Origin of the sequence: Enterobacter sp. 237C8 (assembly GCF_034106865.1) — a bacterium.
Lineage (GTDB): Bacteria > Pseudomonadota > Gammaproteobacteria > Enterobacterales > Enterobacteriaceae > Enterobacter > Enterobacter asburiae_B.
In genome coordinates this window covers 969,343-1,024,816 of sequence record NZ_JAWNDF010000001.1, presented here as the reverse complement: position 1 = coordinate 1,024,816, position 55,474 = coordinate 969,343, and the positions used below count along the sequence as shown (strand labels likewise).

The following is a 55,474-nucleotide window of genomic DNA, read 5'->3' as shown; positions in this document are numbered from 1 at the left end:
CACTGCTGACGGGTCATCTGCAGCTCTTCAGCGGCCAGTGCAGAACGCACGCGTTCTATTTTGCCGGAGCCGATAATGGGCAGCGGTTTTGACGGCAGGCGCAGGATCCATGCGTAAACCACCTGTTCGATGCTCTCCGCGTTCAGTTCGCGGGCGATGGTTTCAAGCTCGTTGCGCAGCGGCTGGAATTCCTCATCATTAAACAGACGTCCGCCCCCCAGGCAGGACCACGCCATCGGGCGAATGCGCAGCTGCTGCAGCTGATCGAGCGTACCATCCAGCAGCAGCGGCTGGTGTACCGGGGAGATCTCAACCTGGTTGGTGGCGAGGGTGAACGGCAGACGAGACTGAAGCAGCGCAAACTGTGCCGGGGTAAAGTTAGAGACGCCGAAGTGACGCACTTTTCCACTCTGATGCAGGTTCAGGAAGGCTTCCGCCACCTCATCGGCATCCATCAGCGGGTCGGGGCGATGGATTAACAGCAGATCGATACGATCGGTCGCCAGATTGATCAGCGACTGCTCGGCGCTCTTGATGATATGCGCGCTGTCGGTAATGTAATGACCGAGGGCATGTTCAGGTTTTGCCGTGGTGGCAATCCCACACTTCGTGACGATCTCCATGCGGTCGCGCAGGGCCGGAACAAGCTTAAGCGCCTCGCCGAACGAGGCCTCGCACTGGTAGCCACCGTAAATATCCGCATGATCGACCGTGGTGATGCCTAAATCGAGGTGCTCTTCAATAAAGCTCGCCAGCTGGAGGGGGGACATATTCCAGTCCATCAGACGCCAGTAGCCCATCACAAAACGGGAGAATTCTGGCCCCTGGGGGGCAAGGGTAATTCGCTGAACCATAACATTTTCCTCAAGGACGTAATGTCATGAGTATACGCAATTACCGTGTTAAAAAAGTGAAGGTTGCTGGGGTTCTTCGGTCTCACCCGCTTTGTTTGCGCGTATTTTGCGCAGAAGACGCTGTCGGCAGAGGCGTAACACCTCCTGCTTTTGCGTGTCGCTAAAGTTTTGCCAGTTAAAACGCTCATCGCGGGTACGCATGCACCCGCGGCAATATCCGCGTTCATCGACCTGACAAATACCCCGGCACGGGCTCTGGATGGGGAAAAACTCCAGCTGCTCTGCCACACTCACCTCCCGATAGCTACTCTCACCTACAGTGAAGACGTTAATCGCGCCGCGTGCAAGGCCGTATCACAGATTTGTGGCATTAAGGTTTCACTAATCTTCCCTCTCTATACTCGGCCCATCATGACAATAACGGGTTTACCGATCGATGTGGTTAATCAGAAAGTTACAATGTAACGACATTAAATTTACTCTGGGCTGTGCACTCTTTTTTACTCTGCTGAACGGGCTGTTTATCCAGCGCAGCTGGGCCATTATCGGCCCAGTGCATCTGCACGACTTCCTCTTTGCCGCCTCCGTCCCGCTGGTGCTGTTTTGCGGCTGGGTGATTGTCTTTAGCCTGCTTAACATCCCGTATCTCCGCAAGCCGCTGCTGATTGTATTGACGATCGGATGCGCCGCGGCGACCTATTTCATGTATACCTACGGCGCGGTGATCGACCAGAACATGATTGTGAACGTGTTCGAAACCAACTCTCAGGAAGCGACCGCCCTGGTGACCCCGCAGATGATTCTGTGGATTGTCATAGCCGGCCTCGTGCCTTCCGTGGTGCTGGCGTTGACCCGGATTCGTACCGGAAAATGGTGGTACGCGCTGCTGACACGCGTTGCCGCGATGCTCGGCGCTCTGCTGGTGATTATCCTGATTGCCGCGCTGTTTTATAAAGATTACGCGTCGCTGTTCCGCAATAACAAAAGCATCGTCAAAATGGTCACCCCAGCGAACTATGTTAGCGCCGTGGTGAAGTACAGCAAAATGCGCTGGTTTGCCGGCGATCAAACGCTGGTGCGCATTGGTGAAGATGCCCACAAAGGGTCACTGATTACCGGCCAACAAAAGAAAACCGTTCTGGTGCTTGTCGTCGGCGAAGCCTCTCGCGCGGCAAACTACTCCCTGAACGGTTACGAACGCGAAACCAACCCGGAGCTGAAAAAGCAGGACGTGATTAACTTCCCGCAGGCCTCCTCATGTGGTACCGAAACCGCGGTTTCCGTTCCGTGCATGTTCTCCGGCATGACGCGCAGCAAATACGATGCCGACCTGGCTCACCATCGCGAGGGGCTACTCGACGTGCTTAAGCATGCGGGTATCAACCTGCTGTGGCGCGACAACGACGGCGGCTGTAAAGGTGCCTGCGATCGCGTGCCCCATACCGACATGACGCAGTGGCAGCTGGATCAGTTCTGCAAAGACAAATCCTGTATTGACGATGTGAACTTTTATCGTCTGGACAACGTGCTGGATGGCGTGAAGCAAGATACGGTGCTGGTTATCCACCTGATGGGGAGCCACGGTCCGGCATACTATCGCCGTTACCCGGACAACTTCCGTAAATTCACCCCAACCTGCGATACCAATGAAATTCAGGATTGCGACCATCAGGCGCTGATCAATACCTATGACAACACTATCCTCTATACCGACAGCATGGTCAGTAAAACCATTGATGCGCTGAAAGCGCGCCAGTCGAGCATGAACACCGCGCTGATTTATCTCTCAGATCACGGTGAATCGCTGGGCGAAAGCGGTATTTATCTGCACGGCACGCCGTACATGCTGGCACCGGAGCAGCAAACGCATATTCCGTTTATGTTCTGGCTGTCACCGGATTACGCGAAAAACTTTGGCGTCAACGAACAGTGTTTGCGCGACAATGCAGCAAAAAATGCGGTTTCCCAGGACAATTTATTCTCAACCGTATTGGGTATGATGGACGTGAAATCAACCGTTTATCAACCGCAGCTGGATATACTGAGCGCATGTCGCCAGTAAACTCGCTTGCATTAGACCGAACGGTCTATTAGAGTGCGGCCATGAGCAGAAATACTGAACACGATACCCGCGAACATTTACTGGCAACCGGCGAGCAGCTTTGCATGCATCGCGGGTTTACCGGTATGGGGTTGAGCGAGCTTTTAAAAACCGCTGAGGTACCGAAGGGGTCGTTTTATCACTACTTCCGGTCCAAAGAGGCTTTTGGCGTAGCGATGCTGGAGCGTCATTATGCTGGCTACCACCAGCGCCTGGCGACCCACTTTGCGTCGGGTGAAGGTAACTACCGGGATCGTGTTCTGAACTACTATCAGGAAACGCTGAACCAGTTCTGTCAGCAGGGCATTATCAGCGGTTGCCTGACCGTTAAGCTGTCTGCAGAAGTGTGCGATCTTTCTGAAGATATGCGCACGGCGATGGATAAAGGTGCCCGCGGCGTTATCGCCCTCCTGGCCCAGGCGCTGGAGAAAGGCCGCGATGAAAAAACGCTGGCCTTTTCCGGCGAGCCGTTAACCCAGGCGCAGGTGTTATATGCGCTCTGGCTAGGCGCTAACCTGCAGGCAAAAATCTCGCGCAGTGCCGTGCCGCTGGAAAGCGCGCTGGCACATGTGAAAAACAGCATTACTGCGCCTGGCATTTAACAGGCGTTTTTATTTACCCAACTACTAGTCGACTGGTCTACTCAGGAGTCTTTATGTCCGCTGAAAAATTATTTACCCCACTGAAAGTAGGTGCCGTCACTGCGCCAAACCGCGTGTTTATGGCTCCACTTACCCGCCTGCGCAGCATTGAACCGGGCGACATCCCAACCCCACTGATGGGTGAATACTATCGTCAGCGCGCAAGCTCTGGCCTGATCATCACCGAAGCCACGCAGATTTCCGCTCAGGCTAAAGGGTATGCGGGTGCGCCGGGTCTTCACAGCCCGGAACAGATCGCCGCATGGCAGAAAATCACCGCGGGCGTTCACGCTGAAGAGGGTCGCATTGCGGTCCAGCTGTGGCATACCGGTCGTATCTCCCACAGCAGCATTCAGCCTGGCGGCCAGGCTCCGGTCTCCGCTTCGGCCCTGAGCGCAAATACCCGTACTTCCCTGCGTGATGAAAACGGCAATGCGATCCGCGTGGATACCTCTATGCCGCGCGCGCTTGAGCTGGACGAGATCCCAGGTATCGTGAACGACTTCCGCCAGGCCGTGGCTAACGCCCGTGAAGCCGGTTTTGACCTGATTGAACTGCACTCCGCCCATGGCTACCTGCTGCACCAGTTCCTGTCACCGTCGTCCAACCACCGCACCGACCAGTACGGCGGCAGCGTCGAAAACCGCGCTCGCCTGGTGCTGGAAGTGGTTGACGCCGTATGCCAGGAGTGGAGCCCGGATCGTATCGGGATCCGCGTCTCCCCAATCGGTTCTTTCCAGAACGTCGACAACGGTCCGAACGAAGAAGCCGATGCCCTGTACCTGATCGAAGAACTGGCTAAGCGCGGCATCGCCTATCTGCACATGTCCGAACCGGACTGGGCAGGCGGTAAGCCTTACACGGACGCTTTCCGTCAGAAAGTGCGCGAGCGTTTCCACGGGGTGATCATCGGTGCGGGGGCTTATACCCCGGAGAAAGCCGAAGACCTGATCGGCAAAGGGCTGATCGATGCCGTCGCGTTTGGCCGCGACTACATCGCCAACCCGGATCTGGTTGCCCGTCTGCAGAAAAAAGCGGCCCTGAATCCGCAGCGCCCGGAAAGCTTCTACGGCGGCGGCGCGGAAGGCTACACCGACTACCCTTCTCTGTAATCTCGCCATTGTTCATTGATAGCGGCGATACTTCGCCGCTATACTAAAACATCGTTTCTGTTCAAAAAGACAGTCTATTCCATTGGTTAATGAGGAAATTATGCGCCTACTTCACACCATGCTGCGCGTTGGCGACCTGCAACGTTCCATTGATTTCTACACTAACGTCCTGGGCATGAAGCTGCTGCGCACCAGCGAAAACCCGGAATACAAATACTCGCTGGCGTTCGTGGGTTACGGCCCGGAAACGGATGAAGCGGTGATCGAGCTGACCTACAACTGGGGCGTAGACAGCTATGAGCTGGGCACCGCCTACGGCCACATCGCGCTGGAAGTGGACAACGCGGCCGAAGCGTGTGAACGCATTCGCAGCAGCGGCGGTAACGTTACGCGCGAAGCGGGTCCGGTAAAAGGTGGCACCACCGTGATTGCGTTCGTGGAAGATCCCGACGGTTACAAAATCGAACTGATTGAAGCCAAAGACGCGGGTCGCGGTCTGGGCAACTGATCCCTCAGGGCGCAACATGCGCCCGTAGTTTTACTGCATCACCCTGCAAAATTTGCCATAATGCGCTCTGCTTTTTCCCCTTGTAAGAGACCCTGATGTCCGATAACGCTCAATTTAGCGGTCTGTGCGACCGTTTTCGTGGTTTTTATCCCGTTGTCATTGATGTAGAAACAGCCGGATTTAACGCTAAAACCGATGCGCTGCTCGAAATTGCCGCCATCACGCTGAAGATGGATGAACAGGGCTGGCTTACACCGGACACCACGCTGCATTTCCACGTTGAACCTTTCGAAGGGGCAAACTTACAGCCGGAAGCGCTGGCGTTTAACGGTATCGACCCGCACAACCCGCTGCGTGGCGCAGTCAGTGAATATGATGCGGTGCACGCCATTTTTAAAATGGTGCGTAAAGGCATGAAAGAGAGTAACTGCAGCCGCGCCATCATGGTGGCCCATAACGCCACCTTCGATCACAGCTTTACCATGGCCGCCGCGGAGCGCGCCGCGCTCAAACGCAACCCCTTCCATCCTTTTGTGACCTTCGACACCGCCGCGCTGAGCGGCCTGGCTCTGGGACAAACGGTGTTATCTAAAGCCTGCATCACGGCGGGTATACCTTTTGACGGCACGCAGGCGCATTCCGCTTTATACGACACGGAGCGCACCGCAGAGCTGTTCTGTGAGATCGTCAACCGCTGGAAGCGTCTGGGCGGCTGGCCGCTGCCGATGGGCGACAGCGAAGAATAAAAAAAAGCGACCTTATCAGGTCGCTTTTTTATTTGCGCAGAAAATTACTCTGCGTCCGGCTCTTCGGTTTTGTACTTCGCCGCCGTCTCTTTGATCAGCTGCTGCAGTTCGCCGCGCTGATACATTTCAATCAGGATATCGCAGCCGCCAACCAGCTCACCGTCAACCCACAGCTGTGGGAAAGTCGGCCAGTTAGCGTACTTAGGCAGCTCAGCGCGGATGTCCGGGTTCTGTAGGATATCAACGTAAGCAAAACGCTCACCACAGGCTGACAGCGCCTGAACCGCTTGTGCGGAAAAGCCGCAGCTTGGCAGCTTCGGAGAGCCTTTCATATACAGCAGAATCGGGTTTTCAGCGATCTGGCGCTGGATTTTTTCAATAGTGGTGCTCATGTCTTGCTTCCTTTAACTTCTGTTACGGCATTCGTCTGACATTGTAGCGGTTCAGACTGGCATCGGAAAATAACATTTTTGTCACGTTTATACATTCTACCCCGAGTCACGAAAAGTTGCATTGCAAATGGTGTTTACCCCTGCGACGGTCAGGGTTTTGCTTAGGGAGTGGGCAAATGTGCGACAGAACGATGAATTTTTTTGCACTTGCTAACGAAACACGATTGTAGATTGAAAAATGCTATTAACTTTCTGGGTTTTTATAGATTAGAATCGACGGGCTTTGTAAATCACACGCGGGTATTATTGATGACCTGCATTTATCAGGGGACTGCCCAGTGGCGCGGATAAATAAAATCTCGATCACGCTCTGTGCTTTACTGTTTACTTCACTCACTTTCACGCCAGTGGCAAATGCCTCTCAGCAGGCGCGGCATTCTGCTGTACAAAAAAACCATCTGGTGAAAGCCACAGAACGTAAGAAAAAAACCACCGCTAAGAACGACAAGAAAAAAACACCGGCTCAGACGAAACAGACCGCTTCCAGCAAGACGAAAACAAAACCTTCCCGCACTGCCCACTCCGCTAAAAGTAAAGCTTCGCAAACCGCCGCTAACCTCGTTACTGAAAAATGCATCACGCGTAAAGGCCACAAGGCGAAATGCACGAAGGTCACGAAAATAGCGGAAGTGCATAAAGTGCGTGTACAGAAAGCGCAAAAAACCGCGATGAACAAACTGATGGGGCAGATTGGCAAACCTTATCACTGGGGTGGCAGTTCGCCGCGTACCGGGTTTGACTGCAGCGGCCTCGTCTATTACGCCTATAAAGATCTTGTCAAATTCCGCATTCCTCGCACCGCCAATGAGATGTACCACCTGCGCGATGCTTCACCGGTTGACCGCGGTGAGCTGGAAAACGGCGATCTGGTGTTCTTCCGCACTCAGGGTCGCGGCACGGCTGACCACGTTGGCGTGTACGTCGGCAACGGGAAGTTCATCCAGTCTCCACGTAGCGGCCAGGATATTCAGATCACCTCTCTCAGTGAAGACTACTGGGTACGCCACTACGTCGGCGCGCGTCGCGTGATGACGCCAAAAACCATTCGCTAACCCCTGCCCTGCCGCATCCGTGGCAGGGTAAGTTCCTCTTTTGCATACCCTTTCAATTTGCTATCCTGTCCATGTTGTCTGTGTGGTTATTGGCAACACAAAATACAATAAGGAGAGAAGCAATGTCGTTCGAATTACCTGCACTACCGTATGCAAAAGACGCCCTGGCGCCGCACATTTCTGCGGAAACCCTGGAATATCATTACGGCAAGCATCACCAGACGTACGTCACCAACCTGAACAATCTGATCAAGGGCACCGATTTTGAAGGCAAAACGCTGGAAGAGATCGTCCGCAGCTCAGAGGGTGGCGTCTTTAACAACGCGGCTCAGGTGTGGAACCACACCTTCTACTGGCACTGCCTGGCGCCGAATGCCGGCGGTGAACCTGCCGGTGAACTGGCTACCGCTATCAACGCCGCATTTGGCAGCTTCGCGGATTTCAAAGCGAAATTTACCGATGCAGCCATCAAGAACTTCGGTTCTGGCTGGACGTGGCTGGTTAAAGAGGCGGATGGCAAACTGGCTATCGTGTCCACCTCTAACGCGGGCACCCCGCTGACCACCAGCGCTAAGCCGCTGATGACCGTGGACGTGTGGGAACATGCTTACTACATTGACTACCGCAACGCGCGCCCGAACTACCTGGAGCACTTCTGGGCACTGGTTAACTGGGACTTTGTCGCGAAGAACTTCGCCGCGTAAGAGACACGCAGAAGGGTTCGCCCTTCTGCGTTTTTGGTTTATTCCGCAGCGCAGGCTGCTTCAGGCTGTTTACGACCCGACATCATCACCAGCAGCAGGCCGAGCGCGGCAATAATCGCCCCCATCACCGGCACAAAGCTGTACCCCAGACCACCTGAAATCACGGCCCCACCGGCCGCCGCGCCCAGGGCATTACCCAGGTTAAACGCACCGATATTCACGGAAGATGAAAGTCCCGGCGCCTCGTGCGCCACACGCATCACGCGCATCTGCAGCGGCGGCACCACGGCGAAAGTGGCGGCTCCCCAGACGACCATCGCAATCGCGGCCCCGAACTCATTACGCGCCAGCCACGGAATGGCAACCATGATGACGATCAGCAGGGTTAAGAAGCCCTTCAGCGTCCCGCTCACGGAACGGTCGGCAAATTTCCCGCCCAGATAGTTGCCGATCGAGAAGCCCACGCCAATCAGCACCAGCATCGCGGTAACGAAGAGAGGCGTTGCGTGGGTGATATCGTGCAGTACCGGTGAAATATAGGTGTAGAGGGTAAACATCGCCCCTGCCCCCAGCACGGTGGTGAGCAGCGCGGAGAGCACCTGCGGGCGCATCAGCACCGCCAGCTCTTTACGCACTTCCGGACGTTCTCCGGCGCTTCCTTTCGGCAGGGAGAAGAACAGCGCCACCATTGCAACCACGCCCAGCCCGGCCGTCGCCAGGAAAGACATACGCCAGCCGATCGCTTCTCCCAGCCAGGTTGCCGCAGGCACCCCGCCGATATTGGCAATCGTCAGCCCCATAAACATGGTTGCTACGGCGCTCGCCTGCTTGTGTTTTGGCACCACGCTGGCAGCCACAACCGATCCCAGCCCAAAGAACGCGCCATGGTTAAGGCTGGTCAGAATGCGCGACAGCATCAATGTGGTGTAGTCCGGCGAAATGGCCGAAAGCACGTTGCCCAGGGTGAAAATCGCCATCAGGAAAATCAGCGCATTGCGGCGCGCGCGGTGTGAAAGAAGAAGCGTCATCAGCGGCGCCCCGACCATCACGCCGATAGCGTAGGCGCTGATTAACATCCCTGCCGCAGGGATAGAGACATCTACGCCGCGGGCAATAACAGGCAGTAACCCCATCGGGGAGAATTCAGTGGTGCCAATCCCAAAAGCGCCAATCGCCAGGGCCAGCAGGGGATAATTGATTTTCATGCGTCAACTCCGGATGCCGTGTCATGTGGTGACACAGAACAAAGAAGCAGAAAGCATGACATCAATCACAAAAAATGAGAAGTTAACAAAATGGCAAAAGATTTTTGCCAGAGAAGTAACAATCCGGGGAGTCGGGAGGGAGAAGGCTCTCCCTCCGCGTAAATCAGTGCAGCGCAGCCGTCAGACCGGCCGCAACAATCAGAGCCAGCACAACAACGGTGGTGAACAGCGAAAACTTAAGATCGGAACTCATCAATTTTTCTCCTTTTAATCCCCACACGAAAAGTGAGCTTGCTCATTTTTGCACAGATTACGTCAAAAATCTTCCTGGATTTATACTGATAACCACTTTACCTCTTCCCCTTTTCATCAAGATAGGACAAAATTCCACGCTAAATTTATTAGCGTACCGGCCATTGACCCCCTCCTGACGTCCCGTGTCGTTTTCCCGGCGTGCCGCAATTCAAGATTGCGAGATAAGGGTGAGAGAAGGCAAACGTTTACCTTCAAGTTTTTCAGGAGCTTAGGATATGGTCTGGAGTGACATTTAATGGCAACAATTAAAGACGTAGCAAAACGCGCAAACGTTTCCACTACAACCGTATCACATGTAATTAACAAAACCCGCTTTGTGGCGGAAGAGACGCGCAACGCCGTCTGGGCAGCGATCAAAGAGCTGCACTATTCGCCAAGTGCGGTTGCGCGTAGCCTCAAGGTTAATCACACCAAATCCATTGGATTGCTGGCGACCAGCAGTGAAGCGGCCTATTTTGCCGAGATCATTGAAGCGGTCGAAAAGAACTGCTTCCAGAAAGGCTATACCCTGATTCTGGGCAACGCGTGGAACAGCATTGAAAAACAGCGTGCCTACCTGTCGATGATGGCGCAAAAGCGCGTTGATGGCCTGCTGGTGATGTGTTCCGAGTACCCGGAATCCGTGCTGTCGATGCTGGAAGAGTATCGCCATATTCCGATGGTGGTGATGGACTGGGGCGAAGCGCGCGCAGACTTTACCGATTCCGTTATCGATAACGCCTTTGAAGGCGGCTATATGGCCGGTCGTTATCTGATCGAACGCGGCCACCGCGAGATTGGCGTGATCCCCGGTCCGCTGGAGCGCAACACCGGCGCGGGCCGTCTGGCCGGTTTTATGAAAGCGATGGAAGAAGCGTTGATCAACGTGCCGGAAAACTGGATTGTGCAGGGTGACTTTGAGCCGGAATCGGGCTACCGCGCGATGCAGCAGATCGTCTCCCAGCCGCACCGTCCGACCGCCGTGTTCTGCGGGGGCGACATTATGGCCATGGGCGCGCTATGCGCTGCCGACGAGCTGGGCCTGCGCGTACCGCAGGATATTTCCGTGATCGGGTATGACAACGTGCGTAACGCGCGTTTCTTCACCCCGGCGCTGACCACCATTCACCAGCCGAAAGATTCGCTGGGCGAAACGGCCTTCAACATGCTGATGGACAGGATCGTCAACAAACGCGAAGAGTCGCAGTCTATTGAAGTTCACCCGCGTCTTATCGAACGCCGTTCCGTTGCGGACGGTCCGTTCCGCGACTACCGTCGTTAATCGCTTTACGGGGCCAGCTATGCTGGCTCCCGTAACCATTCCCGGTTCAGCGTTTCGCTGTCTCCCAGATAATCCAGCAGCCAGGCCATCGCAGGCGAGACGTCATTTTGCTGCCATGTGAGGCAGCAGGCCGCATCCGGGAACGGATTCTCCAGCGTCAGCTCAACCCACTCTCCGGTATCGATGCGCGGACGCGCGAAATGAACGGGCACCATCGCGACGCACAGCCCGGCGCTGAGGCACGTCGCCGACGATTCCCAGTCAGGGGCCACCACCCGCCGCTGGTTGTCCAGAAGCCAGGTGATACGCTTGGGCAATGAACGGGACGTATCCTCCAGCACCAGCGACGGCCAGTTGCGCAGCGTGTCATCGCTGAGCGGCCCTTCCATCGCCGCCAGCGGATGGTCGCTTGCCACCACGCATTTCCAGCTCAGCATCCCCATATCGCGAAAAGCGTAACGTCCCCCGACCGGGATCGCCTGCGTAGCCCCAATCGCCATCTCTGCCCTGCCGTCCGCCAGCGCATCCCAGACGCCGTTGAACACCTCCTGCGAGACCCGCAGCTCGACGTCAGAGAAATGACGGTAGAAATCGACGATCATCTGCCGGGTGCGTTCCGGCTTAACGATGTTATCCACCGCGATGGAAAGATGCCCCCGCCAGCCGTTAGCGATCTGCTGACACTGTTCGCGGGTGATCTGCATTTTTTTGATAACAGAACGCCCTTCCTTCAAAAACCACGCGCCTGCGGGCGTTAATTCCACATCACGATGCCGCCGTTCAAACAGCGGAACCGCCAGCCACTCCTCCAGTTGGCGCACCGTGTAGCTTATTGCCGAAGGGACGCGGTGCAGCTCCTGCGCCGCACCGCTGAAGCTGCCGTTACGTGCAACAGCATCGACCACTTCAAGAGAATAATCTGACCACATTTTCTGCCTGCAAATTTTTTGAATGCACCCGCCAAATATTAGCGTTTCACAAGCGGCTTTGCACTCCCTACACTCAGCGCCAATGTATACCTGCCTCCTCAGGAGAATAAAATAATGCAACCCAGGAACGGTTTTTTAGCCTGGCTCGGCGGCTTAAGCGTGCTGGGCTTTTTGGCCACCGATATGTACCTGCCGGCGTTTGCCGCCATGCAGGAAGATTTGCAAACCCCGGCTGCCGCCATCAGCGCCAGCCTGAGCTTATTCCTCGCCGGCTTTGCCTTCGCACAGCTGCTCTGGGGACCGCTCTCGGATCGCTTTGGTCGTAAACCGGTGCTGTTGCTGGGCCTGGCCATTTTTGCCGTGGGCTGCCTGGGGATGTTATGGGTACGCGATGCCACCTGGCTGCTGGTGCTGCGTTTTATTCAGGCCGTGGGCGTCTGTGCCGCGGCAGTGACCTGGCAGGCGCTGGTCACCGACTACTATCCGGCTAACCGCACAAACCGTATTTTCGCTACCATTATGCCGCTGGTGGGCCTCTCACCTGCCCTCGCTCCCCTGCTGGGCAGCTGGATCCTCGCGCATTTCGACTGGCAGGCCATTTTCGCCACGCTGTTTGCCATTACCCTGGTATTGATGCTGCCGGCGTTCGCCCTTAAGCCAGCGCATAAAAAAGAAGCACATGCAGACGCGAAGCCGATTACCTTCACTTCCCTGCTCAGCGCCAAAGCCTATCGCGGGAATGTCCTGATCTATGCAGCCTGCTCGGCAAGCTTCTTCGCGTGGCTCACCGGCTCGCCGTTCATTCTGCACGATATGGGTTACAGCCCGGCAGCCATCGGCCTGAGCTATGTTCCGCAGACCATCGCATTCCTGGTAGGCGGGTACGGCTGTCGCGCGGCGCTGCAAAAGTGGGAAGGTCAGCAGATGCTGCCGTGGCTGCTGGTGCTGTATGCGCTGAGCGTTATCGGGACCTGGGCCGTTGGCTTTATTCCGGGTGCCGGTCTGGCCGAAATTTTGATCCCCTTCTGCGTGATGGCCGTCGCGAACGGGGCGATTTACCCTATCGTTGTAGCCCAGGCGCTGCGTCCCTTCCCGCAGGCAACAGGCCGCGCCGCCGCGCTGCAGAATACCCTGCAGCTGGGGCTGTGCTTCCTGGCAAGCCTGGTTGTATCGGCGCTGATTGCCACGCCGCTCCTGACCACCACCAGCGTGATGCTGGTGACCGTTGCGCTGGCGGTGTTGGGCTATCGCATGCAGGCCTCCGCGCAGCGTGCGCAGGAAAAGAGTGCTCAGGTTGAAACGTCACATGCCTGATTGCGCCAGAAATCATGTTAATTTTCAGTGATTAGGTTGCTAAGAATTTTCTATTGAATCACCAAATTTTGAGGCCTATACTAAATTTGGTTCGATTAAATACGATAAATATTAAGTGTTAACGGGAGCCGGAGTGCTCCCGTTTTACCATGGAAGGCATTTCGGCAAGGGTTATCTCCCTTCCTCTGTTCTACGTCGGATATTAGCCTCGCGGTATTTACCGTGAGATTTCTCACAAACCAAAAAAAGCGTCTACGCTGTTTTAAGGTTCTGATCACAGTAGGGTGATGGAGAAGCTATGAGTTCATCGTGTATAGAAGAAGTCAGCGTTCCGGACGATAACTGGTCCCGGATCGTCAGTGAACTGTTAGGTCGAGCAGGCATCACTATCAATGGATCATCGCCATCCGATCCTCAGGTTAAACATCCCGACTTTTTTAAACGCGTGCTGCGAGAGGGATCGTTAGGCCTGGGAGAAAGCTACATGGACGGCTGGTGGGAGTGCGAACGTCTGGATACCTTTTTCGCCAGCGTGCTGCGTGCCGGTCTTGAAAATCAACTCCCTCGCAATCTGAAAGACACCCTGCGCGTCGCCTCTGCCCGACTGTTCAATCTGCAAAGTAAAAAACGCGCGTGGATCGTTGGTAAAGAACACTACGATCTTGGCAACGACCTGTTCAGCCGTATGCTGGACCCTTTCATGCAGTACTCCTGCGCCTACTGGAAAGAGGCGTCGACGCTTGAAGAGGCCCAGCAGGCCAAGCTGCGTCTGATTAGCGAGAAGCTGCAGCTCCAGCCCGGAATGCGCGTGCTGGATATCGGCTGCGGCTGGGGTGGGCTGGCGTATTTTATGGCGAAGCACTATGGCGTCAGCGTCGTCGGCGTCACGATTTCAGCGGAACAGCAAAAAATGGCGCGGGAACGCTGCCAGGGCCTCGATGTGGATATCCGGCTGCAGGATTACCGTGATCTTAACGAACAGTTTGACCGGATCGTTTCCGTCGGCATGTTCGAGCACGTCGGGCCGAAAAACTACGCTACCTATTTTGAGGTGGTGGATCGGAATCTGAAACCGGACGGTATCTTCCTGCTGCACACCATCGGCTCTAAGCGGACCGACAATAACGTCGACCCGTGGATCAACAAATACATCTTTCCGAATGGCTGTTTACCGTCCGTCCGCCAGATTGCCAACGCCAGTGAACCCCATTTCGTGATGGAAGACTGGCATAACTTTGGCGCGGATTACGACACCACGTTGATGGCCTGGCATGCGCGTTTTCAGGAAACCTGGCCTGAGATTGCGGACAACTATTCTGAACGATTCAGGCGGATGTTTAGCTATTATCTGAATGCCTGCGCGGGGGCGTTTCGCGCACGGGATATTCAGCTCTGGCAGGTGGTATTCAGCCGTGGGATTGAACACGGATTACGTGTCGCACGCTAAAAAAATAACCCCGGATGCCCGGGGTTATTTTTTATTCTTCTTCTGTGGCGGTCTTTATTATCGCCGCTTCTTTTGCTGCCAGCACGCGCTCAACCGTATCCACTACCGCCTGGGTTTGCGGATCGATTTCAATATTCACGCGATGCCCCAGTTTTTTGGCGCCCAGCGTGGTGCGCTGCAGCGTTTCAGGAATTAAATGCACGCAAAAACGCGTTGGCGTTACTTCACCCACCGTCAGGCTAATCCCGTCAATGCCAATAAATCCTTTATAGAGGATGTATTTCATTAATGAAGGATCCTGCATTTTAAACCAGATTTGACGGTTATTTTCCGAGGTCACGATTTTTGCCACTTCAGCGGTGGTCATGATGTGCCCGGACATCAGGTGGCCGCCAATCTCATCGCTGAACTTCGCCGCCCGCTCAACGTTGACGGTATCTCCCACCGCCAGCTCGCCAAGGTTGGTGATGCGCAGCGTCTCTTTCATTAAATCAAAGCTAATCTGGTTGCCGTTAATTTCGGTAACGGTCAGGCAGCAGCCGTTATGGGCAATCGACGCGCCTGTTTCAATGCCCTCAAGCATATATTCCGGCAGCTCAACAACATGAGTACGGAAATTAGGTTTTTCATCAATGGACACCACTTTGGCGGTGCCCTGCACAATACCAGTAAACATGCTTACAACTCCTGTTTTTTCCGGACGGTGGTGACACCGTTTAATCCCACCACAATAACAGTTGGAAAAAGAGGTTGCCAGCGGAGCGCATTTTCTGGCGATTTTTTCACTAGATAAATAGCTAAAGCCCGCTACAATAGCTGGCACCCCCCTGCATTTTCTTCTTGCTGCCCGTTTCGGCGGCTTTTTTAGTCTCTCAAATAACAACAAAATAAAGGTGTTCACGTGCAGAAGTACATGAATGAAGCGCGCCAGCTATTGGCACTGGCTATACCAGTGATCGTCGCGCAAGTGGCCCAGACCGCAATGGGATTTGTGGATACGGTAATGGCAGGTGGCTACAGCGCCACCGATATGGCGGCCGTGGCTATCGGCACGTCAATCTGGCTTCCGGCCATCCTGTTCGGCCACGGTCTGCTGCTCGCGCTCACGCCGGTTATCGCTCAGCTCAATGGCTCGGGTCGTCGCGAGCGCATTGCCCATCAGGTCCGTCAGGGTTTCTGGCTGGCAGGGTTTGTTTCCGTGCTGATCATGGTCGTGCTCTGGAACGCGGGCCACATCATTCGCGCTATGCATAACATTGACCCGGCACTGGCTGATAAAGCCGTGGGCTATCTGCGCGCCCTGCTCTGGGGTGCGCCCGGCTACCTCTTTTTCCAGGTGGCGCGTAACCAGTGTGAAGGCCTGGCGAAAACCAAGCCCGGAATGGTGATGGGCTTTATCGGTTTGCTGGTCAACATTCCGGTGAACTATGTCTTTATTTACGGTCATTTCGGGATGCCGGAGCTCGGCGGCGTCGGCTGCGGCGTGGCGACAGCAGCCGTTTACTGGGTGATGTTCTTCTCCATGATCGCCTTTGTAAAACGCGCCCGTTCCATGCGCGATATTCGCAACGAGAAAAAATTTAGCACGCCGGACTGGAACATCATGACGCGTCTGGTGCAGTTAGGGTTGCCGATCGCCCTCGCGCTGTTCTTTGAGGTGACCCTGTTTGCCGTGGTCGCCCTGCTGGTCTCCCCGCTGGGCATCGTGAACGTGGCCGGGCACCAGATTGCGCTGAACTTCAGCTCCCTGATGTTCGTCCTGCCGATGTCGCTGGCGGCGGCGGTCACGATTCGCGTCGGCTTCCGCCTGGGCCAGGGCTCAACGCTGGATGCGCAAACGGCCGCCCGGACCGGGCTGGGCGTCGGCGTCTGCATGGCTGTCTGTACGGCGCTCTTTACCGTTGCATTACGCGAGCAGATTGCCCTGCTCTATAACGACAACCCGGAAGTGGTCACGCTGGCATCGCACCTGATGCTGCTGGCCGCAATTTACCAGATCTCTGACTCCATCCAGGTGATTGGCAGCGGCGTGCTGCGCGGATATAAAGACACGCGCTCCATCTTCTTTATCACCTTCATCGCCTACTGGGTGCTGGGTCTGCCGTGTGGCTATATCCTGGCGCTTACCGATCTTGTGGTGGATCGCATGGGTCCGGCAGGGTTCTGGATGGGCTTTATCATCGGCCTGACGTCGGCGGCGATTATGATGATGATGCGAATGCGCTTCCTGCAGCGCCAGCCATCAACGGTCATTTTGCAACGCGCGGCACGTTAACGACGCGGTAGCCGCCGCCCGGCGGCTACTTTCTCTTCACTTTGCGCGGTAATGAAGCAATCGCGTGAAATCAGAGAGAAAAATGCATTTTCCCTCTTGCCACCTCGGTGCTGTGCCGCTAATATTCGTCCCCGTTGTCGCCGACAACACGTTGCGTTCATAGCTCAGTTGGTTAGAGCACCACCTTGACATGGTGGGGGTCGTTGGTTCGAGTCCAATTGAACGCACCATTCTGCGTCCGTAGCTCAGTTGGTTAGAGCACCACCTTGACATGGTGGGGGTCGGTGGTTCGAGTCCACTCGGACGCACCATTTCAGTCCTGAAATGGTGCAAATCCTCTTCTGATATCCTGAATTTTCCTAATCCCTTATTTTCATCATTGTTCTCCTGCTACGCTTTTCTTATGGAAAAAAAACAGGAAGAACGTCGATGAAGAAAATCGCGATTATTGGCTCCGGCCCCACAGGGATTTATACTTTTTATCATCTCCTTAAAAACAGCAAGCCGCTCTCAGTTTCCATCTTTGAACAATCCGAAGACGCTGGCGTGGGTATGCCCTATAACGACGACGATAATTCCCGGCTGATGCTGGCGAACATTGCGAGCATTGAAATCCCGCCCATTTTTATGACCTACCTCGACTGGCTGAAGGATCAGAGCGAAGCTCATATGGCGCGCTTTAAGGTCGATACAACCCGCCTGCATGACCGGCAGTTCCTGCCCCGGCTTCTGCTGGGCGAGTATTTTCGCGACAGCTTTCGTTCAATCGTGAAAGAGGCCAGAAAGCTGGGGTTTCAGGTTGATGTCCATGAATCTGCGAAGGTCACTGACATCATTCCCGCGACAACCGGCGTTACGCTTTCCGTCAACGACAGCGCCTTTCCTGAACGCTTCGACCTTGCGGTTATCGCCACCGGCCACGTCTGGCCAGACGAGGACGAATCCACGCGCGCGTTCTTCCCAAGCCCGTGGTCCGGTCTGATGGACGCCAGTATCCCTCCCTGCCGCGTCGGTATTATGGGGACATCGTTAAGCGGTCTCGACGCGGCCATGGCGGTAGTGATGCAGCACGGTGAATTTCGTGACGATGAGTTCGTGCTGGATAAAGGCAGCGACGCGTTGAAGATTGTCCTGATGTCCCGAACGGGTATTCTGCCGGAAGCCGATTTTTACTGCCCTATTCCTTATGAACCGCTGACGGTCTTAACCGAATTTGTGGTTGAAAACGAGATCGCCAAAGGATCGAATGGCCTGCTCGACCGCATATTTACCCTGATGGTGAAAGAGCTTCAGCTCGCTGACCCGACGTGGTGTGAGAAAATATCCCTGCATAAGCAGAATGCGGACAGCATTCGTGAGGCCTGGTTTGAGGATCGTAAACGGCACGGCCCCTTCACCTGGGCGGAAGAAAATCTCAACGAGGTGGAGCGGAACAAACGCGAGCGGCGCACCGTAGCCTGGCGCTATACCGTGCTTCGGCTGCATGAGGTGGTTCAGGAGATTGTTCCCCACCTCAACGAACGGGACAGAGAGCGCTTTAAGCAAGGCCTCGCCCGCGTATTCATCGACAACTATGCAGCCATTCCTCCGCAGTCTATCCGCAGGCTGCTCGCGCTTCGCGAAGCCGGCATCATTAGCGTGGCGACGCTCGGTGACGATTACGCGCTGGATATTGGCAGCGATCGAACGGTAATCACCACACAAGAGACCGTTTACCGTTTCGACGTGTTTATTGATGCGCGCGGGCAGAAACCGCTCAAAACGAAAGATCTGCCCTTTCCGACGCTGCGCAAACAGCTGGAAGCCACGGGCGAAGAGATACCGGACGTCGGTGAGGATTACACCTTAAAAGCGCCTGACGCCGTTCGCGGGCGCATTGCCTTCGGCGCGATACCGTGGCTGATGCACGATCGTCCCTTCGTTCAGGGGCTGGCGGAGTGTGCAGAGATTGCACAAGCAATGGCGAAGGCGGCGGAAAAACCCGCGTCGGGATCGCGGCGCAGATTACCGTATATCGAGAACTGACAGGGCTTCCATGCCCTGCTGTCGCGGATTACTCGAAGAAGACTTCCGGGTTTTCAGACAGCGAAACGAAGGTTTTCGTCTCTTTATCCAGGGCAAGAATTTTGCCGCTTTCAATGTCGTACACCCAGCCGTGCAGTCGGATGGAGTTATTACGCAGGCCCACCGCGACGGACGGGTGGGTCTTAATGTTGCTCAGCTGCGCAAACACGTTCTCCTGCACCATCGCATTGACTTTATCGATCGGCTTATCCCAGGTTTTCTTCTCAACCACGGCTTTCGCCGCGTCAGAATAGCGCAGCCAGTGTGACACAGCAGGCATCGGCTCCAGGTTCGCGTTATCGGCAATCGCCTTCATCGCGCCACAGTTGGAGTGACCGCAAATCACGATATCCGTGACGCCCAGCGCCACCACGGCGTATTCGATAGTGGCAGACACGCCGCCAGGCTCCGGCCCGAACGGCGGCACGATGTTGCCAGCATTACGAATGACAAAGAGTTGTCCTGGCTCTTGCTGGGTGACCAGTTCCGGAACCAGACGGCTGTCGGAGCATGAGATGAACAGCGCTTTGGGATTCTGGCTGGACGCTAAACTGCGGAAGAGTTCTTTACGTTGCGGGAAAATCTCTTTTTGAAAGCTGAGAAAACCTTCAATGATATGTTGCATAGCAATGTCTCTTTTATCTGTTTTAGTTTAGGCATGATCGAGATCACACTCGTAAAGTTTACCCATCGTGGTTTACTTCAGACAAGCAATATATTTCTGGCCCGACCGCTGAACAATCTCGTCCGCGAAGGCCGGGATGTTCTGCCCTTCAAACGCGCCGTAAAGACGTTCGAAGGTTTTGCCTTCGAGATGATTCACCACCGACGCCACGGCGCGGGCCGGCAGCGGAAGATAATTCGGGTAGCTCCACATAAACGAGACGGCGTCTTTACCCGGCGTGACCTGCAGAATATCGCCCACCAGCAATACCCCATCCCCCTCCTGCCAGTGCAGCACCGTTCCACCGGCAAAATGCCCGCCCAGACGCAGCAAGGTGACCGACGGGAAAATCTCCAGCGCATCCCCCTCCCAGAAATGAATGGCCGGGCTGTCGCGCATGACCCACTCTCTGTCGCTGGCGTGCAGGTAAACCGGCGCATCAAACGCCGCAGCCCACTCCTGCATCGTGGTGTAATAGTGCGGATGTGAAATAGCAATCGCGCTGATGCCGCCGAGGGCGGTAATGAGCGTTTTGGTTGCGGGGTCGAGGTTGGCGATGCAGTCCCAGAGGATATTGCCGTGGGGCGTGTGCAGGAGCAGCGCCCGCTGGTTGATCGCAAACGCGGGGACCGTTTTGATCCCAAACAGCCGCGGCTCCAGCTGCTGCCATTTGTTGGTATGCGTGGTGGTGACGGTGTCGAAATCGGTCCACGCCTGGCCCGTGGCGGGCACGTACTGACGCTCATCCTCGCAAATCGGGCATCTGTCCGGGCGGGCATCGTAGGCGGTTCCGCAGGTTTTACAGAGTGTAATCATGTGCTCTCCTCAGCGATAAAGCACTGAGTATGGCAGGGATTATCCTTATGTGCTGCGAGGTACATTGCTGGCTTTTTTTGCCCTATACTGTGCCAGTATCAAAAACTGAACAGAGCAGGTGCCACATGGAAATTGATCTCGATAACTTAGTCTTTAACGGTCTGGATGAAGCCGAAGAGCGTAATGCCGAACGTCTGGATGATGCAGACAAAAAAGCGCAGGCGATTGTCGCCGACGACGACTGCGGCGACGCCTGCAAAATCTAATAAAAAAGCACCGGGAAACCGGTGCTTTTTTATTTCACTCGTTAAACGTCACGCACACCTCGTTCCAGTACGTTTCGCGCGTGCGGCGCAGTTCAGCGTGACGTTTTATCATGGAACCACTCCGGGTCAATGTTGGCAACGTCGACGCCATACAGGCTGGCGACAGGCAGGATTGGCTCAAGAACACGTTGCGCGCTGTTCTCCGCATTCACTGGTCGGGTCGCAAAAAACCGCCGTAACGTGCTGATCCATTTTTTCATCATCTTACCCTCTCTCGCCGTGTCTGATCTCAGTTAAGCACTCAAATGCCGCGCGGGGGAAATACCAAAATCCACTGTTGATGTGCAGGATCTGCAAATAGCATCCCGCTCTTTTCACTCTTCATTAACACGTTGTTCACTAATGCTTTTTTGCTCATAGCAAAGAACGATTTCTTATTTGGCGATAGCTTTCGCTTATGGGAGCGTAGCGGGGTAAAACAAAAACAACGGGATGGCGAATGACTATGGCAGCAAATATGAAAGGGTTTACCAAACGGACACTGGTTCTGGGATTACTGGCGGCGGGGAGCCTGCTTTCAGCGCAGGCACAGGCCGATCAGCTGGCGGATATTAAGGCCGCAGGGGTGGTGAAAGTGGCCACGTTTGACGCCAACCCGCCGTTTGGCTCTATTGATGCCAAAACGCACGAGATCGTGGGTTATGACGTGGACTTCGCCAAAGCGCTGGCAAAATCGCTCGGCGTGAAGCTTGAACTGGTTGCCACCAATCCGGCTAACCGTATTCCGCTGCTGCAGTCCGGAAAAGCCGATCTGATCGTGGCGGATATAACCATCACCCCGGAACGCGCACAGGTGATTGATTTCTCGACGCCTTACTTTGTCACCGGCCAGCAGTTCCTGGTGCCGGCTAAATCACCGGACAAGCTTGATGACTACAGCCGGGCGCGTATTGGCGCGGTCAAAGGAACGACGGGCGAGCAGGCGCTGCACCAGCGTTTCCCGCAGTCACGCGTGCTCTCGTATGACGATATTCCGCTGGCGCTGACGGCGCTGCGCAACGGTAACGTACAGGCCATCACCCAGGACAGCACCATTCTGGCCGGTCTGCTGGCGCAGGCGCCGGATAAAGCGAACTTTAAAATCCTGCCCGATCTGCTCAGCAAAGAAGAGATTGGCGTTGGGGTGAAGAAAGGTGAAACGGCGCTGCTGAAGGCCGTTAACGACGAGCTGATTAATCTCGAGAAGAACGGTCAGGCAGCAAAAATCTACGATGTCTGGTTTGGCCCAAACACGCCTTCCCCACAGCCTCGCGCCTTTAAAATAGAAGCCAGATAATTATGCTCTCAGGTTTATTTTCACCCTCCGCGGCCGGTGCCGCGGATTTTTCACATCTGGAACAGGCCAGCGTCGAGTTTCGTCATGTGGACAAACGCTACGGTGACCATCAGGTTTTAAACGACATTAACCTCACCATCACGCCCGGTGAAGTGGTCGCCATCCTCGGCCCTTCGGGTTCCGGTAAATCCACCCTGATTCGTCTTATCAACCAGCTTGAAACCCTGAGCGGCGGAGAGATTCTGGTCGACAACAAGCCTACCGCAAAGCTCTCCGGTACCGGGCTGCGCCAGCTGCGCAGCCGCGTGGGGTTTGTGTTCCAGCAGTTCAATCTTTACGCCCACCTCACCGCCAGCCAGAACATTACCCTGGCGCTGGAGCACGTTCACGGCTGGAAGCCGCAGCCTGCCCAGGAGCGCGCGCTGGCCCTGCTGGAGAAGGTCGGGATGCTGGAAAAAGCCCACCATTTCCCGGCAGAGCTTTCCGGTGGACAGCAGCAGCGCGTCGCGATTGCCCGCGCCCTGGCCTCATCACCGCAAATCATTCTGTTCGATGAACCCACCTCCGCGCTGGATCCGGAGATGATTGGTGAAGTGCTGTACGTGATGAAAGCCCTCGCCCACAGTGGGATCACGATGATCGTGGTGACCCACGAGATGCAGTTTGCCCGGGAAATTGCCGACCGGATTGTCTTTATCGACGGCGGGCAAATTCTGGAAACCGCGCCGCCGGCACAATTTTTCAGCCAGCCGTCGCATCCGCGCGCGCAGCGGTTCCTGCAAAAGGTGCTCAACCCGCTGCATCAGGAGCATCTGTAATGCCCGCGCTCGACTGGCAAGGGGTACTGACCGGACAGCCTCTGCAGTGGATACTCTCCGGATTCCTCACCACCCTGTGGGTCACGCTTGCCGGGATGCTGCTGGCCAGCCTGCTCGCACTGCTCTTTATGCTCCTGCGCCTTTCCGGCGGACGCCCCGGGAACGCGGTCGTCAGCAGCTGGGTGTCGCTGTTTCGCAATACGCCGCTGCTGGTGCAGCTGCTGTTCTGGTATTTTGCCGCCTGGAACGGATTACCGCAGGCGTTCCGCGACGCGGTGAACGCGGATCACGGCTGGTCAATTCTGCCCGGCGACGTCTGGTGGTTTACGCCCGAATTTTTATGTTCTGCCTGGGGGCTGGGGGTCTTTACCTCGGCGTTTTTAATCGAAGAGGTGGAGGCGGGGTTACGTTCCGTGCCTGCCGGACAGCGGGAGGCAGCGCTCGCGCAGGGATTCTCCGCGTGGCGTCTGTTTCGTTACATCCTTCTGCCGCAGGGCCTGGCCAACGCCTGGCAGCCGGTCGTGGGCCAGTACCTAAATCTGATGAAGCTCTCCTCGCTCGCGAGCGGGATTGGCTTTGCCGAGCTGACCTATCAGGTCAGGCAGATCGAGAGCTATAACGCGCACGCGCTGGAGGCGTTTACCCTCGGAACCGCACTCTATCTGCTGACCGGCCTGGTCATGGGGATGGTGCTGGTTCGCATCGGGCCTGACGCGAAACGTAAACGCCCAGGCGTCGCCACCACAGGGAGTGAAAAACATGATTGCCGGACTTAACGTCATCACCGATAACCTCGACTATCTGCTGTGGGGACGCGCGGCGACGGGTGAACCGGGGGGCGTATTGCTATCGTTGATGATGGCGGCCGGGGCCGCCGTCATCGCTCTGCCCGGTGGGATAGTGCTCGCGTGTCTGGCCTGGCGCTTTACCGGGCTCGTGCGAAAGGCCCTCTTTTTGTGGGCAGAGCTGATTCGCGGTATCCCGCTCATCTTCGTAATTTTCTGGATGTGGTATCTGCTGCCGCTTATGACCGGGGGCGATCTGCCGGGAGCGCTGACCGTCACGCTGGCCCTGGCCTGGTTTACCGCGGCAACGGTGATGCACTCGGTGCTGGCCGGGCTTAACGCGCTACCGTCCGGACAGTACGAGGCCGCACTGTCTCAGGGATTCAGCACGCAGCAAACCCTCCTGCGCGTGCTGCTGCCGCAGGCGCTGAGGAATATTCTGCCGTCGCTGGTGGGGATTTTTATCAGCCTGCTGAAGGATACGTCGCTGGCGTTTATCGTGAACGTACCGGAACTGACCACGGTGGCGGGACAGGTCAACAACCGGGTGCAAATCTACCCGGCGGCCATTTTTATCTTTACGGGCGTGGTCTACTACCTGCTCTGCTGCTCTCTCGAGCAGCTTGCGAAACGCTGGCGCATTACCCGGCCAGCGCTTTAACCACCGTTTCCATCGCTTCGGTTGTCAGTTCACTGCGCTTAACGCGCTGGTTCGCCAGCGCGGTACGCAGGACTCCGGCAATGACAATATGCTTTGGCTCCTGCCCTAAATCACGCATCTCAAGCACCACCTTCCCGACTACCCGGCACATCTCCTGATACAGCGCTTCATCTTTGGTCACGTTACCCATCGTCATCACTCCATTGCCTGTTAAACGTTGAGCTTAAATGATTCTCCTGCCGGATACAAAAAAGAAGCCCGGCGAGAGACTCGCCGGGCTTCATCTGTAAAATCAGTAAATTAGTTGTTTACTGGGATGACCGCGCCTTTGTACTTGGTGCGGATCCAGTCCTGAATCTCTTTCGAGTGCAGCACGTTCACCAGCGCAACGATATCTTTCTTCTTCTCGTCACCGCGATGCACGGTAATGATGTTGGCGTACGGGTTGTTTTCACCGCTCTCTACCGCAATCGGGTCGTGAACCGGATCCAGACCGGCGTCAATCGCGTAGTTGGCGTTAATCACCACCGCATCGCCTTCGTTGTTGTTGTACATCTGCGGCAGCAGAGAGGCTTCCACGTTCGGCGTGAACTTCAGCTTTTTCGGGTTCTCAACGATGTCGCTGATGCGCGCGGTCACTTTATCGATGCCCGGCTTCAGCTTGATCACGCCCTCTTTCTCGAAGATGGAGAGAATACGCCCCTCTTCAGAAACCGCGTCACGCATGATGATCTTGCCGCCTTCCGGCAGGTCTTTCAGCGACTTGTATTTTTTGGAGTAGATGCCGATTGGCTCAATGTGGATCGCGCCCGCACTGACGAAATCGTAGTCTTTATCGCCCGCATGATCCTTAAGCACGCTGTTCAGGTAAGGAATGTGCTGGAAATAGTTCGCGTCGATGTCATGACCCGCCAGCGCGGTGTTCGGCAGAATGTAGTCCTGGAACGGTTTAATCTCCAGGTCGATACCCTGCTTCGCCAGAATCGGCTTAGCCTGCTCCAGAATTTCGGCGTGCGGCGTGTTGGATGCGCCCACGGTCAGGGTGTCGGCCCAGGAGGCGAAGCTCAGGGCGCTCAGGGTTGCGGCGGCGATCAGTGTCAGTGTTTTTTTCATGATGTGGTTCCTGTGTGTATTTATTAGCGTTTATCTAACAGTGAAGTAATGACATCGCCGCAGAACTGGATAATGAAAACGATGATCAGAATGGTCACCGTTGCCACCAGCGTGACGTCACCATGGTTGCGCTGGAATCCTTCCAGATAAGCCAGATTTCCCAAACCGCCGGCGCCAATCACCCCCGCCATTGCGCTGTAGCTCACCAGCGCAATGAGCGTCACCGTAATACCCGATACCAGTGCGGGTGATGATTCCGGCAGTAAAACCCGAAACACTAACGTGCTCAGTCGTGCGCCCATCGAGCGCGTTGCTTCGATGACGCCTTTATCCACTTCACGCAGGGCGATCTCCACCAGGCGTGCGTAGAACGGTGCGGCGCCCACAATCAGCGCCGGCAGCGCCGCGTTGGCGCCAAGAATGGTGCCGACGACGGTCTTGGTGAACGGAATCAGCAGGACAATCAAAATGATGAACGGAATAGAGCGGAACACGTTCACCACAATCGAAATCACGCTGTAGACCGTGCGGTTGTGGAACAGCCCGCCGCGCGCGGTTAAAAACAGCGCCAGCCCCAGCACGATGCCCAGCACAAACGTCGCCACGCCGGACAGCGCGGTCATGTACAGCGTCTCCAGCGTCGCCGCCCAGAGCTGATCCCACTTGAGATGCGGAAAGAGATTCTCAGCCATGTTTAATCACCTCGCCTTCAATATCGCTGTGCTGCAGGTCGGCGAGGATATTGTTCAGTTGTTCATCGGATGCCACGACATGCACCCAGAGCTGACCAAACACCCCGTGGGCGGTTTGCGTCATTTTCCCGTGCAGGATATTAAACGGCAGGCCGTAGCGCAGGGTCAGTTCACCCACGATCGGCTTATGGGTGCTGTGCCCGGTAAAGGTCAGCCTGATGACCGTGCCTTCCAGATCGTTTGCCAGTTCGGTATTGAAGGTTTCCTCCTCGGCGTACTGGCTCACCTGGCGGACAAACTGCTGCGTAATCGGCTGCTGCGAATGGGTAAAAACGCTCAGTACGTCACCCTCTTCCACCACTTTACCGTTCTCCATCACCGCCACGCGGTCGCAGATTTTGCGCACCACGTGCATCTCGTGGGTGATCAGCACGATGGTCAGCCTGAAGCGGCGGTTAATATCCAGCAGCAGATCGAGGATCTGATCGGTGGTCTGCGGGTCGAGCGCGGAGGTGGCTTCATCGCAGAGCAGCACGTCAGGGCTGTTAGCCAAAGCGCGCGCAATGCCGACGCGCTGCTTTTGTCCGCCGCTCAGCTGGGACGGGTAGGCATTCTCGCGCCCCTTCAGGCCAACCAGATCCACCAGCTCGGCGACGCGCGCCTTGATGTTGGCTTTTGGTACACCGGCGATTTGCATCGAGAAAGCGATATTCTCGCTCACCGTGCGCGACCACAGCAGGTTGAAGTGCTGGAACACCATGCTGATTTTCAGGCGCGCCTGGCGCAGCGCTTCACCCTTTGCCGCAGAGATATCCTGTCCGTTAATGGTGACGCTTCCGGCGCTGGGTTTTTCCAGGCCGTTCAGCAGACGAATCAGCGTGCTTTTCCCGGCTCCGCTGTAGCCGATAATTCCGTAAATCTGTCCCTGTTCTATCGTCAAATTGACGTTATCAACGGCAGTCAGCGCGACCTTTCCGTTGTCAAAAACCTTCGAAATATTCCTGAGTACGATCATTCTTATTCTTTATCCGTTTCGCGCATGGCTGTTTAGCAGTATGGATGTCCAAACGATAGTAAACAGGCGTTATCAGCTTTCAAATGAACAAAAAAGAATTTGTTATAACTTTCGGAAATAAACAGCGGATTTACAGGGTGGGAAGCATTTAGACCAATTTCAGCAATGATTATCTGCCGGATGCATATCTGCTGGCAGATGCCCGCGAAAAACGCTCATTTTTGCAGCATTTCATGCCGGTATAGCCATCCTCACATCCAGACAACTTTACGTCTTGCTGTCCTGACATCCAAAAATGGCATTTATATTCTTTTCTGTTCTAAAGAGCAGTGAATGGTTCTTTATTGCGAAAATTTCGCCGCTCTATCATCCCGTCATGACATCCAGAAAGGAAAACATCATGACGATTTACCACTCCGTCACCGAACTGATTGGCCGTACCCCGCTTATCCAGCTGCACAAGCTTGATACCGGCCCCTGCTCGCTGTTCCTGAAGCTGGAAAACCAGAATCCGGGCGGCTCTATTAAGGATCGCGTTGCGCTGTCGATGATTAACGAAGCGGAGCGTACCGGCCAGCTGCAGCCGGGCGGCACGATTATTGAGGCGACGGCGGGGAATACCGGTCTCGGCCTGGCCCTGATTGCCGCCCAGAAAGGCTACTCGCTGATCCTGGTGGTGCCGGACAAAATGAGCCGCGAGAAGATTTTCCACCTGCGCGCGCTGGGTGCCCAGGTGGTGCTGACCCGCTCCGACGTTAACAAGGGCCACCCCGCCTATTACCAGGATTACGCCCAGCGCCTGGCCAACGAGCTGCCCGGCGCGTTTTACATCGACCAGTTCAATAATGAGGCCAACCCGCTTGCGCACCGCACCACCACGGCACCGGAACTGTACGAGCAGCTTGACGGGCGGATCGACGCCATCGTGGTGGGCGTCGGCTCAGGCGGTACGCTGGGCGGCCTGCAGGCGTGGTTCGCCGAGCACTCTCCGCACACGGAGTTTGTCCTGGCAGACCCGGCAGGATCGGTTCTGGCCGACCAGGTGGAAACCGGACGCTATCACGACGCGGGCTCCTGGCTGGTTGAGGGGATTGGCGAAGACTTTATTCCGCCGCTGGCCCACATTGAAGGGGTGAATCGCGCCTGGCGCATTACCGACCGCGAGGCCTTCACCACCGCGCGCGATCTGCTGAAAACGGAAGGCATTCTGGCGGGCTCCTCCAGCGGCACGCTGCTGGCGGCCGCGCTGAAGTATTGCCAGGCGCAGACCGCGCCGAAGCGCGTGGTGACCTTCGCCTGCGACAGCGGCAATAAGTATCTCTCGAAGATGTTCAACGATGACTGGATGCGTCAGCAAGGGCTCATCACGCGCCCTCAGGCCGGCGATCTCTCCGACTATATCGCCCTGCGCCACGATGAAGGCGCCACCGTTACCGCCGCCCCGGACGACACGCTTTCCACCGTACTGGCACGCATGCGCCTGTATGACATCTCCCAGCTGCCGGTGCTGGAGAACGGCAAGGTGGTGGGCATTATCGACGAGTGGGATCTCCTGCGGCACATCGGCGGCGACGGCGACCGCTTCGCGCTTCCGGTGACGGCAGCCATGACGCGTCAGGTGGAGTTTCTTGATAAACACGCCCCGGAAAGCGCCCTGAACGCCATCTTCGACCGCGGTCTTGTGGCCGTGATTAATGACAACGACCGTTTTCTCGGTCTGATTACGCGCAGCGACGTTCTGACCGCCTGGCGCAACCGTCTTCAGCAATAAAGGAATCGATGATGAAAAACCTGGCCACCCTCAGCGTACACAGCGGCGAGTTCAACGACCAGCACGGCGCCGTCATGCCGCCGATATACGCCACCTCAACGTTTGCGCAACCGTCACCCGGCGAGCATACCGGCTATGAGTATTCCCGCAGCGGCAATCCTACCCGCCATGCGCTGGAAACCGCCATCGCCGAACTGGAAGGCGGCACGCGCGGCTACGCCTTCGCCTCCGGTCTGGCGGCCATCTCCACGGTGCTCGAACTGCTGGATAAAGACAGCCATATTGTCGCCATTGATGACGTTTACGGCGGGACGTACCGCCTGATTGAAAACGTGCGCAAGCGCAGCACCGGCCTGCAGGTCAGCTGGGTTAAACCGGACGACTTAGCCGGTCTCGAGGCCGCCATCCGCCCGGATACCCGCATGGTGTGGGTCGAAACGCCAACCAACCCGCTGCTGAAGCTGGCGGATCTGGCGGCCATTGCGGCGATCGCCCGCCGTCATAACGTCATCAGCGTGGCGGATAACACCTTCGCGTCACCGGTGATCCACCGTCCGCTGGAGTCGGGTTTCGATATCGTGGTGCACTCCGCCACCAAATACCTGAACGGCCACTCTGACGTGGTGGCCGGGCTGGCGATTGTCGGGGACAACAGGGAACTGGCGGATAAGCTGGGCTATCTGCAAAACGCGGTGGGCGGCGTACTGGATCCGTTCAGCAGCTTCCTGACGCTGCGCGGTATTCGCACGCTTGCTTTGAGGGTAGAAAAGCACAGCACCAACGCGCTGGCGATTGCGCAATGGCTGGAGCAGCATCCTCTGGTCGAAAAGGTGTTCTATCCCGGCCTGGAATCGCATCCGCAATATCAGCTTGCCCGCACGCAGATGGCTCTGCCCGGCGGGATGATTTCCGTGGTGGTAAAAGGCGATGCGCAACGCGCCACCGAGGTAATTCGCAACCTGAAGCTGTTCACCCTCGCGGAAAGCCTCGGCGGTGTGGAAAGTCTGGTGAGCCAGCCTTACAGCATGACGCATGCCTCGATTCCGCTGGAGCAACGCCTGGCAAACGGCATTGTGCCGCAGCTTATCCGTCTGTCAGTCGGGATTGAAGATCCCAAAGACCTGATTGCCGACCTCAGCCAGGCGCTGCAAAAATAAGCAAAACGCGGCAGGTCAATCACCTGCCGCCATAAGTTGTCATCATGGCTTAACGCCTTGATAACAATATTATGTGAAACTGCACAGATTATTTCTGAAACACCGCTTCCATTTTCCTTTTATCTTAAAATCAGCGTATAATGCGCGCCTAATCCCTGGTGAATGGTTTCAGCGCTTGGAATACAAAAAACAACGTACAACTTCTCCTCTCCTTCGTTGGGCTGTCACTCAGGCACACTTTCTTCTGCACGCTCATTTGATGTCTCCTATCCTTAGTGCGTGTCATATACTCTTTTGCAACACAGGTTTGACTCCGCGGCGGTGCGCCCCCGGAGCGAGATTTCCATATCCTTCCCAACTTAAAGACTAAGACTGTCATGAAAAAGACGAAAATTGTTTGTACTATCGGCCCGAAAACCGAATCTGAAGAGATGCTGACCAAAATGCTGGACGCCGGCATGAACGTGATGCGTCTGAACTTCTCCCACGGTGATTACGCAGAACACGGTCAGCGTATCCAGAACTTGCGCAACGTAATGAGCAAGACCGGTAAAAAAGCTGCGATCCTGCTGGATACCAAAGGTCCAGAAATCCGCACCATCAAACTGGAAGGCGGTAACGACGTCTCTCTGAAAGCGGGCCAGACCTTCACCTTCACCACCGACAAATCCGTTGTTGGCAACAGCGAAATCGTTGCAGTGACCTACGAAGGCTTCACCAACGACCTGTCCGTCGGTAACACCGTGCTGGTAGACGATGGTCTGATCGGTATGGAAGTGACCGCCATCGAAGGCAACAAGGTTATCTGTAAAGTGCTGAACAACGGCGACCTGGGCGAAAACAAAGGCGTTAACCTGCCGGGCGTCTCTATCGCACTGCCAGCACTGGCCGAAAAAGACAAACAGGACCTGATCTTCGGTTGCGAACAAGGCGTTGACTTTGTTGCGGCCTCCTTCATCCGTAAGCGTTCTGACGTAGTTGAAATTCGTGAGCACCTGAAAGCGCACGGCGGCGAGAAGATCCAGATCATCTCCAAAATTGAAAACCAGGAAGGCCTGAACAACTTCGACGAAATCCTCGAAGCGTCTGACGGCATCATGGTTGCACGTGGCGACCTGGGCGTAGAAATCCCGGTTGAAGAAGTGATCTTCGCGCAGAAGATGATGATCGAGAAATGCGTTCGCGCGCGCAAAGTGGTTATCACCGCAACGCAGATGCTGGACTCCATGATCAAAAACCCACGCCCAACCCGCGCAGAAGCAGGCGACGTGGCTAACGCCATCCTCGACGGTACTGATGCCGTTATGCTGTCTGGCGAATCCGCAAAAGGTAAATATCCGCTGGAAGCTGTGTCCATCATGGCCACCATCTGCGAACGTACCGACCGCGTAATGAAAAGCCGTCTGGACTACAACAACGACAGCCGCAAGCTGCGCATCACCGAAGCGGTATGCCGCGGTGCAGTAGAAACGGCTGAGAAGCTGGAAGCGCCGCTGATCGTGGTTGCCACCCAGGGCGGTAAATCAGCTCGCGCGGTGCGTAAATACTTCCCGGATGCGACTATCCTGGCACTGACCACCAACGAAACCACGGCTCGTCAGCTGGTGCTGAGCAAAGGCGTGATCCCTCACCTGGTGAAAGAGATCGCGTCTACGGATGATTTCTACCGTCTGGGTAAAGAAGTGGCTCTGGAGCTGGTTGATCGTGGTCTGGCACAGAAAGGTGACGTTGTGGTCATGGTTTCTGGCGCGCTGGTACCAAGCGGAACCACCAATACCGCATCTGTTCACGTGCTGTAATAATTCCCGAACGAATTAATTTTGATAAAAAGCGCCCTCCGGGCGCTTTTTTTATTCCTGGCATTAGCTAAAGTCATTCAAATTGCAAATCGGGTTTTTCTATTTAATTGCGAATTATCTAAGATGAATCCGATGATAAATGCCTTTTTTTACATAGATTTTTGCTCAAAAAGGGCCGATTCGATGCTTCTTTGAGCGAACGATCAAAAATAGGTGTATTCCCATCAAAAAAATATTCTCAACCCAAAAAACTTTGTGTAATACTTGTAACGCTACATGGAGATTAACTCAATCTAGAGGGTATTAATAATGAATCGTACTAAACTGGTACTGGGCGCGGTAATCCTGGGTTCTACTCTGCTGGCTGGTTGCTCCAGCAACGCTAAAATCGATCAGCTGTCTTCTGACGTTCAGACTCTGAACGCTAAAGTTGACCAGCTGAGCAACGACGTGAACGCAATCCGTTCCGACGTTCAGGCTGCTAAAGACGACGCAGCTCGCGCTAACCAGCGTCTGGACAACCAGGCTACTAAATACCGTAAGTAATAGTACCTGTTAATAAAATGGCGCACATTGTGCGCCATTTTTTTTTCCTGCGTCAAACGGCTACTGCGTCACCTTCTCCCCTTCATCTTCCGCTACCGCAGCGGACACCCGACTGTTCTGCACCGACAACACGCTATTGCTGGCCGACGGGCCGCTCCCTGACGACACGATAACCGGGATCCCGGCGCGGCGTGACAGAGCTTTCTCAATCAGAGCCTTATCGCTTCCCGCCTGAGAAACAAAGGTCGCAAAGTCTGCGGAATGGGTAATGGGCGAGACCTGCGGGTTTTCTCCCTCAGCCTGCGCCAGCGGGCGATGGACTTCAATATAGCGTTTGCCATCCGGCTCCACGGAGAACTTCACGGGTTCATTGATAATCTGTACCCGCGTGCCAACCCGCACCTGTTCGAACAGGGCTTTAATGTCCGGGGCGTTCATCCGCATACAGCCGGAGCTGACGCGCAGGCCAACGCTGTCCGGCGCGCTGGTGCCGTGGATGAGATATTCCCCGTTGCCCACGCCTAAACGCAGTGCGAAACGTCCCAGCGGGTTATTTGGCCCGGCAGGTACCACCGGCGGTAATTTAATTCCCTGCTCCAGAGAGCGGGCTCTGATGCCCGGCGTGGGCGTCCAGGTGGGATTCGGGATTTTCTGGCTTACGCGCGTGGTCGTGACCGGTGTTTCCAGCCCCAGCTGTCCGATGCCGAGCGGGAAGACCTGAACGATGTTTTCTCCTGGCGGGAAGTAGTAGAGCCGCAGCTCAGCGAGGTTCACCACAATCCCCTCGCGCGGCGTGTCCGGCAGCAGCATCTGCGACGGGATGGTAATGACGGTTCCCGGCGCCGGGTTTACCGGCGCAATGGTATTGTTCGTTTCCAGAATCACCTGCGCCGCGGTATTAAACCGGCGGGCGATGGTCTGCAGCTTATTATCCCCTTCCTGTATCGTGTAGGTTTGATTTTGCCCAATCAGGCGACTGCCTGCGGGCGGCAACGGATAGTCCATCGCGCGGGCCGAATTAAGTGCGCCGAGCGAACCGAGGAGTAATAGAGTTATGAGAGACGCGCGCTTCATGCTGAGATTCCTTATTCACTGGCAGGACGCCAGAAAGCTGAAAAACCAGCGAGGCGGGAACCACCTCGCGAAACAGAATGAATGCTGTTCTGTAAGTCTAGCTAAGGATTGCAGCTTTGGCGCGGATTGCGCGAATCATCGCTTCCAGCCCCTGGGAACGAGACGGGGTGAGGTGTTGTGTGAGGGCCATTTTTTCAAACCACGGGCGGACATCGAACGCGACAATATCCTGCGCCGACATCCGGTGATAAAGAATAAAGACGACCGCAATAAGCCCTTTTACAATGGCCGCATCGCTGTCGCCGTGCAGTGCTATCGTGCCGTCGTCAGACTGTTCCATCACAATCCACACCTGGCTCTGACAGCCCTGAATAATATTTTCCGGGTTATGCGCCTCTTCACCGAGCGGCGGCAGACGCTGCCCCAGCTCGATGATATACAGGTACTTCTCTTCCCAGTTTGCGCAACGCCCAAAGTTGCGCAGCAATTTGTCTCTGTCCGGCAGTTCTGCCATCTTTCGCCTCTCCGTTAGCCCAGCAGCTGGTGAATGCGCTTAAGCCCCGCCACCAGCCTGTCGACCTCTTCCGTTGTGTTGTACATCACCAGCGACGCGCGGCACATTGCCGGCACCTGGTAAAACGCCATCAGCGGCATGGCGCAGTGGTGCCCGGTACGGACCGCCACGCCGTAGTTATCGAGGAAACTGCCCACGTCATAGGCGTGATGTTTCCCGAGATTGAACGCGATCACCCCTTGCCGGTCGGCAGGCCCGTAGAGGGTCAGATCCGGCACGCTGGCAAGCTCGGCAAGCGCATAGTGCATCAGCAGCTGTTCGTACTCCTGAATGCTCTGAAGGCCGATTGCGGAGACGTAGGAGACCGCCGCCCCCAGCCCGATAATCCCGCCGGTGTTGGGTGTGCCCGCCTCAAAACGCCACGGCGCGCGCGCATAGGTGGTGCCTTCCGTCAGGCTGACGGTGGCGATCATCGATCCGCCCCCTTCCCACGGCGGCATCGCCTGCAGGATATCTTCTTTCACGTACAGCACGCCAATCCCGGTCGGCCCATAGAGCTTGTGGCCTGAAAAGACGTAGAAATCGCAGTCCAGCGCCTGAACGTCTACCGCGTGGTGCATCACCGCCTGAGCGCCGTCAATCAGCACCTTCGCGCCGGCCTGGTGGGCTTTTTCGATAATCTCTGCCACCGGGTTTTCCGTCCCCAGCACGTTGGAGACCTGGGTGACCGCCACCAGCCGCGTGCGGTCATCCAGCAGTGCGTCGAGCTGCTCGAGCTGCAGCGTCCCGTCAAGGTTAAGCGGAATGACCCGCAGCTGCGCGCCAATGCGCTCACAGAGCATCTGCCACGGCACGATATTGGCGTGGTGCTCCATCTGGGTGATGATAATATTATCCCCCGCGTGGACCTGCGCGTTGCCCCAGCTGTTAGCGACAAGGTTGATCCCTTCGGTAGTTCCGCGCACGAAGACCAGCTCTTCAGGCGATTTCGCATTGAGGAAGGCGGCAATTTGCGTGCGCACGTTTTCCATACGCTGGGTCGCCTCGGCGCTCAGGGTATGAATACCGCGATGCACGGCGGCGTAGCCGTGGCGATAAAACTCGGCTTCCGCATCCACTACCGGGTTAGGCTTCTGCGCGCTGGCCGCGCTGTCCAGATAGGCCAGAGGAAGACCGTTTACTTCACGGGTCAGAACCGGAAAATCTGCCCGTACTTTCTCGACGGGAAAACTCATGCTTCGCCTCCAGGCAGACGCTGACCGATACGCGCCAGCACCTGCTGTTTCAACTGACCATCGTTCAGCGCTTCCGTCAGTTCGGCGGCAAACGCATAGATAATCATTTTCTGCGCCGCCTGCTGGTCGATACCGCGGGAACGCAGGTAGAACATCTGCTCGTCGTCGATGCGCCCGACCGTCGCACCGTGGCTGCACTTCACGTCATCGGCGTAGATCTCCAGCTGCGGTTTGGTGTCCACTTCCGCCAGGCGACCTAACAGCAGATTGTTGTTGGTCATCTGACCGTCGGTTTTAATGGCGTGCTGCGCCACGTTAATCAGTCCGTTAAACACCGCGCGCCCTTTATCACTCACGATAGTTTTGTGCAGCTGGCGGCTGTTGCAGTAGCCTTTGTTGTGCTCAAGCCAGGTGCGCGTGTCGCACACTTCAGATTTAACCGGCATCGCCAGGCTGTTGATGCGCAGCGTGGTGTTTTCACCGTTAAGCTGCGTGCTGGTGTTGTGGCGCAATACCGACCCGCCGAGCAGGAAGCTGTGGCTGTACGCCGCGGCATCCTGACCCAGCACAATGTCGTTATGGGCAAAGTGGTGGCTCTGCGCATTCTCAAACGCCAGCTTGACGTGGTGAAGCTGGGCATTGGCGGCAACGTTCATCGTCAGACGCGATCCGGTAAAGTGCCGGATATCGTTGAGGCTGACGTAATGTTCGATTACCGTGGCCTCCGCCCCCTCCGCCAGCTCAAGATGGTGGCGATAGTGCGCGGTGTTGATTTCGTCGCCGTCCAGACCCTGGGTGATGTGCATCAGCAGCAGCGGTTTTGCCGGACGCTGGTTACGCTTCACGCGGATATGCGTCACGCTGCGGGCCAGGCTCTCGGTCAGGTGCAGGAAAACCTCAGGCTGAACCGGGGCGCTCAGGGGCTGGCGATCGTCGTTTATCTCAATCTCAAATCCGCTCCCCTGAAGGTCGTCGCTCAGCTCCGGACGGAACTCACCGTCGACAAACACCAGGCGCACGGCATCCACGTTTACGGCCAGCGCGTCACGCTGCGCCGGGGTGAGATCTGCCAGACGGGTCACAAACTCGGCGTTCAGCAGGCCGTCAAGCGGAGTGTATTTCCAGTTCTCATGCTTACGCGTCGGCAGGCCGAGACGCAGCATCTGCTGCAGATGCTGCTGCGCCTGCTCAGAGCGCGTGCCGCCCTGGGCTTCAAACAGCCGGTGCCACTGCTGGAGCGCATTACTGCTGTTCGGTAAGCCAGCCATAGCCCTGCTCCTCCAGTTGTTTAACCAGCGTGAAATCACCGGATTTCACAATACGCCCCTGGTAAAGCACGTGAACGTAATCCGGCTTGATGTAGTCCAGAATGCGCTGGTAGTGGGTGACGATAATGAACGAACGCTTGCCGTCGCGCAGGGAATTCACGCCGTCAGCGACAATCTTCAGGGCGTCGATATCCAGACCGGAGTCGGTCTCATCCAGAATGCACAGCTCGGGCTCCAGCACCGCCATCTGCAGAATGTCGTTACGCTTTTTCTCGCCGCCGGAAAAGCCAACGTTCACCGAACGGGTCAGCAGATCTTCCGGCATTTTCAGCAGCTTGATCTTCTCTTCCATCAGGTCCTGGAAGTCAAAGCGATCCAGCGCCTCCAGGCCGCGATACTTGCGCACCGCATTCAGCGCCGTCTGCAGGAAGAACTGATTGCTGACGCCCGGAATTTCGACAGGGTACTGGAAGGCCATGAAGATGCCTTCTCCCGCGCGGTCTTCCGGCGACATCTCAAGCAGATCTTTGCCGTTAAACTCCACCGAGCCGTGGGTTACCTCATAATCTTCGCGCCCCGCCAACGTCGCAGACAGCGTACTTTTCCCCGAGCCGTTCGGCCCCATGATGGCGTGAACTTCGCCCGGCCTGACGTCAAAATTGAGGCCACGCAGGATGGCTTTGTCTTCTACGCTAACCTGTAAATCTTTAATGCTTAACATGTGCTTTCCTTAACCGACGCTGTGTTCAAGACTAATGGCGAGGAGTTTCTGGGCTTCAACGGCAAATTCCAGCGGCAGTTCAGAGAACACGTCCTTACAGAAGCCGTTAACGATCATCGAGATGGCGTCTTCTTCGCTGATCCCGCGCTGCAGGCAGTAGAAAAGCTGATCTTCCCCAATCCGCGACGTCGTCGCCTCGTGCTCAAGCTGGGCCGTGTTGTTACGGCACTCGACGTACGGGAAGGTATGCGCCCCGCAGTCTGCGCCAATCAGCATCGAGTCACACTGGGTAAAGTTTCGCGCATTGGTGGCCGTCGGCATGATTTTCACCAGCCCGCGATAGCTGTTCTGGCTATGCCCGGCAGAGATCCCTTTCGAGATGATGGTTGATTTGGTGTTTTTACCGATGTGGATCATCTTGGTGCCGGTATCGGCCTGCTGATGGCCGCTGGTCAGCGCCACCGAGTAAAACTCGCCGATGGAGTTATCCCCGCGCAGAATGCAGCTCGGGTATTTCCAGGTGATGGCAGAGCCGGTTTCAGACTGGGTCCACGACATCTTGCTGTTTTCGCCTTCGCACAGCGCGCGCTTGGTGACGAAGTTCAGGATACCGCCGGTATTGCCGTCGCCCGGGAACCAGTTTTGCACCGTGGAGTATTTCACCTCGGCATCTTTGTGGATGATGACCTCCACCACCGCCGCGTGCAGCTGGTAGCTGTCGCGGACCGGGGCGGAGCACCCTTCGATATAGCTGACGTAGCTGCCTTCATCCGCGACCAGAATCGTGCGTTCGAACTGGCCGGTTTTTTCGGCATTGATGCGGAAATAGGTGGACAGCTCCATCGGGCAGCGCACGCCTTTCGGCACATAGATAAAGGTGCCGTCAGAGGCTACCGCCGCGTTGAGCGCCGCAAAGAAGTTGTCGTTAGAGGGCACCACGGTCCCAATGTACTTTTTCACCAGTTCCGGATGATCGTGAATCGCTTCGCCGAAGGAGCAGAAAATGATCCCCTGCTCTGCCAGCTTCTCGCGGTAGGTGGTCGCCACCGAGACGGAGTCGAAAATGGCGTCTACCGCCACCTCTTTCCCCTCACGCACGGGCACGCCAAGCTGGTTAAAGGCTTCTTCCACCTCTTTGCTGAGGAAACTGTTCTCCGCACCGGTTTGCTGCACCGCGCCGGGCTGCGAGGCGCAGGTATCGTCACAGCTGCCGCAGGAGGGCGCGGAGTAGTAGCTGTAATCCTGATAGTTCAGCTTGTCGTAGTGCGCTTTCAGCCAGTGCGGTTCTTCCATCTCCAGCCAGGCGCGGAAGGCGCTCAGGCGGAACTCCAGCATCCACTCGGGCTCGTTGCGTTTCGCCGAGATCGCCCGCACGACATCTTCGTTGATGCCTTTCGCCAGCTCATCGGTCTGCAGCTGGGTGAAGAACCCCTCTTTATAGTTGAGGTGCCCACCGCCCCAGGTATTTACTTCACTCGTTGCTTCAGTATTACGAGACATAGTACCGCCTATACCCCAAAGCTTTCGCCGCAGCCGCATTCGTTCTGGGCTTTCGGGTTATGAAATTTGAATAACTGGTTTAAGCCTTCGCGGACGTAGTCCACTTCGGTGCCGTCAATAAACGGCATGGCCTGCAGCGCGACGTACAGCTTCGCGCCGTCAGTCTCGAACACCAGGTCATCTTTCTCGGGTTCGGTGACGGTATCGAGCACGTAGCCGAAACCCGCGCAGCCGGTCTGTTTGACGCCTAAACGCACGCCAAGGATCTCGGGCTTTTTCGCCACCAGCTCGTGAATATGTGCCGCCGCCGCTGGCGTGAGCGTTAAGCCGCGCCAGGCAAAATCGGCAGGATTAAAGGTTTCTGAATGCAGTTCCATAGGTCCACCTCATCTGATAAGCCATCAGGGCATAACACCATGTTAGTGATAACGATTATCACTTCAACCCTCTGTCAGCAGGGGCATTCGGCTAAACCGCCCTTTTTGCCTACTTTTATTAAGCATAGACCCTGTGAGAGGATGCAGTCAGGATGGATGTATTTGTTCAATGCATTGATTAATAATGCATTTCGTCGCGGCATTTATGACGGGGAAGAGAAAAGTAAAATATGCATCGGAAATGCCTATTTTTGAGATAGCTTTTGCTCAGAAAATGACAAAAACAAAAAAAGGCCCTCAAGGCCTCTGTTAATCAGTGATGAAATGAGACAGCAAACCCCTGTTCACGCCAGTGGTCGAGCTGTTCCTGCTGGCGAGGCGTTGGGGATTTCCCCGTCCAGACGAAGATTTTTTGCCCAGGGAACAGTTCAGGACGCGGCGAATCAATAGGTTCCGCCAGGACGTCAATGTGCCATCCCTTCTGCGATAAGCGCGCGGCTTCCAGCCACAGGTGGGTGCGGTCATCGCATTCCCAGCCAATCAGGAGGGCGTCTTTACCAGCTTTTTTGCGGGATTCCGCCAGGCTTGCAATCGCGAATTCGATCAGGACGCCGTCAAACAGGCTCGCCATGTGGCGCACGGTGTTTTGATCCTGATTCATGCGCTGACGAACGGGAGAAATAATATTGTCAATCAGCGCATCTATCGCGTGATCGCGGCGGAATTCGCCCATTTTGGCGCGCAGCTTTGCCGGGCTGGCGTAACGCAGAACGGTCATCATCTCTTCCTGGAACGAGACCCAGTTGCCCTGAGTCAATACTTCTTTGTTTTCCAGCAAGGCTTTGACTTTTCCGACCGAGACGCCGCTTTTCATCAGGCGCTTGATCTCTTCTATGCGGAGGATATCTTCATCGTCAAACTGACGATGACCCCCTTCGCTGCGCTGCGGCTTCAACAATCCATAACGGCGCTGCCAGGCACGCAGCGTAACGGGGTTGATACCGCATCGTTCGGCCACTTCGCCGATACTGTAATAGGCCATTAACTCCCTCACGCTCAGAACTTCCATACCTAACTGCACCAACCTTATCAGATTGTACACACCATTTGTATAACTAAGACCGCATTTTGCTCAGGTGAATGGGCTACTCCTCCCTTCACCTGTTAATACATTGTTGTATAAAAATTACCATTCGTACAGTTAACTCTGCCGTAATGTGTACAGCTTTATCAGAAGTCGAACTTTTTCTCCGGCCACGCAATCGCGGGAATACCGCCGTGTCGCGGGCTGGCAAAAAGATGTCCCTGGAACTGGGAAATCCCGGCGGATTCCAGCCACATCCACTCTTCAGCCTTCTCTACTCCTACCGCGCAGAACTGGATCTCAAGCGAGGAGCAGCATTTAATAATCGCCTGAATAATGGCCTGTCGGGGGCCACTTTTATGCACGTTCGCGACCAGATCGCGATTAATCTTAATTCTGTCCGGCTGGAACTGCGCCAGCAGCTGCAGCCCGGCAAAACCGGCGCCAAAGTGATCGATCGTCACGCTGATACCCGCGCTTTTTAACTGCCTGACCGAATCCGTGAATTCATCAAAACGGGAAATGGCTTCGCTCTCGGTGAACTCCACCACAATTTGCTCGGGTACAAACCCATTGGCTTCAATCGCGGTGAGCAGGAAATCCACGGCGTTGGGAATGTTGACCAGCGTCATGGGCCGCAGGTTGAGGGATAACGTCTGATCCTGTAGCCCCAGCGCGCTGGCCATGGAGAGCGCCACCTGCTTGCTGTGTAAATCAGAGGCGTACACCTCGTCACGCGGCAGATTAGCAAAGTAATCTCCCGGTGCGCCGCCGTCAGGCGTGCGGAGAAGCGCCTCCCAGGAGACGACCTGCTGCATAAACGGATCGACTATCGGCTGGAACGCAAAGCTGCAATCCGCCCCTTTCGCGACCACTTCGGGCTGCGCGGACAGGCGCGTTTCTTCGCGAACGAACTCCCAGGAATCCGCAGGCGGCAGTTCAAAATAGTTCGCTTTTTCCGTGGCCTCGACAAAGGTGCGGAAAAACTGCAGCGGGCGGTCATTATACGTCAGCTGATAGCGTGTCGTCCCCCTGTTGAGCACCTGCTGCAGCACTTCTTCCCTGTCGAAGTGGCGCAAATCAAAAAGCTCCATGCCCACGTTGCCAAAACGCCGGACAGGTCCGTGATCGCGCATCAGCTCCACCACGTTATGGTGGCGCGGGTCGTTGCAGATCTGCTCATAGATAGCAGAGACGTGTTCCACTGGCCCTTCAAGCAGCTGAAAAAAATGTGTGCCGTTAAACAGCAGGATCCCCGTGACGTTGGATTGCCGGTTTTTACTATTTGCTGCAGCGACCATGGCTTCCAGCGCTTTCACTGGAACGTCCTCGCAGATATGGCTGCGGTAAATGATGGTTGTGAGCATGCGATTCCTGGGGTTAGGGTTTTGGCCACAAAACGGTGGATAAGTATCATTTATAGCACATTCATTGCCTGACAAATAATTTACATCTCAATCATTTACGGCAGTTAATGAAACATTTTTCTGCGCTGTACAACTTACCAGTGTCAGACCTTTTTGTACAATATATCCTGTAACATTACCGGTTCATACCAACTAATTAACCACCTGAAAATAAAGCAATTTATAAAATATATCATAAAAATATTAAAAATCTGTACATTTTAAGTGTACAGATTTAAGAATTGTATATACCTTAATTGTAACGTTAGTGATTACAAAATTTTACAGGAGCGAAACATGCAGCAGAAAGGTTACGCCACAGATTCCGCAGCAGCGATCGCACAGTACTTCGAAAAGGCGGCGCTTCCTACTCAGCAGGAGACGCTGGGCCAGGTGGTTGTCGAAATCCTCAGCGACGGGCGAAACCTGAATCGCAAATCGCTCTGTACCAAACTGCTCAGCCGCCTCGAAAGGGCCGATGGTCCGGAAGAGGAAGAGCACTACCACATGCTGCTTGGTCTGCTCTTCGAACGGTAACGTGATGAATAGCAGTGACGCAGACCGACTGATCGACACGCTTATCGGTGAAGCCGTTCTCTCTCTTCTGAAAGAGCGGGGGCCAGTGACAACCGAAGGATTGCTGCAGCGTCTGCGGGTTATGAAAGAACATGAAAAGGATCCCCGGCGGCGGGAGACACTAGCGGTGGTGATTGCCGAGATCGGCTCAAACAGCATCGCCTTTAAACGTCGCAGAACCGCGCAAGGACGAACGAACAGAGAGGGACCTCTCAACGATAACAGAGACAATGTAGTGCCGTTATTTGGAAGTGGAAAACCGTCCGACCCCAAAAAAATACATTGACTGCAATTTAACAGCTACGGTGAGAACAAATGAGACAAAATATTCAGCTTCAACCCGAATACCACTCTGCTTTTTTAGACAATGCGCTGGCGGAATATTTCCGTCATGCAGGCGATCGTTTTGCTGAAGAGTCCGCTATTTTTTCTACTGCAGTACGCTGTGTTCTGGCCTCCGAAGGCCATCTGTCCAACAAAGCGATAATCCTCTGGCTCATTCAGACGCTGGAAGCGACCCACGATGTTGTCCAGGCGGATGTAATTCGCAAGACGCTGGAAATTGTCGTGGGCTACACCATGGACGACCTGTAATTTCACGGCCACTCATCCTGCTTTCGTGTCATCGTCAAAACTGACGAATGTTCTGACGATGACACGCGTCTTCCCCGCTTAATACCCTGTTAAATCAGCAAAGCCAACCTGGCACGGTTCCTGCTTACCTCTGCTTACGGGACTGGGTTTTCCAGTCAACTTTGCTTCATTTCTTAACAGGTCTGTTATTGATGAAAAAGATCGCCAGCGTCTGCCCCTACTGCGGTGCAGGCTGTAAATTAAACCTTGTCGTTGAAAATAACCGTATCATCCGTGCCGAAGCCGCAGAAGGCGTCACAAACCAGGGCACCCTGTGTCTGAAAGGCTTTTACGGCTGGGACTTCCTCAACGATACCCGTCTGCTCACCCCGCGCCTGACCCAGCCGATGATCCGCTACCATAAAGGCGAGGCATTTACTCCCGTCACCTGGGAAGAGGCTATCCGCTACACCGCGCACAAACTCAGCAGCATTAAAGCGCAGCACGGGCCGCGGTCGATCATGACCACCGGTTCCTCTCGCGGAACCGGCAATGAAACAAACTATGTGATGCAAAAATTTGCCCGCGCGGTGCTTAACACTAACAACGTGGACTGCTGCGCGCGCGTTTGTCACGGCCCTTCCGTGGCCGGTTTACAGGAAACGCTCGGCAACGGCGCGATGAGCAACTCAATCAACGATATTGAAAACTCAAAATGCCTGCTGGTGTTTGGCTATAACTGCGCGGACTCCCACCCTATCGTCGCCCGACGCGTGCTGAAAGCGCGGGAAAATGGCGCAAAAATTATCGTCTGCGATCCGCGGCGCATTGAAACGGCGCGCATCGCCGACCAGCATCTGCAGCTGAAAAACGGCAGCAATATGGCGCTGGTGAACGCCTTTGGCTTCGTGCTGCTGGAAGAGGAGCTCTACGACAAAAGCTACGTGGCGCGCTTTACCGAGGGGCTTGAGGCCTATCGCCAGACGGTGAAAGACTATGCGCCGGAGAAGGTTGAGCATCTTACCGGCATTCCCGCCCGCGACGTTCGTCAGGCGATGCGCACCTTCGCGGCGGCCCCTTCCGCCACCGTGATGTGGGGTATGGGCGTGACCCAGTTTGGTCAGGCCGTGGATGTGGTCAAAGGGCTTTCCAGCCTGGCGCTGCTGACCGGCAACCTCGGCCGCCCTGCCGTCGGCGTCGGGCCGGTGCGCGGACAAAACAACGTTCAGGGCGCCTGCGATATGGGCGTTCTGCCGAATATGTTCCCGGGCTATCAGGATGTGACCGATCCGGCGGTCAGGCAGAAGTTTGCCGATGCCTGGGGAATTGACGCAGATAAAATGGACGATCGGGTCGGGACGCGCATTACCGAGGTGCCTCATCTGGCGCTGGAAGGCAAGGTCAAGGCCTACTACATCATGGGGGAAGATCCGCTTCAGACCGAAGCCGATCTCGGTCTCGTTCGCAGCGGTTTTGAGGCGCTCGACTTTGTCGTGGTCCAGGACATCTTTATGACCAAAACGGCAGAAGTGGCGGACGTTCTGCTTCCTGCCACCTCCTGGGGTGAACACGGCGGCGTCTTTACCTGTGCCGATCGCGGATTCCAGCGTTTTGGCAAAGCCATTGAGGCCAGCGGCAACGTGAAGCGCGACTGGGAAATCATCAGCCTGCTCGCCACCGAGATGGGCTACCCGATGCATTATGACTCCAACCAGCAGATCTGGGACGAAATGCGCGAGCTGTGCCCTCTCTTCTACGGCGTGACGTATGAAAAAATGGGCGAGATGGGCCACGTGCAGTGGCCGTGCCCGACGCTGGATCATCCGGGAACGCCGTACCTGTACAAAGACAATCAGTTCGACACCCCAACCGGTAAAGGGCAGCTCTTTGCTGCCCCGTGGCGCGCACCGGCGGAAACTCCGGACGCGGATTTCCCGCTGGTGCTGTGTACGGTCCGTGAAGTGGGGCACTACTCCTGCCGCTCGATGACCGGGAACTGCGCCGCGCTGCAAAGCCTGGCCGATGAGCCGGGCCGGGTGCAAATGAACCCTGCCGATGCGGAAAAGCTGGGCATCGCGGAGGGCCAGCTGGTCTGGGTGCGCTCGCGTCGCGGCAAAGTGATTACCCGCGCCAGCATCAGCGAGCGTATCAACGCCGGGGCGGTCTACATGACCTATCAGTGGTGGATTGGCGCCTGCAACGAGCTGACCCAGGATAATCTCGATCCCATCTCCAAAACGCCGGAAACGAAGTACTGTGCGGTGCAGCTTGAGGCGATTGAGGACCAGCGCTGGGCGGAGGATTTTGCGGCGTCGGCGTATCAGTCCATGAAGTCGCGGCTGATCAACGCCGTCAATGTCTGAGGAAAATATCGGGTGGCGTCACCGCCGCCCGATACTGAATTTCAGACACAAAAAAGGCCGCACTCGCGGCCCTTTTATTCTCATGTACTCAATGGACGTGAACGCCCAACCGCCAGGCAAAGTAGATCTCTTCTTTCAGTTCATTCGAAGAGAGCGCCAGCAAATCTGTAAATTCCAGCTCAAGCTGTTTCAGCTTTTTCAGGTACTGCGCCGGAGACAGGTTGCTCTTATCGCGACGTAAATATTCAATTGCCAGCTGTGTTGGGGTTATTTCAGTATCCATGATGTCCTCGCTTATGTACAAAACCTGACCAGTATATCACAACGGACTGGCTAGTTTTTGACCAAAGGCAAAACATCTGAAAACTTTACACAACCGCCGTGGTCAGCCGCGACGAGCAGCACAGGCGATCCTGCTCATCGAGAATATCTATCTGCCACACCTGATGGCGGCTTCCGGCGTGCAGCGCGCGGCAAACACCGCGCACGCGCCCGCTGCGCACCGAGCGAATGTGGTTAGCATTCACCTCAAGTCCGACAACCTTCTGCTCCCCTTCGGTACAGAGATACCCCGCCACCGAGCCCAGCGTTTCGGCCAGCACGACGGAGGCCCCGCCGTGCAATAAACCAAACGGCTGGTGGGTGCGACTATCGACGGGCATGGTGGCCTCAATCTCATCGTCGCCAATGCGGATGAACTGGATATCCAGCAGCCCCACCATATTCCCCTCGCCCATGGCGTTCAGCGCCTGCAGCGTCACGGCACGTTTCCAGATCATCCAATTATCTCCAGTAAAGCCTGCAATGGGTGACGCACACCGTTACCTTCTACCCGTTTTACCTGGCTGCGACAGGAGTAGCCCGTCGCCAGACAGCGGTTTCGCGGCAAACGCTGCATCGCCTGATGCCAGGACAGCTCATAGATGCCGAGCGAGTTGGCGTGGTTTTTCACTTCGTGTCCGTAGGTTCCGGCCATCCCGCAGCAGCCTACGTTGACGCTCTCCAGCTTCGCACCGAAGCGGGCAAAAACGGACGCCCACTGCGCGGGGGCACCCGGCAGCGCGGTCACTTCCGTGCAGTGGCCGAAGAGATACCACGGTTCACCGCTGACATCCTGAACGGCTTTATCTGCCAGCGCCACCGGAAGCCACTCGTGCACCAGCATGACGTTGAAATCACCGCGCTTATCGCCCAGCGTCTGCTTGTATTCATCGCGATAGCAAAGCACCAGCGCCGGATCGACACCGACCATCGGTATCCCGAGTTGCGCCACGCGGTTTAAGAAGTCAGACGTTTTCTGCGCGGTCTTCGCAAATCGGTTCAGGAAACCCTTAATGTGCTGCGCCTTGCCGTTGGGAGAGAACGGCAGCACAACCGGCTGGTAGCCCACCTTCTCCGCCAGACGGACGAAATCGGCCACGACCTGCGCATCGTAGTAGCTGGTGAACGGATCCTGCACCACCAGCACCATATTGCCTTTTTGCTCCGGAGCGAGCGCCTCCAGCTGTTCCAGGGTCATGTTCGCCGAACGGTGACCGACGAGCTGGCGCTGCAGAGACGGGACCGACAGCAGCGGCAGATCGACCATGCCGATGTGTTTTTCGGAGAGCTTGCGCACCAGCGGCTGGTTGATAAAGAAGTTGAAGGTCTTTGGCGCACGCGCCATCAGCGGCGCGTAGCTTTCCACCGTCGCCACCAGATGGTCGCGCACCGGGCGGAGGTATCGGGTGTGGTAAAGCTGCAGGAAACGCGAGCGGAACTCCGGCACGTCGATTTTAATCGGGCACTGGGTGGAGCAGGCTTTACAGGCCAGACAGCCGGACATCGCCTCTTTCACCTCGTGGGAGAAATCATACTCGCCCTTGTTGGCATGCCAGCTGTTGCGGGTGCGCTCAATCAGCGAGCGCAGGCTGGCCCGTTTTTCCGGCAGCTCCTGCTCCAGCTTGAGCGGATCCACCCCGCGGTCGGCCAGCAGACGCAGCCACTCGCGCACCAGCGTCGCCCGCCCTTTCGGCGAGTGAATACGGTTGCTGGTGATTTTCATCGACGGGCACATCGGGCTTTTCACATCAAAGTTAAAGCACAGGCCATTGCCGTTGCACTCCATCGCGCCGCGCCAGGACGAGCGCACCGCAATAGGGATCTGCCTGTCGTACGTGCCGCGCTTGACGGCATCCACCTGCAGCATCGGGGCATCAACACCCTCAGGCGGGCAGATTTTACCCGGGTTGAGGCGGTTATGCGGGTCGAACGCCGCTTTCACCTTACGCAATTCCGCGTAGAGCTGTTCGCCGAAGAATGCCGGGCTGTACTCCGCGCGGAACCCTTTCCCGTGCTCCCCCCACAGCAGGCCGCCGTATTTGGCGGTTAAGGCCACCACGTCGTCGGAGATCTGCTTCATCAGGATCTCCTGCTGCGGGTCGCACATGTCCAGCGCCGGACGCACGTGCAGTACCCCGGCGTCGACGTGGCCGAACATGCCATAGCTCAGGCCGTGGCTGTCCAGCAGGGCGCGAAACTCCACGATGTAATCCGCCAGATGCTCGGGCGGCACGCAGGTATCTTCGGCAAAGGGAATGGGCTTCGCCGCCCCTTTCGCATTGCCGAGCAGGCCCACGGCTTTTTTACGCATCGCATAGATACGCTCAATCCCGGCCAGATCGTTACAGAGCTGCCAGCCGATCACGCCGCCTTCACCCTGCGCAATCAGCTCGTCCAGACGCTGGCAGAGCGTGGTGACCTGACGCTCAATCAGCTCCGCATCATCGCCGGCAAATTCCACGATATTAAGACCGAGCATCTCTTTGTCCGGCACGTCGGTAATGAGGTCGCTTACGGAGTGCCAGACAATATCTTCCCGGGCAAGATTGAGCACCTTAGAGTCGACGGTCTCCACCGACAGCGCCTGCGCTTGCACCATAAACGGCGCATTGCGCAGCGCGGAGTCGAAGGAGTCATATTTGACGTTCACCAGACGGCGCACTTTCGGCAACCGGGTGATATCCAGCCGCGCTTCGGTAATAAACGCCAGCGTCCCTTCGGAGCCGGTCAGCACGCGGGTTAAATCAAACTGGGTCAGGTCATCGTTGAAGACGTGTCGCAGATCGTACCCGGTCAGGAAGCGGTTCAGCTTGGGGAATTTATCGAGAATAAGCTGGCGGTTGTCGCGGCAACGTTCCAGCACGGTACGATAGATGCGCCCGCTAGCGGTGTTGTCTTTGCCCAGCGTTTCCGCCAGTTCAACCGGCATCGGCTGGGTATCGAGAATATCGCCGCCCAGCAGCACCGCACGCACGCCCAGCACGTGATCGGAGGTTTTACCGTAGACCAGCGAGCCCTGCCCGGAGGCATCCGTGTTAATCATCCCGCCAAGGGTGGCGCGGTTGCTGGTGGAAAGCTCAGGGGCAAAAAAGTAGCCGTACGGCTTGAGATACTGATTAAGCTGATCTTTGATGACGCCCGCTTCGACCCGCACCCACCCCTCTTCCGGGTTGATCTCAATGATGCGGTTCATATAGCGCGACATATCAACAATGATGCCCTGGTTCAGCGCCTGACCGTTGGTTCCGGTGCCGCCGCCGCGCGGCGTGAAGACCAGCGAGGCAAACCGCTCCTGCGTGGCCAGCCGGGCGATAAGCGCGACGTCGGCAGTTGAACGGGGGAAAACCACGGCATCGGGAAGAAGCTGGTAGATACTGTTATCGGTCGCCATCGTCAGCCTGTCGGCATAGTTCGTGGCGGTATCACCTGTAAAACCCTGTTGCTCCAGTGCTTGCAAAAAATTAAGCACCAGCTGAACGACGCCAGGTGCCTGAGAAATCTGTGGGATCATGACTGTCGACCCTAATTAGAGTTGTATGAAATCGTTTGCGTGTATCTTAAAAGTTTTATCACATTTTTTTCTTATAATCTCTGCTGAATTACAGGCAGAATTCGCCTGTTAAAAACCGCTGAGATCATTAATGATTAAAGAGACGCGGTTTTCCGTTCCCGCCAGTCGTACTGGCGTTCTTTTAAGGAAAGTTTCATTTATGGTCAATCTTCGCCAGCCCAGGGATGTTGCGCAAATTTTGCTGTCGGTGCTGTTTCTGGCCCTCATGATTATTGCGTGTCTGTGGATTGTTCAACCCTTTATTCTCGGCTTTGCGTGGGCTGCGACCGTTGTCGTGGCCACGTGGCCTTTGCTGCTGCGCTTGCAGAAGCTGCTGTTCGGCCGTCGTGGGCTCGCCGTGCTGGTCATGACGCTCCTGCTGTTCCTGCTGTTTATCATTCCGATTGCCCTGCTGGTAAATAGCCTGGTGGATTCGAGTGGCCCGGTTATTCGCGCCATTAGCAGCGGCGACCTGACGCTGCCGGATCTCGCCTGGCTGAACAGCATTCCGCTGGTGGGCGCCAAACTCTACAGCGGCTGGCATAGCCTGCTGGAGATGGGCGGCAGCGCGCTGATGGCAAAAGTCCGCCCGTATATTGGCACCACCACCACCTGGTTTGTCGGGCAAGCGGCGCATATCGGCCGCTTTATGATGCACTGTACCCTGATGCTGCTCTTCAGCGCCCTGCTCTACTGGCGCGGCGAGCAGGTGGCTTTAGGCGTTCGTCACTTTGCCACCCGCCTGGCGGGCAAACGCGGTGACGCGGCGGTGCTGCTGGCCGCGCAGGCCGTGCGCGCGGTTGCGCTGGGCGTGGTGGTCACCGCGCTGGTGCAGGCGGTGCTGGGCGGGATCGGTCTGGCGATTTCCGGCGTACCGTACGCCACCGTGTTCACCGTGGTCATGCTGATGACCTGTCTTGCGCAACTGGGACCTCTGCTGGTGCTGGTTCCCAGCATTATCTGGCTCTACTGGACGGGCGATACCACGTGGGGAACGGTGCTGCTGGTCTGGAGCTGCGTGGTCGGCACCATGGATAACGTGATTCGTCCGATCCTCATCCGCATGGGCGCAGACCTGCCGCTGATCCTGATCCTCTCCGGGGTCATTGGCGGATTGATTGCCTTTGGCATGATTGGCCTGTTCATCGGCCCGGTGCTGCTCGCCGTCACCTGGCGTCTGTTCTCTGCCTGGGTGCATGAAATTCCGCCGCCGGGAACTGACCCGGACGTGATTTTGAGCGAACTGGAAGAGCTGGAAGAGAAGAACACGCATTAAGGTATGCTGCCGGGTGGCGTTAACGCTCACCCGGCCTACACTTTCCCGCATGATACTTAAACACTGCTAAAGTATTTATTCGTTGCTCACTGGTCAGACCCGCCTTTTCAGCAGTAAGTCTGCTAATAACCTCAAGAATTCTTTACGTCTCTTTAACTATTGAGACGAATCCGATCGACGCTAAATAACACAATGCCTACTATTAGCACACGGTTATAAATCAACACCTTGATTTATAAGCATGGAAATCCCCTGAGTGAAACAACGAATTGCTGTGTGTAGTCTTTGCCCATCTCCCACGATGGGCTTTTTTTTATTCTGACTACGCGCGTTGAACCTCACAGGTACTGAGCATCCGCCACTCAGCCGGCAACACCCGCGTTTCCCCTGTCGCATTGACCATCACCGTCTCGCGGATATCCGCCGACGATGCGCCAACCTGCAGCTCAAACTCGCCCGGCTCGACGATGCGTTTTCCGTCGCGACGGGTGAAGTTGAACATCTCAACCGGCAGCGTGAAGGTGAGCGTGGCGGTTTCTCCCGGCGAGAGCGTGACGCGCTGGAAGGCCTTCAGCTCCTGAAGCGGCCGCACCTGCGTGGCGACCTTATCCCTGACGTAAACCTGCACCACCTCGCTGCCGCTGCGCTCTCCGGTATTGGTGATATCCACGCTCAGCCTCACCTCACCGTCGACCGGTACGCTGCTTTCGGCGACGCGGACAGCGCCCCAGCTAAACGTCGTCCAGCCGAGGCCGAAGCCAAACGGGTAACGTGAGCCGAAATGGAACGCAAACGGCGTACCTCCGCTTTTGAGCTTGTGATTGTAGTAATACGGCATCGCACCGGCGCTTTTCGGCACGCTCACCACCAGGCGACCCTGCGGCTCCGCACGCCCGGTTAACACGTCCGCAATCGCCCAGCCCCCTTCCTGCCCCGGCGCCCAGGCCATCATCAGCGCCGCGACCTTATCTTCCAGACCCTGCAGGTTGTATGGACGCCCCCCGGTCATGACCACAATCACCGGTTTACCGGTGGCGACCAGCGCTTCCAGCAGCTGTTGCTGCACGCCCGGCAGGTTCAGGGAATCGGTATCGGAACCTTCCCCCACGGTACCGCTCTGAAACAGCCCGGCGAGATCGCCCACGCAGGCCACCACCACGTCACTCTCCTGCGCGGCGTTCACGGCCTCGGGGATCGGGGCGGTACTTTGCGATACCGGTGACTGCTGCATCGGTTTGCCGCCGCTGTCGCCCGGGAAGACCGGCGCGCCCGCCATCCGTTTTTCGATGATGTGGCACCCTTTGGCATAGCGGACGTTCGATGTACCGAGATACTGCTCCAGCGCCGCGCGCGGGGTCGTGACCTGCGAGGTCTCTTCCACCATATCGCTGATGATCAAATGCACCGGGAAGCTGTAGCCGCTGAGTAACGCCAGCGGATCGTCTGCCGTCGGCCCCACCACCGCCACCCGGGGTTTACCGCCGAGCGGTAAAATGCCGTTATTTTCCAGCAGCGTGAGCGATTTCGTCGCCACCTCCCGCGCGGCCTGGCGGGTCATATCGTTTTGCAGATCGATACCGTTTTCATCCGCGTACGGCTTTTCAAACAGGCCAAGGCGGAATTTTTCCGTCAGCGTACGCGCCACGATCTCGTCGACCTTCGCCATAGCGATCAGCCCGCGCTCTACCGCTTCCGCCAGATGCCGCGCGCAGTCGTCTTTCGGCAGCTCAACGTCCAGCCCGGCGTTGAACGCCAGCGCGGCAGATTCGGCCGCGTCGTGGGAAATCCCGTGATGCTGGTGCAGCAGGCTTACGCCGCCGTAATCCGCAACAATAATCCCGTCGAACCCCCACTGCTCTCGCAGGACGGTGGTCAACAGGAAGCTGTCGCTGTGCCCCGGCTGGTTATCAATATCGTGGTACGCGGGCATCACCGAACCGGCGTTTGCCAGCTTGACCGCCATTTCGAACGGCAGCAGGAAGGTGTCGTTCAGCTCGCTGAACCCCAGGTGGACCGGCGCATGGTTGCGCGCTCCTTCGCTGAACGAATGCCCCACGTAATGCTTGAGCGTCGCCAGCAGATCGCGCTTATCGCCCTGTAAGCCCTTCACGTAGGCGGTCGCCATTACGCCCACCAGCCAGGGATCCTCCCCGAAGGTCTCTTCCGTTCGCCCCCAGCGCACGTCGCGGGATACGTCCAGCACCGGTGCCAGCCCCTGCTGGCAGCCGACGGAGCGCGCCTCTTTGCCAATCTGCTCTGCCGCCCGCTGCACCAGCTCCGGATCCCAGGTCGAACCGTAGTTCAATGACGACGGGAACAGAGTAGCATCTTTGCACAGCAGCCCCACCAGACACTCTTCATGGAACAGCGCCGGGATGCCGAGCCGCGTCTCTTCCATCATAATGCGCTGCAGGCGGTTCGCCGCGCGCACGCCGGTCTTCGCGTCAACGATGTGGGTGCCCAGCGGCCGCGTGATCTGCCCGACGCCGAGCTTCAGCCGTTCGCTGAGCGCAGCCTGCTCGCTCACGCCGGCGAATTCGTCACTCAGATCGCTGCGCTCGCGGTGGTTACCGTTTTCATCGAGGATCAGCCAGTACGCGTGCATCTGGGCGAACTTCTCTTCCGGGGTCATGCGCGCCAGTAAATCGGCGACGCGCTCGTGCACGGGATGTCCCGCGTCCTTATAGATAGTCGTCATGTTTTACTCCTGTAGTGCGGAAGGGGTTGCCGGGCGAAGCTGCCCCGCTTCGGGTCTGACTTCACGCTTGCTGGCCAGCTCCCTGGCGATGGAATCCACCAGCCGGCTGTTGAGTTTGTAGATAGCAAGCAGCGCGACCATGCAGAGGAACAGCGCGCAAGGGATAAGGGTGAACAGCGCGTTGATGGTCGAGAGAACGCCTGGCGCCTGGGTTGCCTGGCCCGGGGCGTAATCCACCATGCCAAGCACCCAGCCGACGACCGCCCCACCCAGCGCCAGGCCAAACTTGATGGCAAACAGCGCGGTGGAGAAGACCAGCCCGTCCAGACGACGACCGCTGCGGTGCTCTTCGTAGTCGACCACATCGGAGAACATGGTCCACTGCAGCGGCGTGGTGAGGTTTTGAATAAAGCTAAAGACGATGTTAAGGCCAAAGATTAGCCACACCTGTGAAGGAGGCAGGAAGAAAATCAGCGCGCCGAAGATAACGAAGGAGATAATCGTCCACTGGTAGGCGCGCACGCGGTCAAATTTCCCCAGCAGCCGTTCAGATAATAATGCGCCGCTTAAGGAGGCCACCATGCCGGAAACAATAAAGGCAAAAACCAGATCCGGGCGCAGCAGCACATAGTTCACGTAATACATGGTGGCGGAACCGCGCGTCACCACCGCCGTTAACAGCAAAATATTAAACAGAAACACAATCCGCCACTGGCTGTTCCCGGCCAGCAGTTTTAAATCGGTGAGCATGGAGCCGGAGGTATCATTGCGCGGAGAATAACGCTCGCGGGTCATCAGGAAACAGCAGAAGAACAGCACAATTCCCAGCAGACCCATCAGGCTCATGGCATAGAAATAGCCTTTCTGCACGTTGCCCTGGCCTAACAGTGAGACCAGCGGCAGGGCAATAACCGTCACGATCAGCCCGCCGATAAACGACAGGCCAAAGCGCCACGACTGCAGAGAATGACGCTCGCGCGGGTCCAGCGTCAGCGCGCCGGGCATGGCGCAGTAAGGCACGTTAATCGCGGAGTATATCAGACTTAAAATCGCGTAGGTCACGCAGGCGTAAACGATTTTTGCCGTCGGCCCAACGTCCGGCACATAGAAGGTAATGAGGCAGCTCACGCCAAACGGGATAGCAAACCACAGCAGCCAGGGACGGAAACGTCCGTGACGCGTCCGGGTGCGGTCAACCAGTGCGCCAATGCACGGATCGACAAACGCATCGACCACGCGCACCACTAAAAACATGGTGCCCATAATCGCGGCGGGCAGCCCAAATACGTCTGTATAAAAATAAGCGAGAAATAAGGTTGCCGTTTGCCAGACCAGCGCGCTGGCCATATCGCCTAAGCCATAACCTATTTTATCTTTGGTACGCAATACAGAGGAGAGTGTCATTGTTATTTGCCTTTTTATCAGGTTAAAACGTATTTCAACCAGTTGCGCATCTTCTTAAGGGAAATGCGCAGTAAGGCTCAAGTATTAGCAACGGTTTGCGCGCTAACAATTGTCTAAATTGACAGACAAATTATGATATTTGGTTTTTTACTTTATTTGTGATGGGGAGCAAATAAGAAATGAAATAAAAAAGGCGAGGAATAATATCCTCGCCTTTTCGGGTCAGCGTGGCGTTACTTGTTCAGTTCTGCCAGGCTCAGCCAGGTTTGCACCACGGTGTCCGGGTTCAGGGACAGGCTATCGATCCCCTCTTCCATCAGCCATGCGGCAAAGTCTTCATGGTCGGACGGCCCCTGACCGCAGATCCCGACGTATTTACCCTGCTTCTTCGCCGCGCGGATGGACATGGAGAGCAGCGCTTTCACCGCCTCGTTGCGCTCGTCGAACAGCTCGGAGACCACGCCGGAGTCGCGGTCCAGACCCAGCGTCAGCTGCGTCATGTCGTTCGAGCCGATAGAGAAGCCGTCGAAGTGCTCCAGGAACTGCTCGGCCAGCAGGGCGTTGGACGGGATTTCGCACATCATGATGATCTTCAGCCCGTTCTCGCCGCGCTTCAGACCCTGACGCGCAAGCTCGTCCACCACCGCTTTCGCCTGATCCACGGTACGCACGAACGGGATCATGATTTCAACGTTGGTCAGCCCCATGTCGTTGCGCACGCGTTTCACCGCCTCACACTCCAGCGCGAAGCAGTCGCGGAAGCTGTCGGACACGTAGCGTCCGGCTCCGCGGAAGCCAAGCATCGGGTTCTCTTCTTCCGGCTCGTAGCGCTCGCCGCCTACCAGATTGGCGTATTCGTTAGACTTAAAGTCTGACAGACGCACGATCACGCGTTTCGGATAGAAGGCGGCGCCCAGCGTCGCGATCCCTTCGGTCAGACGACCGACGTAGAACTCTTTTGGTGAGTCGTAGCCTTTCATCATCTCGCGGATTTCGTTCTGCAGCTTCGGATCCTGGTCGTCAAACTCCAGCAGCGCACGCGGGTGAACGCCGATCATACGGTTGATGATAAATTCCAGACGCGCCAGGCCAACGCCTTCGTTCGGCAGGCAGGC

56 protein-coding genes, 2 tRNA genes and 1 other RNA gene (2 of these 59 running past the window's edge) are annotated in these 55,474 nt (G+C 56.3%); 29 read left to right on the top strand and 30 right to left on the bottom strand.

Going from position 1 to position 55,474, the window contains the following annotated elements; all coding sequences use genetic code 11:
• Together USF70_RS05030 and USF70_RS05025 are read right to left on the bottom strand one after the other, a co-directional pair.
• Window positions 1-854, bottom strand: the 5' portion of a protein-coding gene (locus USF70_RS05030) for an aldo/keto reductase family oxidoreductase (protein WP_320735333.1). It extends 43 nt beyond the left edge of the window; only the first 854 of its 897 coding nucleotides appear in the window; it begins with the start codon at window positions 852-854; the stop codon falls past the left edge of the window.
• 48 nt (window positions 855-902) lie between these two features.
• Window positions 903-1,142, bottom strand: coding sequence for a DUF1289 domain-containing protein (locus USF70_RS05025; RefSeq protein ID WP_008500587.1), 240 nt, complete (start codon window positions 1,140-1,142; stop codon window positions 903-905).
• A 148-nt stretch (window positions 1,143-1,290) separates the two neighbouring features.
• Between USF70_RS05025 and eptA the strand changes: the two genes are divergently transcribed.
• From eptA to rnt, 5 genes are all read left to right on the top strand, one after another.
• Window positions 1,291-2,916 carry a phosphoethanolamine transferase EptA gene (gene eptA, locus USF70_RS05020; protein WP_039262332.1) on the top strand — a complete coding sequence of 542 codons (1,626 nt, stop codon included), beginning with the start codon at window positions 1,291-1,293 and terminating at the stop codon, window positions 2,914-2,916.
• 41 nt (window positions 2,917-2,957) lie between these two features.
• Complete coding sequence (locus USF70_RS05015) at window positions 2,958-3,557, top strand: TetR/AcrR family transcriptional regulator (RefSeq protein WP_047061657.1); 600 nt, start codon at window positions 2,958-2,960, stop codon at window positions 3,555-3,557.
• Window positions 3,558-3,610: 53 nt separating this feature from the next.
• Entirely contained in the window at window positions 3,611-4,708 is a 1,098-nt protein-coding gene (locus USF70_RS05010) for an alkene reductase (RefSeq protein WP_023311356.1), read from the top strand.
• Between the two features lie 100 nt (window positions 4,709-4,808).
• On the top strand, window positions 4,809-5,216 hold the full coding sequence (gloA, locus tag USF70_RS05005; RefSeq protein ID WP_063142959.1) for a lactoylglutathione lyase: 408 nt from the start codon (window positions 4,809-4,811) through the stop codon (window positions 5,214-5,216).
• 95 nt (window positions 5,217-5,311) lie between these two features.
• Window positions 5,312-5,962 (top strand): ribonuclease T, encoded by a 651-nt coding sequence (rnt, locus tag USF70_RS05000; RefSeq protein WP_320735332.1) that lies wholly within the window; start codon window positions 5,312-5,314, stop codon window positions 5,960-5,962.
• Window positions 5,963-6,006: 44 nt separating this feature from the next.
• Here rnt and grxD read toward each other — a convergent pair whose 3' ends face one another.
• Entirely contained in the window at window positions 6,007-6,354 is a 348-nt protein-coding gene (gene grxD, locus USF70_RS04995) for a monothiol glutaredoxin 4 (RefSeq protein ID WP_003832760.1), read from the bottom strand.
• Window positions 6,355-6,692: 338 nt separating this feature from the next.
• On the opposite strand from grxD, the gene USF70_RS04990 reads away from it, so the two are divergent.
• Window positions 6,693-7,466: a C40 family peptidase gene (locus tag USF70_RS04990; protein WP_023311354.1), complete on the top strand. Its 774-nt coding sequence runs from the start codon at window positions 6,693-6,695 to the stop codon at window positions 7,464-7,466.
• Between the two features lie 122 nt (window positions 7,467-7,588).
• Window positions 7,589-8,170, top strand: a complete 582-nt coding sequence (gene sodB, locus USF70_RS04985; RefSeq protein WP_023311353.1) for a superoxide dismutase [Fe] — start codon at window positions 7,589-7,591, stop codon at window positions 8,168-8,170.
• Window positions 8,171-8,208: 38 nt separating this feature from the next.
• On the opposite strand, the gene USF70_RS04980 is transcribed toward sodB, so the two are convergent.
• Together USF70_RS04980 and USF70_RS04975 are read right to left on the bottom strand one after the other, a co-directional pair.
• Window positions 8,209-9,375, bottom strand: a complete 1,167-nt coding sequence (locus tag USF70_RS04980) for an MFS transporter (RefSeq protein WP_033145318.1) — start codon at window positions 9,373-9,375, stop codon at window positions 8,209-8,211.
• A gap of 163 nt (window positions 9,376-9,538) precedes the next feature.
• On the bottom strand, window positions 9,539-9,628 hold the full coding sequence (locus tag USF70_RS04975; protein ID WP_008500596.1) for a YnhF family membrane protein: 90 nt from the start codon (window positions 9,626-9,628) through the stop codon (window positions 9,539-9,541).
• Window positions 9,629-9,925: 297 nt separating this feature from the next.
• On the opposite strand from USF70_RS04975, the gene purR reads away from it, so the two are divergent.
• Window positions 9,926-10,951, top strand: a complete 1,026-nt coding sequence (purR, locus tag USF70_RS04970; protein WP_023335431.1) for an HTH-type transcriptional repressor PurR — start codon at window positions 9,926-9,928, stop codon at window positions 10,949-10,951.
• Window positions 10,952-10,968: 17 nt separating this feature from the next.
• Here the strand turns inward: purR and punR are convergent, their stop codons facing one another.
• Window positions 10,969-11,880 (bottom strand): DNA-binding transcriptional activator PunR, encoded by a 912-nt coding sequence (gene punR, locus USF70_RS04965; protein ID WP_023311350.1) that lies wholly within the window; start codon window positions 11,878-11,880, stop codon window positions 10,969-10,971.
• 114 nt (window positions 11,881-11,994) lie between these two features.
• On the opposite strand from punR, the gene punC reads away from it, so the two are divergent.
• Both punC and cfa read left to right on the top strand, forming a co-directional pair.
• A complete protein-coding gene (punC, locus tag USF70_RS04960) occupies window positions 11,995-13,194 on the top strand; it encodes a purine nucleoside transporter PunC (RefSeq protein ID WP_094935192.1) in 1,200 nt (399 codons plus the stop codon).
• Window positions 13,195-13,492: 298 nt separating this feature from the next.
• Complete coding sequence (gene cfa, locus USF70_RS04955) at window positions 13,493-14,641, top strand: cyclopropane fatty acyl phospholipid synthase (protein WP_023335428.1); 1,149 nt, start codon at window positions 13,493-13,495, stop codon at window positions 14,639-14,641.
• 31 nt (window positions 14,642-14,672) lie between these two features.
• Here cfa and USF70_RS04950 read toward each other — a convergent pair whose 3' ends face one another.
• The gene (locus tag USF70_RS04950) at window positions 14,673-15,317 is read right to left on the bottom strand and encodes a riboflavin synthase (RefSeq protein WP_033145316.1); all 645 of its coding nucleotides are present in this window, start codon (window positions 15,315-15,317) and stop codon (window positions 14,673-14,675) included.
• Between the two features lie 225 nt (window positions 15,318-15,542).
• Here USF70_RS04950 and mdtK point away from each other — a divergent pair, with 225 nt between their 5' ends.
• From mdtK to USF70_RS04930, 4 genes are all read left to right on the top strand, one after another.
• A complete protein-coding gene (gene mdtK, locus USF70_RS04945; protein WP_087822431.1) occupies window positions 15,543-16,916 on the top strand; it encodes an MdtK family multidrug efflux MATE transporter in 1,374 nt (457 codons plus the stop codon).
• A gap of 153 nt (window positions 16,917-17,069) precedes the next feature.
• A tRNA-Val gene (locus USF70_RS04940) sits at window positions 17,070-17,146 on the top strand.
• A 4-nt stretch (window positions 17,147-17,150) separates the two neighbouring features.
• A tRNA-Val gene (locus USF70_RS04935) sits at window positions 17,151-17,227 on the top strand.
• A 118-nt stretch (window positions 17,228-17,345) separates the two neighbouring features.
• The gene (locus USF70_RS04930) at window positions 17,346-18,941 is read left to right on the top strand and encodes an FAD-NAD(P)-binding protein (RefSeq protein WP_320735331.1); all 1,596 of its coding nucleotides are present in this window, start codon (window positions 17,346-17,348) and stop codon (window positions 18,939-18,941) included.
• 28 nt (window positions 18,942-18,969) lie between these two features.
• Here USF70_RS04930 and USF70_RS04925 read toward each other — a convergent pair whose 3' ends face one another.
• Together USF70_RS04925 and USF70_RS04920 are read right to left on the bottom strand one after the other, a co-directional pair.
• A complete protein-coding gene (locus USF70_RS04925) occupies window positions 18,970-19,605 on the bottom strand; it encodes a carbonic anhydrase (RefSeq protein ID WP_023335425.1) in 636 nt (211 codons plus the stop codon).
• A 72-nt stretch (window positions 19,606-19,677) separates the two neighbouring features.
• Entirely contained in the window at window positions 19,678-20,460 is a 783-nt protein-coding gene (locus USF70_RS04920) for an MBL fold metallo-hydrolase (protein ID WP_240608431.1), read from the bottom strand.
• 125 nt (window positions 20,461-20,585) lie between these two features.
• Here USF70_RS04920 and USF70_RS04915 point away from each other — a divergent pair, with 125 nt between their 5' ends.
• On the top strand, window positions 20,586-20,726 hold the full coding sequence (locus USF70_RS04915) for a hypothetical protein (protein WP_003857665.1): 141 nt from the start codon (window positions 20,586-20,588) through the stop codon (window positions 20,724-20,726).
• Between the two features lie 92 nt (window positions 20,727-20,818).
• Here the strand turns inward: USF70_RS04915 and USF70_RS04910 are convergent, their stop codons facing one another.
• Window positions 20,819-20,989 carry a hypothetical protein gene (locus USF70_RS04910; RefSeq protein ID WP_320735605.1) on the bottom strand — a complete coding sequence of 57 codons (171 nt, stop codon included), beginning with the start codon at window positions 20,987-20,989 and terminating at the stop codon, window positions 20,819-20,821.
• A 242-nt stretch (window positions 20,990-21,231) separates the two neighbouring features.
• On the opposite strand from USF70_RS04910, the gene USF70_RS04905 reads away from it, so the two are divergent.
• The 4 genes from USF70_RS04905 to USF70_RS04890 are packed head-to-tail and all read left to right on the top strand — an operon-like array spanning window position 21,232 to window position 24,326.
• Complete coding sequence (locus USF70_RS04905; protein WP_120785284.1) at window positions 21,232-22,062, top strand: ABC transporter substrate-binding protein; 831 nt, start codon at window positions 21,232-21,234, stop codon at window positions 22,060-22,062.
• A gap of 2 nt (window positions 22,063-22,064) precedes the next feature.
• A complete protein-coding gene (locus USF70_RS04900; RefSeq protein WP_320735330.1) occupies window positions 22,065-22,880 on the top strand; it encodes an amino acid ABC transporter ATP-binding protein in 816 nt (271 codons plus the stop codon).
• Window positions 22,880-23,656 (top strand): amino acid ABC transporter permease, encoded by a 777-nt coding sequence (locus USF70_RS04895; protein ID WP_320735329.1) that lies wholly within the window; start codon window positions 22,880-22,882, stop codon window positions 23,654-23,656. The genes USF70_RS04900 and USF70_RS04895 overlap by 1 nt, the downstream gene beginning before the upstream one ends.
• Entirely contained in the window at window positions 23,640-24,326 is a 687-nt protein-coding gene (locus tag USF70_RS04890) for an amino acid ABC transporter permease (protein WP_032657777.1), read from the top strand. Before USF70_RS04895 ends, USF70_RS04890 begins: the two co-directional genes overlap by 17 nt.
• On the opposite strand, the gene fumD is transcribed toward USF70_RS04890, so the two are convergent.
• The 4 genes from fumD to USF70_RS04870 all read right to left on the bottom strand — a co-directional run bounded on the left by fumD (window position 24,307) and on the right by USF70_RS04870 (window position 27,146).
• Entirely contained in the window at window positions 24,307-24,516 is a 210-nt protein-coding gene (gene fumD, locus USF70_RS04885; RefSeq protein ID WP_008500615.1) for a fumarate hydratase FumD, read from the bottom strand. The genes USF70_RS04890 and fumD overlap by 20 nt on opposite strands.
• 110 nt (window positions 24,517-24,626) lie before the next feature.
• Window positions 24,627-25,439, bottom strand: coding sequence for a MetQ/NlpA family ABC transporter substrate-binding protein (locus USF70_RS04880; protein WP_008500616.1), 813 nt, complete (start codon window positions 25,437-25,439; stop codon window positions 24,627-24,629).
• Between the two features lie 23 nt (window positions 25,440-25,462).
• Complete coding sequence (locus tag USF70_RS04875) at window positions 25,463-26,131, bottom strand: methionine ABC transporter permease (protein ID WP_008500617.1); 669 nt, start codon at window positions 26,129-26,131, stop codon at window positions 25,463-25,465.
• Entirely contained in the window at window positions 26,124-27,146 is a 1,023-nt protein-coding gene (locus USF70_RS04870) for a methionine ABC transporter ATP-binding protein (protein WP_320735328.1), read from the bottom strand. Before USF70_RS04870 ends, USF70_RS04875 begins: the two co-directional genes overlap by 8 nt.
• A 400-nt stretch (window positions 27,147-27,546) precedes the next feature.
• Between USF70_RS04870 and USF70_RS04865 the strand changes: the two genes are divergently transcribed.
• From USF70_RS04865 to lpp, 4 genes are all read left to right on the top strand, one after another.
• Window positions 27,547-28,917 (top strand): pyridoxal-phosphate dependent enzyme, encoded by a 1,371-nt coding sequence (locus USF70_RS04865; RefSeq protein WP_032657782.1) that lies wholly within the window; start codon window positions 27,547-27,549, stop codon window positions 28,915-28,917.
• Between the two features lie 11 nt (window positions 28,918-28,928).
• Window positions 28,929-30,074 carry a trans-sulfuration enzyme family protein gene (locus USF70_RS04860; protein ID WP_045887795.1) on the top strand — a complete coding sequence of 382 codons (1,146 nt, stop codon included), beginning with the start codon at window positions 28,929-28,931 and terminating at the stop codon, window positions 30,072-30,074.
• Between the two features lie 377 nt (window positions 30,075-30,451).
• Window positions 30,452-31,873, top strand: a complete 1,422-nt coding sequence (gene pykF / locus USF70_RS04855; RefSeq protein WP_029739779.1) for a pyruvate kinase PykF — start codon at window positions 30,452-30,454, stop codon at window positions 31,871-31,873.
• Window positions 31,874-32,182: 309 nt separating this feature from the next.
• On the top strand, window positions 32,183-32,419 hold the full coding sequence (gene lpp, locus USF70_RS04850) for a murein lipoprotein Lpp (protein WP_010430241.1): 237 nt from the start codon (window positions 32,183-32,185) through the stop codon (window positions 32,417-32,419).
• On the opposite strand, the gene USF70_RS21730 is transcribed toward lpp, so the two are convergent.
• The 10 genes from USF70_RS21730 to USF70_RS04805 all read right to left on the bottom strand — a co-directional run bounded on the left by USF70_RS21730 (window position 32,403) and on the right by USF70_RS04805 (window position 41,559).
• Window positions 32,403-32,447, bottom strand: a complete 45-nt coding sequence (locus tag USF70_RS21730; protein ID WP_376740201.1) for a hypothetical protein — start codon at window positions 32,445-32,447, stop codon at window positions 32,403-32,405. The two genes, lpp and USF70_RS21730, sit on opposite strands and share 17 nt — an antisense overlap.
• A 32-nt stretch (window positions 32,448-32,479) precedes the next feature.
• A complete protein-coding gene (gene ldtE / locus USF70_RS04845; protein WP_213705855.1) occupies window positions 32,480-33,493 on the bottom strand; it encodes a L,D-transpeptidase LdtE in 1,014 nt (337 codons plus the stop codon).
• Window positions 33,494-33,590: 97 nt separating this feature from the next.
• Window positions 33,591-34,007, bottom strand: coding sequence for a cysteine desulfuration protein SufE (gene sufE, locus USF70_RS04840; RefSeq protein WP_028012869.1), 417 nt, complete (start codon window positions 34,005-34,007; stop codon window positions 33,591-33,593).
• Between the two features lie 14 nt (window positions 34,008-34,021).
• Window positions 34,022-35,242 (bottom strand): cysteine desulfurase SufS, encoded by a 1,221-nt coding sequence (gene sufS / locus USF70_RS04835; protein ID WP_248232748.1) that lies wholly within the window; start codon window positions 35,240-35,242, stop codon window positions 34,022-34,024.
• Window positions 35,239-36,510 (bottom strand): Fe-S cluster assembly protein SufD, encoded by a 1,272-nt coding sequence (gene sufD / locus USF70_RS04830; RefSeq protein WP_087822425.1) that lies wholly within the window; start codon window positions 36,508-36,510, stop codon window positions 35,239-35,241. Before sufD ends, sufS begins: the two co-directional genes overlap by 4 nt.
• A complete protein-coding gene (gene sufC / locus USF70_RS04825; protein ID WP_033145303.1) occupies window positions 36,485-37,231 on the bottom strand; it encodes a Fe-S cluster assembly ATPase SufC in 747 nt (248 codons plus the stop codon). The genes sufD and sufC overlap by 26 nt, the downstream gene beginning before the upstream one ends.
• Before the next feature lie 9 nt (window positions 37,232-37,240).
• A complete protein-coding gene (gene sufB, locus USF70_RS04820) occupies window positions 37,241-38,731 on the bottom strand; it encodes a Fe-S cluster assembly protein SufB (protein WP_023335409.1) in 1,491 nt (496 codons plus the stop codon).
• A gap of 8 nt (window positions 38,732-38,739) precedes the next feature.
• Window positions 38,740-39,108: a Fe-S cluster assembly scaffold SufA gene (gene sufA, locus USF70_RS04815; RefSeq protein ID WP_008500631.1), complete on the bottom strand. Its 369-nt coding sequence runs from the start codon at window positions 39,106-39,108 to the stop codon at window positions 38,740-38,742.
• A 313-nt stretch (window positions 39,109-39,421) separates the two neighbouring features.
• Entirely contained in the window at window positions 39,422-40,150 is a 729-nt protein-coding gene (locus tag USF70_RS04810; RefSeq protein WP_033145300.1) for a MerR family transcriptional regulator, read from the bottom strand.
• A 188-nt stretch (window positions 40,151-40,338) separates the two neighbouring features.
• Window positions 40,339-41,559 (bottom strand): diguanylate phosphodiesterase, encoded by a 1,221-nt coding sequence (locus USF70_RS04805; protein WP_039262103.1) that lies wholly within the window; start codon window positions 41,557-41,559, stop codon window positions 40,339-40,341.
• A 336-nt stretch (window positions 41,560-41,895) separates the two neighbouring features.
• On the opposite strand from USF70_RS04805, the gene ycgZ reads away from it, so the two are divergent.
• From ycgZ to fdhF, 4 genes are all read left to right on the top strand, one after another.
• Window positions 41,896-42,135, top strand: a complete 240-nt coding sequence (gene ycgZ / locus USF70_RS04800) for a regulatory protein YcgZ (RefSeq protein ID WP_029739771.1) — start codon at window positions 41,896-41,898, stop codon at window positions 42,133-42,135.
• A 4-nt stretch (window positions 42,136-42,139) separates the two neighbouring features.
• On the top strand, window positions 42,140-42,460 hold the full coding sequence (locus USF70_RS04795; RefSeq protein ID WP_029739770.1) for a hypothetical protein: 321 nt from the start codon (window positions 42,140-42,142) through the stop codon (window positions 42,458-42,460).
• Between the two features lie 29 nt (window positions 42,461-42,489).
• The gene (locus tag USF70_RS04790; protein WP_320735327.1) at window positions 42,490-42,768 is read left to right on the top strand and encodes a biofilm/acid-resistance regulator YmgB/AriR; all 279 of its coding nucleotides are present in this window, start codon (window positions 42,490-42,492) and stop codon (window positions 42,766-42,768) included.
• A 191-nt stretch (window positions 42,769-42,959) separates the two neighbouring features.
• Entirely contained in the window at window positions 42,960-45,110 is a 2,151-nt protein-coding gene (gene fdhF, locus USF70_RS04785; RefSeq protein WP_320735326.1) for a formate dehydrogenase subunit alpha, read from the top strand.
• A gap of 88 nt (window positions 45,111-45,198) precedes the next feature.
• On the opposite strand, the gene USF70_RS04780 is transcribed toward fdhF, so the two are convergent.
• The 3 genes from USF70_RS04780 to USF70_RS04770 all read right to left on the bottom strand — a co-directional run bounded on the left by USF70_RS04780 (window position 45,199) and on the right by USF70_RS04770 (window position 48,942).
• Window positions 45,199-45,393 carry a YdiH family protein gene (locus tag USF70_RS04780; RefSeq protein ID WP_003857766.1) on the bottom strand — a complete coding sequence of 65 codons (195 nt, stop codon included), beginning with the start codon at window positions 45,391-45,393 and terminating at the stop codon, window positions 45,199-45,201.
• An 85-nt stretch (window positions 45,394-45,478) separates the two neighbouring features.
• Window positions 45,479-45,889 (bottom strand): 1,4-dihydroxy-2-naphthoyl-CoA hydrolase, encoded by a 411-nt coding sequence (gene menI / locus USF70_RS04775; RefSeq protein ID WP_023311321.1) that lies wholly within the window; start codon window positions 45,887-45,889, stop codon window positions 45,479-45,481.
• Complete coding sequence (locus tag USF70_RS04770) at window positions 45,886-48,942, bottom strand: FAD-binding and (Fe-S)-binding domain-containing protein (protein WP_214578915.1); 3,057 nt, start codon at window positions 48,940-48,942, stop codon at window positions 45,886-45,888. The genes menI and USF70_RS04770 overlap by 4 nt, the downstream gene beginning before the upstream one ends.
• 199 nt (window positions 48,943-49,141) lie before the next feature.
• On the opposite strand from USF70_RS04770, the gene ydiK reads away from it, so the two are divergent.
• Together ydiK and rprA are read left to right on the top strand one after the other, a co-directional pair.
• Entirely contained in the window at window positions 49,142-50,257 is a 1,116-nt protein-coding gene (gene ydiK, locus USF70_RS04765) for an AI-2E family transporter YdiK (protein WP_033145295.1), read from the top strand.
• A gap of 209 nt (window positions 50,258-50,466) precedes the next feature.
• An RNA gene (rprA, locus tag USF70_RS04760) (antisense sRNA RprA) lies at window positions 50,467-50,574 on the top strand.
• A gap of 5 nt (window positions 50,575-50,579) precedes the next feature.
• Here rprA and USF70_RS04755 read toward each other — a convergent pair.
• The 3 genes from USF70_RS04755 to ppsA form a co-directional block, all read right to left on the bottom strand.
• On the bottom strand, window positions 50,580-52,955 hold the full coding sequence (locus USF70_RS04755) for a glycoside hydrolase family 3 N-terminal domain-containing protein (protein WP_320735325.1): 2,376 nt from the start codon (window positions 52,953-52,955) through the stop codon (window positions 50,580-50,582).
• Between the two features lie 3 nt (window positions 52,956-52,958).
• Window positions 52,959-54,359, bottom strand: a complete 1,401-nt coding sequence (locus tag USF70_RS04750) for an MFS transporter (RefSeq protein ID WP_033145293.1) — start codon at window positions 54,357-54,359, stop codon at window positions 52,959-52,961.
• Between the two features lie 233 nt (window positions 54,360-54,592).
• On the bottom strand, window positions 54,593-55,474 hold the end of the coding sequence (gene ppsA / locus USF70_RS04745; protein WP_023311316.1) for a phosphoenolpyruvate synthase. It continues 1,497 nt past the right edge of the window; 882 of the gene's 2,379 nt are visible here — the last part of the coding sequence; the start codon falls outside the window, past its right edge — the gene reads right to left on this strand; it ends in the stop codon at window positions 54,593-54,595.

Excerpts from the sequence above, each read along its gene's own strand:
- sufB (WP_023335409.1), bottom strand. The coding sequence starts at position 38,731 with ATGTCTCGTAATACTGAAGCAACGAGTGAAGTAAATACCTGGGGCGGT.
- ydiK (WP_033145295.1), top strand. The coding sequence starts at position 49,142 with ATGGTCAATCTTCGCCAGCCCAGGGATGTTGCGCAAATTTTGCTGTCG.
- sodB (WP_023311353.1), top strand. The coding sequence starts at position 7,589 with ATGTCGTTCGAATTACCTGCACTACCGTATGCAAAAGACGCCCTGGCG.
- pykF (WP_029739779.1), top strand. The coding sequence starts at position 30,452 with ATGAAAAAGACGAAAATTGTTTGTACTATCGGCCCGAAAACCGAATCT.
- USF70_RS04865 (WP_032657782.1), top strand. The coding sequence starts at position 27,547 with ATGACGATTTACCACTCCGTCACCGAACTGATTGGCCGTACCCCGCTT.
- USF70_RS04880 (WP_008500616.1), bottom strand. The coding sequence starts at position 25,439 with ATGAAAAAAACACTGACACTGATCGCCGCCGCAACCCTGAGCGCCCTG.
- fumD (WP_008500615.1), bottom strand. The coding sequence starts at position 24,516 with ATGGGTAACGTGACCAAAGATGAAGCGCTGTATCAGGAGATGTGCCGG.
- punR (WP_023311350.1), bottom strand. The coding sequence starts at position 11,880 with ATGTGGTCAGATTATTCTCTTGAAGTGGTCGATGCTGTTGCACGTAAC.
- sufC (WP_033145303.1), bottom strand. The coding sequence starts at position 37,231 with ATGTTAAGCATTAAAGATTTACAGGTTAGCGTAGAAGACAAAGCCATC.
- cfa (WP_023335428.1), top strand. The coding sequence starts at position 13,493 with ATGAGTTCATCGTGTATAGAAGAAGTCAGCGTTCCGGACGATAACTGG.
- sufS (WP_248232748.1), bottom strand. The coding sequence starts at position 35,242 with ATGAGTTTTCCCGTCGAGAAAGTACGGGCAGATTTTCCGGTTCTGACC.
- USF70_RS04755 (WP_320735325.1), bottom strand. The coding sequence starts at position 52,955 with ATGACGACTATCTATAAGGACGCGGGACATCCCGTGCACGAGCGCGTC.
- punC (WP_094935192.1), top strand. The coding sequence starts at position 11,995 with ATGCAACCCAGGAACGGTTTTTTAGCCTGGCTCGGCGGCTTAAGCGTG.
- ycgZ (WP_029739771.1), top strand. The coding sequence starts at position 41,896 with ATGCAGCAGAAAGGTTACGCCACAGATTCCGCAGCAGCGATCGCACAG.
- grxD (WP_003832760.1), bottom strand. The coding sequence starts at position 6,354 with ATGAGCACCACTATTGAAAAAATCCAGCGCCAGATCGCTGAAAACCCG.
- USF70_RS04860 (WP_045887795.1), top strand. The coding sequence starts at position 28,929 with ATGAAAAACCTGGCCACCCTCAGCGTACACAGCGGCGAGTTCAACGAC.
- USF70_RS04930 (WP_320735331.1), top strand. The coding sequence starts at position 17,346 with ATGAAGAAAATCGCGATTATTGGCTCCGGCCCCACAGGGATTTATACT.
- USF70_RS04870 (WP_320735328.1), bottom strand. The coding sequence starts at position 27,146 with ATGATCGTACTCAGGAATATTTCGAAGGTTTTTGACAACGGAAAGGTC.
- gloA (WP_063142959.1), top strand. The coding sequence starts at position 4,809 with ATGCGCCTACTTCACACCATGCTGCGCGTTGGCGACCTGCAACGTTCC.
- USF70_RS04790 (WP_320735327.1), top strand. The coding sequence starts at position 42,490 with ATGAGACAAAATATTCAGCTTCAACCCGAATACCACTCTGCTTTTTTA.
- USF70_RS04895 (WP_320735329.1), top strand. The coding sequence starts at position 22,880 with ATGCCCGCGCTCGACTGGCAAGGGGTACTGACCGGACAGCCTCTGCAG.
- USF70_RS04920 (WP_240608431.1), bottom strand. The coding sequence starts at position 20,460 with ATGATTACACTCTGTAAAACCTGCGGAACCGCCTACGATGCCCGCCCG.
- USF70_RS04925 (WP_023335425.1), bottom strand. The coding sequence starts at position 19,605 with ATGCAACATATCATTGAAGGTTTTCTCAGCTTTCAAAAAGAGATTTTC.
- USF70_RS04770 (WP_214578915.1), bottom strand. The coding sequence starts at position 48,942 with ATGATCCCACAGATTTCTCAGGCACCTGGCGTCGTTCAGCTGGTGCTT.
- USF70_RS04980 (WP_033145318.1), bottom strand. The coding sequence starts at position 9,375 with ATGAAAATCAATTATCCCCTGCTGGCCCTGGCGATTGGCGCTTTTGGG.
- USF70_RS04950 (WP_033145316.1), bottom strand. The coding sequence starts at position 15,317 with ATGTTTACTGGTATTGTGCAGGGCACCGCCAAAGTGGTGTCCATTGAT.
- USF70_RS04900 (WP_320735330.1), top strand. The coding sequence starts at position 22,065 with ATGCTCTCAGGTTTATTTTCACCCTCCGCGGCCGGTGCCGCGGATTTT.
- USF70_RS04780 (WP_003857766.1), bottom strand. The coding sequence starts at position 45,393 with ATGGATACTGAAATAACCCCAACACAGCTGGCAATTGAATATTTACGT.
- purR (WP_023335431.1), top strand. The coding sequence starts at position 9,926 with ATGGCAACAATTAAAGACGTAGCAAAACGCGCAAACGTTTCCACTACA.
- USF70_RS05010 (WP_023311356.1), top strand. The coding sequence starts at position 3,611 with ATGTCCGCTGAAAAATTATTTACCCCACTGAAAGTAGGTGCCGTCACT.
- USF70_RS04975 (WP_008500596.1), bottom strand. The coding sequence starts at position 9,628 with ATGAGTTCCGATCTTAAGTTTTCGCTGTTCACCACCGTTGTTGTGCTG.
- USF70_RS04750 (WP_033145293.1), bottom strand. The coding sequence starts at position 54,359 with ATGACACTCTCCTCTGTATTGCGTACCAAAGATAAAATAGGTTATGGC.
- lpp (WP_010430241.1), top strand. The coding sequence starts at position 32,183 with ATGAATCGTACTAAACTGGTACTGGGCGCGGTAATCCTGGGTTCTACT.
- USF70_RS04810 (WP_033145300.1), bottom strand. The coding sequence starts at position 40,150 with ATGGCCTATTACAGTATCGGCGAAGTGGCCGAACGATGCGGTATCAAC.
- USF70_RS04890 (WP_032657777.1), top strand. The coding sequence starts at position 23,640 with ATGATTGCCGGACTTAACGTCATCACCGATAACCTCGACTATCTGCTG.
- sufA (WP_008500631.1), bottom strand. The coding sequence starts at position 39,108 with ATGGAACTGCATTCAGAAACCTTTAATCCTGCCGATTTTGCCTGGCGC.
- USF70_RS04915 (WP_003857665.1), top strand. The coding sequence starts at position 20,586 with ATGGAAATTGATCTCGATAACTTAGTCTTTAACGGTCTGGATGAAGCC.
- USF70_RS04905 (WP_120785284.1), top strand. The coding sequence starts at position 21,232 with ATGGCAGCAAATATGAAAGGGTTTACCAAACGGACACTGGTTCTGGGA.
- sufD (WP_087822425.1), bottom strand. The coding sequence starts at position 36,510 with ATGGCTGGCTTACCGAACAGCAGTAATGCGCTCCAGCAGTGGCACCGG.
- USF70_RS04805 (WP_039262103.1), bottom strand. The coding sequence starts at position 41,559 with ATGCTCACAACCATCATTTACCGCAGCCATATCTGCGAGGACGTTCCA.
- USF70_RS05015 (WP_047061657.1), top strand. The coding sequence starts at position 2,958 with ATGAGCAGAAATACTGAACACGATACCCGCGAACATTTACTGGCAACC.
- USF70_RS04795 (WP_029739770.1), top strand. The coding sequence starts at position 42,140 with ATGAATAGCAGTGACGCAGACCGACTGATCGACACGCTTATCGGTGAA.
- ldtE (WP_213705855.1), bottom strand. The coding sequence starts at position 33,493 with ATGAAGCGCGCGTCTCTCATAACTCTATTACTCCTCGGTTCGCTCGGC.
- rnt (WP_320735332.1), top strand. The coding sequence starts at position 5,312 with ATGTCCGATAACGCTCAATTTAGCGGTCTGTGCGACCGTTTTCGTGGT.
- USF70_RS04910 (WP_320735605.1), bottom strand. The coding sequence starts at position 20,989 with ATGATGAAAAAATGGATCAGCACGTTACGGCGGTTTTTTGCGACCCGA.
- fdhF (WP_320735326.1), top strand. The coding sequence starts at position 42,960 with ATGAAAAAGATCGCCAGCGTCTGCCCCTACTGCGGTGCAGGCTGTAAA.
- USF70_RS04875 (WP_008500617.1), bottom strand. The coding sequence starts at position 26,131 with ATGGCTGAGAATCTCTTTCCGCATCTCAAGTGGGATCAGCTCTGGGCG.
- eptA (WP_039262332.1), top strand. The coding sequence starts at position 1,291 with ATGTGGTTAATCAGAAAGTTACAATGTAACGACATTAAATTTACTCTG.
- sufE (WP_028012869.1), bottom strand. The coding sequence starts at position 34,007 with ATGGCAGAACTGCCGGACAGAGACAAATTGCTGCGCAACTTTGGGCGT.
- menI (WP_023311321.1), bottom strand. The coding sequence starts at position 45,889 with ATGATCTGGAAACGTGCCGTGACGCTGCAGGCGCTGAACGCCATGGGC.